We start from the raw sequence: 57,671 nt of genomic DNA on the forward strand, positions 1-57,671 counted from the left end.
CAATCTTTTTCATATTTGTGGTAGCTTTAAGACGATATATTAGTCCACCTATCATAAATAAATTGGTTTTTACTATAATGTCGTGAATGAGATAAAAAATTACACCCGTTAAAGCCATGACATTAAAAATGCCTAATCCACCAATCATAAAACCGATATGGCAAATGATAAGAAATGAAAACACTTTTCTGATATTATTTTGGATAATAGCACCAAATGCACCACTTAAAATGGTCAATACAGCAAGTACCATCAAAAGGTTCATCAAAAAAGGATCGTGTGGAAAAATCAACGTCATCATCCGTATCAAAGCATAAACCCCAACTTTAGTCAAAAGTCCAGCAAAAATAGCAGACACAGCAGATGGTGGCGTATGATAAGATGCTGGCAACCAAAAGTTAAGCGGGAAAACTGCAGATTTTATAGCAAAAGCTGTTAAAAATAAAATAGCACAGACATCTACTATAATTTGATTATTTACGCTTTGTATTTTTACAGCAATATCGGCCATATTTAAAGTGCCTACAAGTCCATATATCACGCCTAGACCTGTTAAAAAGATAAGCGACCCAAAAAAGTTGAGTGTAAAATATTTTACGGCACCTTCTAATTGATTTTTTTCGCCACCAATACTGATTAAAACAAATGAGCTGATAATGATAATTTCAAACCACACATAAAGGTTAAACAGATCACCTGTTAAAAATGCACCATTTAAACCGAGAAGCAAAAAGTGATAAACACTGAAAAAACCAAATCTCAATCTGGCATTGATGATAGAAACTGTTGAAAAAATAGAAACCGTTAAACCTGCAATAGCTGTAAGCAAAATTAATGTTGCAGACAGCATATCGCCAACAAAAACGATACCATAAGGGGCATCCCAATTTCCAGCATTAACCACGTGAGTGCCGTTTTGCCATGTAAAAACAAATACTGCTATAGCCACACCAAAAGCTATAAAATTTCCAATGATAGTTACTATTTTTTGAACTTTCACTTTGCTCCAAAAAAACATCAGCACGATGCTAAAAAACAAATGAACTAATAGTGGATATGTTATGATGTTTTCGCTCATGAATCTTCGTCTAAGGTGTTTAGCATGTCAAGGTCATCGGTTTTTAAAACTTTATAGGCTCGTTTAACCAAAATAATCGCAAAAGCCTGTAAGCCAAAACTGATCACAATTGAAGTTAATATTAAAGCTTGTGGAATAGGGTCTGCATATAAATCGGCAAAATGTTTTAATTCTGGTGCAATTATAGGTGGTTTCCCTTTGGTAATTCTACCCAAAAGAAATATCAATAAATTTACGCCATTGCCAAAAAGTATGACACCAATGATGAGTTTGACAATACTTCGTCTCAAAATCATATAAGTGCCAGCGGCGTAAAGCACTCCAGTCATTATGGCTAATAGTATTTCCATAGGTTAAGCATTTTCAGATATGGTGAATATAATCGTAAGCGAGACACCTACAACAACAAAATATACGCCTGTGTCAAAAAATAGAGCAGAGCCTATTTTACCGATGACAGGAATATGTCCAGAAGCCCAAAGACCAGTCATTATAGGTAAATCCTGAAAAATAACTGGCGAAGCTGCACTTAAAAAGGAAATCAATAAGCCTAAAGGCATCAGAAATCCTGGGTGGATTCTTATAATTTTACGCGTGTTTTTAAGTCCATTTGCAAAAGCATCTAAAACAAACGCAATGGCAGCAATTAAACCACCAACAAAACCACCACCAGGTAAATAATGTCCGCGAAGTAAAATGAAAACCGAAAACAATAATAATACGGGTAAAAGTATATCTGAAGCTGTTTTAAGTATAAGTGTTTTCATATTATTCTATTTTTTGTCACGACTTTTTAATCTTAATTTTGTTAATCCAAAAACACCAATAGCCGCTACAATTAGAACGGTGATTTCTATCAAAGTATCACTGCCTCTAAAATCAACTAATATAACATTTACAACGTTTTTTCCTTTAGCTAAAACATAAGAATTCTCAGCATAAAAATTACTGATTTCTGAATTTTTAGGCTCACTGATTACTTTTAAAATCAAAAACGTAATCATCCCTCCAAAAATGGCGGATAAGATACCATGCTCAACACGCAAATAATTTTTTGAAAATTTAAGATACTTAGGAAGTTTATACAACACCAAAACAAATAAAATAACTGTTAAGGTATCTACTGAAAATTGTGTCATCGCCAAATCTGGTGCACTGTAAAACAAGTAGAGCAGACAAAAAGAAAACCCCGTAATTCCCATAGCAGCAACAGCGGCTAATCTTGATGGTGTAAAGACTATGAATAGAGTTGATAACAACATGATTATGATGATAACAATTTCATAAACCGTTAAATCAGCAAGCGAGTTATAGTCTATTCTTAAAACAGGGTCTTTCAGTAAAAGAAACCCGACCAATACAATTATAAAAGTTACATAAGTTGCCACATAATGTCTTAAATATCCATTTTGAAACAACATCGTCCAATATTTTGAAATGATTTTAAAAATAGTAACCACATAATCAGATATTGATTTTGGCGATAAGAACTCAAATTTTTCAGATAAAGCCTTGAGTTTATACGAAGGTTTTAATATCAAGAAAAGTATAAAACCCAATGCAATAGTTAGTGTTGATAGCCAAAATATTGTGTTAAACCCGTGCCATAATTTAAGATGCAAACCACTTTCGCCACGACTTAAAATTTCAGCTCCAGGCATAATCAAACTGTCGCCAAGTAAAAACGGAGCAAAGCCAAAAATCAAGCCGAGAACAACCATAAGCATTGGCGGTAGCCATAAGCGAATACTTGGCATGTGAAGATGTGGAAGCGTGTTTGGTTTTTGCCCTAAAAAGGGTTTGACCCCAACTAAAAATCCACCGTAAAATAGCAATATGTTTGTCACAATAGCAATGATAGTAAGCAACCAAGCATTGTTTTTAAAATGTAAAGTAGATTCATAAATCAAATCTTTTCCTACAAATCCAAGCGTAGGAATTACGCCTCCACTGATCAAAGCGGCAATAAATCCAGCAACGGCAATTGGCATTAAGCCGTGTTTTAAGCCCGAAAGTTTTGTGATATCTCTTGTGCCAGTTTCGTGGTCTATTATTCCTGTAATTAAAAACAAAGAAGCTTTATACAAAGCGTGAACCACAATAAATACCATAGCGGCAACTAAAGCTTCGTAACTTCCTAAACCTGTCAAAAAGGTCAGAATTCCTAAAGCACAAATGGTTGAATAGGCTAATATGGCTTTTAAATCTGTTCTAAACAACATTTGTATAGCGGAATATAACATAGTTATAGCACCAACAGTAATCAATGTTGTATTCCACAGAGAAGTTTCTCCTAAAATAGGGCTGAACCTTAATATAAGATAAATACCAGCTTTTACCATTGTTGCCGAGTGAAGATAGGTAGAAACTGGCGTAGGTGCTTGCATGGCTCCTGGTAACCAAAAATGAAAAGGAAACTGAGCCGATTTAGTAAAAGCTGCAAGAAAAATTAAAATCACAATGAATGCATAGCTACTACTCATGGCAATTTCATTACTCATAGAGAGCATTTCTGAAATGGTATAAGTTGAGGTAACTTGACCCAAAATAACAGCAGCTGCCAACAAAAATAAACCACCAACACCAGTGATGCCTAAGGCTAATAAAGCAGATTTTCTACAACTTTTGCTTTCGTTGCTAAAACCAATGAGAAAAAACGAGCTAATGCTGGTTAATTCCCAAAAAATAAACATAGTAATTAGATTGTCAGAAAGCACCAATCCCAACATTGCAGACATAAAAATACCGAGATAGGCATAAAATCGGTCTAAATACTGATGACCTTTTAAATACGATGACGTGTACCAAAACACCAAAGTCCCTATGCCAGAAATCATCAATACAAATAGTAATGATAAGCCATCAAGCATAAAACTCAAATCAACCTTGAAAGCTGGAATCCAGTTGTATGATATTTTTATGACTTGACCCTCAGAGATATCATCTATAAATCGACTAAAATAAATGAATGTCGTAAGCGGAATAAGTGTTGTAAGCCAAGCCCATCGACCTTTTATAAATTTATTTATAAAAATCATTGCTATTGATAGCAAAAAGCCAAGACAGACTATTAAAAGCATAAGGTAATCTTTGATTACAAATATATAAGTATTTTTAAAAGAAAATAAGACTTAAACAAATACTCTTTTTTAAAAACATTCAAAAATATATTAGTTTTGATAAGCTTTGGAACGATTTTAGATTATAAATTTGTTAAAAAACAACACTCATGAAACGACTTCTTTTTTTAATGGTTTTATCATTAATGGCTTGCGACAACGGTAAAGGCGTTTATATAGCTGACTCATCGGGTAATCTTAATTTGGTCAACATTGTTTCAGAAAATCAATTATGGGATGGTCAACTTGGTGAAGAAGTTAGAAATGTGATGGCAAAAGATGCTGAAGGATTGCCACAAAAGGAGCCTTTGTATAAGCTTAGACACATTCCTACAAATGCATTTACTGGCTTTGCAAAGAAAAATAGAACTTTTTTGAAATTTGAATTAGCAAAGCAAAATAATATCACTTTTGTAAAAGATAGCTTTGCAAGACCACAACTCGGTGTCTTTATTCGGGGTAAAAATAAAAATGAACTTGTAGATATTTTTAAAAACAATCAAGAAAAAATTTTAAATTCTATAAATAAAACTGAGATAGAGGAGAAATGGAGACGGATAAACAAATCTTTAGATAAAGACACTGAGATACAAAAGAGTTTAGGTGTTTCTATAAAATTTCCTACGGCTTATAGATATGCTAAAGAAAGTAATGACGATTTTGTATGGCTAAGAAAAGAGATAGATAGAGGAAGTATGGAAATTTTTATTTATCAAATTCCTATTTCAAGGATTGAAAACGACAATTCTGTAATTTCTAATATTGTTAAAATGCGTGACTCAATAGGCAAAGCCAATGTTCCTGGACCAAGACCAGACACCTATATGATTACTGAAGAAGCTTATATGCCTTATCTCTATGAAACCAAAATAGATGGAAAATTTGCTTACGAAACACGTGGCACTTGGGTTGTGAAAGGTGCTTTTATGGGCGGTCCATTTCTCAATTATGCTATTAGAGATGAAGCAAATGATAGATTTGTTGTAATAGAAGGGATTGTATATAAACCAACAGCAGAAAAAAGAAACAATATTTTTGAGATTGAAGCTATAGCAAAGTCTCTAAAGTTTTAAAATTAGAACTGATACCATTTTTTCTTGGAATTAGTATTTTCTGAATATCCGTAACCATAGCCATAATTGTAGTCATAGCTTTTGTCATAACTAATACCATTAATAACCAATGATAAATTTTTCAGTTTTTTCATCTTTTTCAATTCTTTAATATGATTAAGAATTTTAAGCTCAGTGTAACCTGTTCTTACTAAATATATAGTAATATCAGCTATATGAGATATGGTTTGAGTATCGGTAACAAGTAATGTTGGAGCAGTATCAATAACAATATAATCATATTCTGTTTCAACATTGTGAATCAAATCTTGAAATCGTCCATTGCTTAGCAATTCAGCTGGGTTTGGAGGTATTTCTCCAGAAAGTATAGTGTCAAAATTTATTTTATTATCAGTATTTAAAATAATCTCTTTATGATCTAAATCTGGGTTGACTAAATAGTTTGTTAATCCTAGGGTATTTTTATCAATTTTGAGATAGTTATGGAGTTGAGGATTTCTTAAATCACATCCTATAAGCAAGATTTTTTTGTTATTATTAGCTAAAATAGAAGCTGTGTTTATGGCAGTAAATGTTTTGCCTTCTCCTTTTGTGCTTGAAGTTGTAAAAATTACTGCAGCTGTATTTTTAGGCTTTTGACCTTGTAATAAATAGTTGATGTTGGTTCTTAAAATACGGAAAGCTTCTGCCACATCTGACTTATCTGAAAGTGTTATTATTTTTTCTTTATATTTTTTGTTAAGAGGTATTTCGCCTATTATTGGAAGTTTGAGTTGATTTTCAACTTGAGATTTATTTGAAATCCTGGTGTCTAATAAAAACTTAAGGTAAAGAAAGCCTATAGGAACAGAAAGACCAATGATCAGGCCTGCTAGATAAATTATTTTAGATTTTGGACTTATAGGGATTAAGTCGGAATGTGCATAATCTACTACTTTTGCTGTAGGTGCAGTGATTGCTGCAGATAGAGCAGCTTCTTCTTTTTTTTGTAGCAGAAAAATATAGAGTCGTTCTTTTACAATTTGTTGCCTTTCTATGGAACGAATCATTTTTTCGTTTTCAGGTATAGCACCAATGGTGTTACTGAATTTTTGCTCTCTGTTTGAGATATTTTTTATGCTAATTTCTAAACTTTTTACATAATTATCTAATGATGTATTGATGTTTTTAAACAACGAATCTAACTCTTCAGATAACACAATCAATAAAGGGCTTTGTGATGTTGATGAGGTGAGTAGCTTATTTCTCTCTTGAATTAACTCATTGTATTTATTGATTAGAGCATTGGTATTGTCGTTTTCTAAGCCAACATTAGCTGGTAATAATGTGTATTTAGATTTAGAGTTTATATCGTTTTTTATATACTTGGCAATTTCAATTTGATTTTGAAGCTTAGCATTATTCTGGTCTGCAGCTGAAAATGATTGAAAAACGAATTCGGCACCAGAATCTAAGTCAGCAATATTATTGTCTGATTTGTAATCAACAAGATTTGTCTCAACCGTATCAAGCTCATTGACTAAAACTTTCAATCTTTCGGTAATAAATTCTTCTGTCCTCAATGCAATATCTTTGTCATCATTGATGCCATCGTTATTAAATTTTTGTATCAAATCATCAAGAATAGCTTCGTTTTTTAAAGTGTTTTGTCCAGATATTTTTATTTCTAAAACTTCACTTCTTTCTCCAACAGGTTCAACTTTTATCTGTTGCAACAGCTGACTTATAATGTTTTGTTTTTTTATGTAAGTGAAATAAATTTTGTTTTCACCTTCTTTTTCATCTTTTTTATAGGTAGGGTTTTTGTGAAGTGCAAAATTGTAGCCGTCAATATTTATTTCTTCTCCATAGTTAAAGTTTTTATTGTAAGACTTATCCAACATGCTTATATTAAAAGATTGTTCGTCCAAACTTTTAAACACAAAAACATCAATTGGGTTTTCACGCAGGTTGAGTGTTTCAGAATTGAGCCAATTGACTTTAAATGGTATTTGATCACCAAAGATTTCTTCATCTTTAAACTTTTGACTGATATAACAATAGGTGGTAAGATTAAGATTATCTATTACCTTTTCTGTAATACGTCTTGATTTTAGGATTTGAATTTCATTTTCAAGATTTATTTTGCTCATGTCAAAAAGTGGCGAACTGCCTACTAATCCCGATAAGTCTAAACCGCTGTCTTTTTTCTTAAGAATTTTTATCTTAGCATTGGTTTGGTATATTTTAGATGAATATTTAACATAAATCACACAAATACTTATGGACAATATCAGGCAGAGTACAATCCACCTCCAATACCTTAAGTATTTGATTACTTCTTTTTTCAGGCTTTCGTTATCAAAACTTGAATCTGATATATTGTTTTCATTATTCATTAAATGGTTAGTTTTGTTGAATTTAACGAGTTATTATAACTATAGCCGACAAAACTATAGACGCCACTGATGTCAAGACACCTACATTTCCAATAAAACCAGCTGTTTTTACTTGTGGATTATTAGGCTCTACATAAATAACGTCGTTTTGTTTTATAAAGTAAAAGGGCGAATTCATCCAGTCTGATTTTGTTAAATCAATTCTTTTGGTAATTCTTTTGTCAGCTTCGCTTCGAATGATCATGATATTATCTCTTCTCCCTCTAATATTAAGATCGCCAGCCATATTCAGGGCTTGGAGTAATGTGAAATTTGGTTCTGAAATTTCATAGGTTCCAGGCTTATTAACTTCGCCACTGACTGTAAATTTAAAATTAATTATTCTTATTGAAACAAATGGGTCTTTGAGATAATTAGAAAGTTTGTTTTTTAGGAGTTTTTCTGCTTCTCTAGTAGTAAGACCATCAACCTTCACTTTATCTATTACAGGCAAATATATGTAGCCATTTTCATCTACTAAATATCCTTTTATTTTTAATAAATGCAGTTGCTGACTACCAGTACTTTGGTTGGCGTTGGCGTTTTTTAAAAAAGGGATTAAACTTTCTTGGTTAAGCGTTTTTAAATCTATATTCAGGATATCGCCAACTTGGATATAAATTTTTGGCTTAATTTGAGATATGTTTTGCAACTCGGTTTTGTCAATATCTTGATAGTATATAATATCCTTTTTGTTAGCACAACTGATTAGTAATATGCTACAAATAAAACTAGCAATAATTTTTTTCATAGTGGCAAAGATAATTTTTTTGTCTATAATTGGATATTTTTTTTTAACTTTGTTCAATAACCAATCTTTCTTAGCTTTACATTTTGATATTAGTCCTTAAACTTAAAAAGTTAATATTTTCAAAAGTAAAAAAACTATCTAGGTATCATCTCCCAAGAAGTTTTATTTTATTTATTGATGTATCTCTCTGTTTAATTGCTTTATTTTTTGCATTCATCCTCATAGACTCTACAGTCGGGCATACTTATTTAGAAAAATACTATATTTTTCGTTTTGTATTAATATTTTTTATTCAGTTTTTCTCTATCCTGATTTTTAAATCATATCTAGGAATTGTTAGATATACCACTTTAAAAGATGCTTTTAAACAAATACAATCTATACTATTTACAGTCGTTTCAATTTTTGCTCTAAATTTTATTTGTGATAGGATTGGTCAAAACAGGATATTTCCTAACTCTGGGGCAATTATATATGGGTTTATAGCCTTTAGTTTTTTGTTTTTGTATAGGATAACCGTCAAACAAATATTTCAAGCCATACACAAAAACAGTACTAATAAATATGTTTATATATTAGGTGTAAATTTAACAGATGTTGCTATTGCTGAAAGTATCAATAGTGATTCGCAAACAGAATATAAATTAGCAGGATTTATTTCTGATAGTAAAAAACTTAAAAAGAAAAGAATTTTAGACCTTCCAATTTTAAATATCAATGAAATTGAAGCATCTAATAATAGAAACACAATTGTTATTAATAGTGAAAAATTAAAAAGGCTATCCCAAAACAATTCTGAAATCTTAAGCACGCTACTCAATAAAAACTTTAGTATATACAAACTACCTGAGATAGAAAACTGGGATGAAGCCTCGATTTTATCAAATATTAAAAAAGTAAAATTAGAAGACTTACTTCAACGCAATCCTATAAAACTCAACAAGACAAAACTTCATAAAATATACAATAATAAAACAATTCTAGTTACAGGAGCAGCAGGCTCAATAGGAAGTGATATTGTGAAACAACTGACAGGCTTTAATCCAAAAAAAATTATTTTGTTAGATCAAGCCGAAACGCCTTTACACTTTATAGGATTATGTATGGATAAAGACTATCCCAATATAGCTTATGAAAAAATTATAGCTGATGTTACCAATCTTAAAAGACTAGAATATATTTTTGAAACATTTTTGCCAGATATTGTTTTTCACGGTGCCGCATACAAACACGTTCCTATGATGGAATGCAATCCGATTGAAGCTTTAGATGTTAACTTTAGAGGAACTAAAAACTTGGTCAATTTATCTCACAAATTCAAAGTTGATAGGTTTGTGTTTGTCTCTACGGATAAAGCTGTAAACCCTACAAATATTATGGGAGCTTCTAAACGATGTGCAGAAATTTACGTTCAATCTATTTCGAGAAAAGCTTCTAACCAAACCACTTTTATAATGACCCGTTTTGGTAATGTTTTGGGTTCTAATGGCTCGGTAATTCCTCATTTTAAAAGACAAATAGAGCATAATGGTCCAGTAACCGTAACTCATCCAGAGATTACAAGATATTTTATGACCATTGATGAAGCCTGTCAACTGGTATTAGAAGCTGGAGGAATGGGCAAAGGTGGAGAAATATTTGTTTTTGATATGGGAAAACCTGTAAAAATTCTTGACCTTGCCCATAACATGATAAGATTATCAGGATTTATACCTAATATTGATATTCCAATAGAATTTACAGGCTTAAGACCTGGTGAAAAACTCTATGAAGAACTTTTGGCTGACAAAGAAAATACCCAACCTACACATCACCAAAAAATTATGATTGCCAAAGCAACTTATGATTTTGACAATAGTAAAATTAAACTTCTCGACGACTTAGATGAGTTTATTAAAAACAACAATCAAAACAAAAGTCTTAAAGCTTTAAAAATGTTGGTGCCAGAATTTCAAAGCAAAACTTTGTTAGAGCAACTTAAAGAAAGTGCTGAAGAAATTTCCTGAAAATAAATTGTAATCTTAACCATCTATTATACGACTTAGCTTATGTTTTAACAATGTATAGCTTACAATTTTTATTAAAGTCATACCTTTGCAAACTTAATTTAATCAAGTTTTAAAGACTTTTGAATATGAACTATTTTGTTATAGGTCTTTATGCGTTTTGTCTCTTTGTGATATTTATATATAGTTTGGCTCAACTCAATCTATTGATAAATTATCTTAAAGCTAAAAAGAACATTTCTACCGCTCCAAAATTTGATTTTAGAAATCAAGATGAAATTCCATTTGTAACTGTCCAGTTGCCACTATACAATGAACTTTATGTCGTTGATAGACTGCTTGATAATATTTCAAAATTAGATTACCCAAAACACAAGCTTGAAATTCAAGTTTTAGATGATTCTACAGATCAATCTATTGAAACAACAGCTCAAAAAGTAAAAGCACTACAAAAACAAGGTTTGCTTATCCATCACATAAAAAGAGAAAAGAGAGAAGGCTTTAAAGCTGGTGCATTAAAAGAAGGGCTTAAAATAGCTAAAGGTCAATATATTGCGGTATTCGACTCTGATTTTATGCCTAAAAAAGACTGGCTGCTAAAAACTTTACCTTATTTTAAAGATGAAAAGATTGGTGTGGTTCAAACCCGCTGGAGCCACATCAATAGAAACTATTCTCTTTTGACTAAAATTCAAGCTTTTGCACTTGATTTTCACTTTATTTTAGAACAAGTAGGACGAAATTTTGGACAACATTTTATCAACTTTAATGGAACAGCTGGCGTGTGGAGAAAAGAATGTATTATTGATGCTGGCAATTGGCAAGGCGATACCCTGACAGAAGATTTAGATTTAAGTTACAGAGCCCAATTAAAAAATTGGAAATTTAAATACTTAGAAGAAGTAGAAACACCTGCCGAATTACCTATAATTATGAGTGCAGCAAGGTCTCAACAATTTAGGTGGAACAAAGGTGCAGCTGAAAATTTTAAAAAATTTAAATGGAGATTACTCAAAGAAAAATCCATTTCAAAGCATACTAAATTCCATGGTATTTTGCATTTATTGAATTCAAGTATGTTTATCATTGTGCTTTTAACGGCTTTGTTAAGTGTTCCTGTTTTGTATATCAAAAAAAATCAACCAGAGTTGTATTGGGTTTTTCATATCTTGGCATTTTTTGCAGTAAGTACAGTCATATTTTTTTCTTGCTACTGGCAATCCTATACCAGAATACACGGTGGTGGAATTAAAAATTTTTTTAAATTCTTCTATATGTTTATTGTGTTTTTTTCAATAGCTATGGGTTTTTCTCTACACAATACACTTGCTGTTTTAGAGGGTCATTTTGGAAAAAAATCTTCATTTATACGCACTCCAAAATTTAATATTAATAAAGTTAAAAACTCTTGGAAAAACAATATTTACATTAATAGGGAGCCACCATATAGCGTTTTTATTGAGTTTATTCTATGTGTATATTTTGGTTTTGCCATTTTTAGTGCTTTTTATACGCAAGATTTTGGACTTATTATATTTCATTTAATGCTTTTCTTTGGTTTTGGTTTTGTGTCATTAAAATCATTAGCTTAAACTTTTTAAAAAACAAGCTGATGCAATTTAAATTGAGTAATTCAACTTTTATTTATAAACATAATGTTTTGTTATACGCATTATTAGGTTGTTTTGCTTATGGCTATATTTCATATTTTTTGGTAAGATCAGAGTTTTATCAGCTTGTTGTTTTAGTTGCACTTTTGTTTTTTATTAGCTATATTTTAATCGCAAAAAGTCAATTAAAATTTGAGCAACTTTTTTTTCTATCAATTATTTATAGACTCATATTTTTGTTTTCTATACCCAATTTATCTCAGGATTTTTTTAGATTTTTTTGGGACGGTCAATTAACTCTACAAGGCATCAATCCTTATGTAGAAAATGTGCTTTATTATTTTTCAACAAATCGTATAGAACACATAAATCAAGCTGATATTCTTCGCCAAGGTATGGGCGAGTTAAATGCTGGTCACTTTTCTAATTATCCGCCTTTAAGTCAATATATCTATGCCGTTTGTGCTTGGTTTGCTAAAAGTTCAATATTAGGATTTATAATTTCAATCCGGTTAGTTTTAATCAGCTTTGACCTACTATTTATAAAATATGCAAGCAAATTGTTGCAAAGATTTAAACTCGATCCTAGAAAATTATTTTGGTATATATTAAATCCTTTGTGCATTATAGAAATCACAGGAAATTTACACTTAGAAGGGGTTATGATTTCCTTTTTTTTGATAGCTTTCTATTATTTTTTGAAACACAAAACTATTTTAAGTGCTTTGTTTTTAAGCTTATCCATTTCCACAAAATTGCTTAGTCTTGTGTTTTTACCTATCCTATTAAAGTATTATTCTAAAAAATTTAAACCTTTAAAAGCCATTAAAAAAATAGTTTATTTTGTTTTTTTTACAATTGTATTTCTCGTCATGCAGTTTGCTTTTTTTTATGAAGACAAATTCTTTAATAACTTTTTAGAGACTATTGGTTTATGGTTTGGTAAGTTTGAATTTAATGCGAGTATTTTTTATTTAATAAGATGGATAGGCTATCAGTTAGTAGGTTGGAATATTATTCAGACTTATGGTTGGATTATGCCGATTGTGAGTGTTTTAATTTTTGTGTTAATCATTTATAAACAACAATCAAAACCTGCTAAAATGCTTGAAACCTTTATGTGGATGTTGACAGTTTACTTTCTACTTTCAACCACAGTACATCCGTGGTATATTTTGTTTCCACTTGCTCTAAGCGTTTTTACCAAATATTCGTTTGTTTACCTATGGTCTTTTTTGGTCTTTTTGAGTTATTTTGCATACAAAACTACTGAAGTTACCGAATCTATGGGCTTGCTAACACTTCAATATGCTATTCTTGTTGCTTATATGCTATTTGAAATTTCATCAAAACGAAATGCTAATACACCTAAATTAGAAGCTTAAAAAAACTTTAAATTCTGTATCTTTAAGTTTTAAAAAAAAATCATTTAACAATCAAGTCAAAGATCCCGAGAAGCATAGCGATTCGGAAAAACCAGAAACTAAAAAACTAAACTAATGAACACCAAAACCTACGTCGAAAAACACCAAAATCGTTTTATCAACGAACTTATAGATTTATTAAAAATTCCGTCTATCAGTGCAGATTCATCTTATAAAGTATCTATGCAAGAGGCTGCTCAAATGCTAGCCAACCAATTGGAATCCGCTGGCTGTGATGAGGTGAGGATTTTTCCTACAAATGGTCACGCTGTAGTGTTCGGTCAAAAAATAATCGATGCTCAACTACCTACAGTGTTGGTCTATGGCCATTACGATGTGCAACCACCAGACCCTTTAGATTTATGGGATTCGCCACCCTTTGATCCCGTGATTAAAAAAACAGACATACAAAAGAAGTCTTATTAAAAGACAAAGGCAATAAGTTTTTCGGTTATGCTTTTCCCGTTCAAAACGAAACTGATATTGAACAGGCTTTAGAACGCCTCAAAGTTCAGCACCACAAAGCCCGCCATTTTTGCTATGCTTGGCAACTTGGCAAAACTTACGACACTTACAAAGCCAACGACGACGGCGAGCCCAATAATTCAGCAGGAATGCCCATTTACGGTCAGCTGCAATCTTTTGAAATCACCAACTGTCTCGTCGTCGTGGTGCGGTATTTTGGCGGCACCAAACTCGGCGCTGGCGGACTGATTTCTGCCTACAAAACCACGGCCAAAATGGCTTTAGAAAGCACTAAGATTCAAACCCATACCATAGATGATCAGTTGCAAGTGACCTGCGAATACGATATGATGAACGAAGTGATGCGTTTGGTCAAAGAATTAGACCTCAACATTATAGAACAAGACCTGAAAATCCGTTGTAAATTTATTATCAGTATTCGGCAACAGGATTTTGATAAAGTCAAATCCCGTTTTGAACAGGTTTACGGTTTAGAAATCAAGATTTTAGAATAATATAATTTGGGCGTGCCTCCCGCAAAAAGCGGGAGTCGGGCTATCCGCTACAAGTCCTCTACTGACGCTAAAGGTCAGTATGCGGGCTTTTCACTACTATCCCTCACGCGAGTAAAGAATACTCGTTTTAAAGTAAAATTTAACTTTAGACAAATTCTTAACTTACTAAAACAACTGCCGTTCAACTTTTGGAAGTTTGGCTTGAAATATAATTTTAGTGCCTTGACCTATTTTAGAAGAAATATCAATTGAGCCTTTAACACGTTTTGCACGTTCACGCATATTTTTAAACCCAATGCCTTTAGATTTAGCCGAAGTATTAAAACCAACACCATCATCTGTGATACACATTTCAAACTGATTATCTTCAATAGAAAATTTGATTATCACTGTATTAGCTTTGGCGTATTTTAAAATATTAGCTATGGCTTCTTGTAATATTTTAAATATTTCAAGTTTAATTTTCGTGGAGACCAAATGCCATTCAAAATCTATAGCATATTGAATTTCGGTTTTAATATTATCTTGCTTTAAAGGTTCAACTAAACCTTTTACCGCTAAACCAAAATCCATAGCTTCAAAATGTTTTTCTTGGCTCAGGTCGTGAGAAATTTCCCTAACGCGTTTTTGAAGTTTTTGCAGACCTGACATAAAACCGCCAAATTCTTGGTATTGTTCTTTTAAAGTTTTGCGGTTAAACACGTGCATTTGAAGATTTAAAGCTGACAGTTGACCGGAAACCTCGTCGTGCAAATCTCTTGAAATTCTGTTTTGCTCATCCACTTTAGCTTGGGCCAGACTTTGCTCTTGGTGCAACATCATATCCATAATTTCTTCTTGGATTTGTTTTTCGCTTTGCTGAGCAATCACTATTTTTTTCTGAGCTTTACGCCTGTAATTGATATAAAGTAAACTTAGCGTCAATAACAATATAGCCGAACTAGCATAAATGATGATGTTTTGTCTAAAAAGCCTTTCATTGTTAAGTTGAGCCAGTGCGTTTTGTTTTTCTAGCTCTTGAGTTTCGTATTCTATTCTGGCAAACTTGTTACGCTGAATACGCTCGGCATTGATAAGACTATCTTTCAGGTTGATATAATCTTGAAAATACTGGTCCTGCTTTTGAGGTGCAGTTTTGGCTAGCCATTGTAAAGCTTCTAACTGCTCTTCTACAATGCTATGAGTTTGAGCATCGTTAAAAGCCTCTTGTGCATATTGATAACTTTGAGCCAAGTCTTTTTTGGCATAAAGCACTTCTGCCAACCTTAAGCGGGTTTGTATAGCAATAGCCGATTTGCCTAAAGAATCTTTTAACCGCAACGCATATTCTAAATCCTCTTGTGCTGTAACTGTATTACTAGCTTTGTATTGGGCATAAGCCAAATTGTCGAGTAATGCGGCGTAAAGACTAGGAAAAACCTGCTGAATATCAGGGACAGCTAAGGCTTTTTGATAAAGCTCTTTCGCTTTTTCATAATCTTCTGTATTGATATATACCGACCCCATAAAATTATGGGTTTGGGCTAAAAAAGAAGTATAGTTGTGTTTAAACTCTGTTTTGTTTTGCTCTAATACGTTTAAAGCTTTTTTGTAGTATTCAAAGGCTTTATCTTGGTTTTGGAGTTTGCCTAAAGTTATAAATACACTTTGATAAGCAAAAAATAAGGTTCTTTTATTTAAAGTTGAATCTGATTGCCTTAAGGCTTTAAAGTTATATTCTAAAGCCTTATTGTAATCATTGATATGGGTATAAATATTGGCTTTTGAATTGTAACAATAACTTAAATAAACAGGATCATTAATTTTTAAAAATAATTTCTCAGATTTGTTGATATAAAATAATGCAGAATCTAAAGCAAAATGTTTTAAATGGTAATCACCTAAATAATTATAAGCTCTTGCAATATTATATACATTGTCAATATTTAAAGCTTCTGTCTTAATTTCATTAATAAACTTTTTCTCTAAACTATCTTCTTTAATAAAAATTAAACTGTTAACAATTTTAAATTTATTTCTTAATCGTGTTGAGTCATTTGAGATATTATTTAGTAGATCAAAATACTTTTTTAAAGAATCAACTTTAATTGTATTAAGTATTTTAACATCAAAAGATAATTCTATATTTTCATCTAGACGATCAAGAATTATATTCTCGCTATTGTTTTGGGAAAAACAAGACAAACCAAAAATTAAAATTATTGGCTGTATTCTAATTACCCTTACCAGTTTCTCTCGGATCCACACCAGGACTAGGGATACTATCCGCAGGGATGACTGGTTCATTTTCTCGAAGTTGGATGTCATTTATATTTTCTTCAAAATGAGATTCACTACAACTGATGTTGCTCAACAATATTACTAAAACTAGCCCGAATAGGAATTTAAAATTTTTCATTTTTCTGTTTTTTAATGATTAAACTTTTATAAATTCGGACGCCCTTATGTTGTTAACATTTTCAAAATTAAGAACTTACATCAGTTTAATTTTACACTAAAAATGTATTAAATGTTAAATATTTAAGGTTTTGAAGTAGATAGCCTAAATTGAATTTGTTATAAACAGAAAAATGTTTGAGTGGATTTCTACTACTAATGACATTTTGTTTAATATATTGAAATATAGATAATTACAACACGTAGAGCATTATTAAAAAAGCAAGTCAGTTCGAGTGATTCCGACATTTTCGTCGGAATTGTATCGAGAACTAGGTCATTTGATCCAAAATCTTATTCTCGATACACTTAGAATGCTCAGTGCAATGCAATTTTATCGCTTTCGCATCAAAAAATTACAACCATTGATGTTTTTTATAATACACACGTTTTTAGATAATTAAAATATACATTCTTTTCTTTTTTGCATTGCCCATCCCGAAGTGTCGGGAGAAACAAAAAAGTCTAGGCTTACAAATCTTTATCTAAACCTGCCCGGACTGGCAGGTTCTCTCTAAAGGAAGAAGCCTGTTACCGTATATAATAACGTCACAAACTCAATAAATAAAATTTGCAAATTTTTCGGTGGCTCGACCTGTCTGAAGCGTTATAAGGAAAAAGAGATTTGAGCTAACCTAAAAGTAATGAGCAAAATAAAAGAAGTTTATTCATATTCATTTAGGCCGTAGAGGAGTTGCTTCATTTTTGAACCATTGACTTGTATAGGTTTGTAGGCCACATTAAATTTTTGTACAGCAATGTCTATATCGCTTTTTAATTTTTTATACTCAATGGGCAATTTGCTCTGGCATTGATCTTCGTTCTCATAACTGTTGAGCATAATTTTAAATTTTTGATAGAAGTCTTCACCATCATTAATAAAATTATTGTATTGCGTAATAAATTGAATAAGCCGATCAATAGGAAATTCTAAATCAATACGCATTCTTAGGCCATCACTGTCGTTTGCCTTATTCATTTGCTCAACAAATGTGTTAAGTTTTTGTCTCACACTTGCCCAGTCGTCGTTGTTTCTACAGTCTTCTAGTTGGGCAGCATAACCAATAGGTTTTGTAAAATTCAAAAAAAGTTTTTCAATATCATCTTTTATCGTGGCGTTAGATTTTTGAAGAAAGGCGGTTTCAAAATATATGGTATTGAGATCGTTTTGCATTCTTAAAGTAAAGTCTAAAATACAATCTATGTTTTTAAGTTCGTTTTCTTTTTCTTCTTTAGACAAGTCTGAAACCATCATATTAGAAAATGTATTGATGACAGAGACCAGCGTATTTGTGCCGAGAACATTTGTTAAATCAAAACCTTCTTTCTTATGTCGTTTTGATTTTACAAGACTTTTTAGACGATCGTATTCTGGATATTGGTTAGGGTTGGCAATTTTATTGATTTCTGAAAACGTAGCCACTGATGCAAAATGATGATCTAAGCTAAGGACTTTTTCATACAGTAAACGAATAATTTCTAGGCCTTTGATATATCTTATTTTGGTGATGTCTTTAGCATTATCTATTTTAAGTTTTTGCAGTTTTGTTTTTAATACATCTTTTTGAATAAGCAACTCCACTTTTTGTTCTGTATCATCAGATATTTTGAGTTGGCTGTCAATTTGTTGAATATTTAAATGAATCTTATGTTTTTGAATGGAGTAAACTTTATGAATATCTTCGAGTTCTTGAAGCATTTCTTTAAATACAACATTTGGGTCTTTATTAAAACTCTTATGAGCAAGACTTGAATAAGTCCAAAATAGGCTTAATATGATAAATGCGAGTTTCACCATTATTTTTTTGATGTTTTCAGCGTTACTAATATGCTATATTTGTCGTTTATAAAGGTGACAGGATAAGGTCCTGATTTTACCGTGTTGTAATGTGTAGGAATATTATGTTGACGCAAAGTTTCATCAAGCATAGTTACATCTTCTTCAACAATAAAATCAAATTGTTTTGATTCGTCTTTAATGGCTTCAATATCTTCTTGATTAAAGTAATTTTGTGGTAGTATAAAATATAAAGTATAATCGGCTGATTTACTATTTTGATTATCTACACTCTCAATACTTTTAACACAAGCTCCAATAGATTTCCCACACATGCCTTCAGCAATATATCTACCTGTAATATTCATTGTTATAGATTTATTTTCTTCTTGTGCATACACAGAAAATAGACTTACAAAAATCATAACTAGAGTGTATTTTAAATTTTTCATAGTATTATAATTTAGTGGTTTAAGTAGATTGATTAATCTGTTTAGGTAAAAGTAGATAGAAATCCAAATTGAATTTTACACTAAAAGTGTAGTAAATGTTAAAGTTTTTTTAGATCTTCTAATATCCAATTTACCATTAAGTTTAATGCTTTTGGTGCTATAGTTTGCTCTATTGTGAAATATTCTTTGGTTAAGCCAGTTTTAGATGTTTGAAAAAGATGATTTAGTGAATCAAGTTCTACAGCTTTAACCATTTTATTTCCATTTTTTTCGATAATTTGTTTAATTTCATGTAAATTATCAGGAGTTACTTGTAAATCATGACTACCGTTAAGAGCCAAAACGGGTATATTTAGCTTCTTCAAGTATTTTGAAGGTGATGTTTTAATTAAGCTGATATATTCTTTACCTGTAATTTGATTTAACAAAGCATCAATTTGAGCATCATTAATTATCCCTTTGTATTTAGTTTGCAAATATCCACCTATGCTATCTCGAAGTCTTTTTTGATTTAAATCAGTATTTCTAATAATTTGATAAGCGTTATTTATGATATTTTTACCAAAAATAATTTGCATTTCGCTAATACCTAGAGCTTTTTCAAAAGCTACTTTTTGTTTTACCATTAACTTATCACCGTCTAAACCTGGAGCTGCTAAGAGAATCAAAAAATCTATATTAGGATTATGAATAGCTACTTTTGGGGCTATAATACCACCAATACTATGACCAGCTAAGCCAATTTTATTTTTTTTGAAGCTCTTTTTAATTCTTAAAAATCTAATGGCTGCTTCAAGATCAGAAGCAAATTCTTCAATGCCAGCCGAGTAAAAGTCTCCTTCAGATTCGCCAATGCCTCTTTCGTCGTAACGTAAAACACCAATTCCTTTTTTAGTTAGGTGGTTAGCAATAACATGATAAGGCTCATGCCCAAACATAGTTCCATTTCTATTTTGTGGTCCGCTTCCACTTACAATTATAACAATAGGGAATTTTTTTTTGTGCTTAGGGTATGTGAATGTACCTTTTAATTTAATTTCATCATCGGAGTTTATAAAAGACACATCTTCAATATTATAGTTAAAAGGAGGATAAGGTTGTTGTGGCCTTTTAACCTGAAGACCGCTCTTTTTAAGGATGAGTTCTTTTTTAAAATTGTTTTGATATAAGTATCCGATAATTTCATCTTTTTTAAGCTCACCTTTGTAAAAGAGGTTGTTGATTGAGAATTTAATTAATAATTCATTATTCTCAAACTCAGTTGAATTTGCTTCTAAATTATCTAAACCTTGTTGTGGTATACTTAATGATGACTTATAACTGATTCCTGATTTTTTTATATCAAAAATTATATTAAGTTGGTTACTTTTTGTATTAATCTTGCCAGTCCATTTCCCTTCTATGTTTTGAGAAAATAAATTTGAAGAAAATACTATAAATACAAATAAAAATAAAAAATTTTTCATAATTTTTTGTTTCTTTTATAAGACTTTGAATTAACTTTTACTAATATGTAAGGTATCCCAAATAAAAAGGACAAATACACACTTATCTTTCCTACATAAGGGATATTAAAATATTTAGATGCAACAAAACCAATAATAATTAATAAGCTCATAATAATAAATACACTATATATTAGTGAAGCTATCTTGGTAATATTAAATTTCTTTTTTTTTGCTTTTGACATAGTATTATAACCAGCAATTAAAAAATAGAACTTACAATATTTTATTAAAATAGCCAATATCAATAAAATTAAACTTGTTATAATCATTTTGTTTGTTTTTACTTTTTATTTTTATTTTTATTATTATTTAGTTTTGATTAAGACTTTAGTAACATTTTTTTACTTTTTTTCTAAAAAAATTTGAGAAATTACAATTTTTGGGCACTAAATATAAAAACAATGCACCACTCATAGCAAAGAAAAAACTTGGAAGTCCATGAAATATAATAATTAGAAAATGAAAAATTATTGCAAAAGGTAAGAACATAACTCTACGTTTCCTTATCATAAAAAAAGCTCCAAATAGTGATAATTCAAATATTATTGGTCCCCAATTAAAAATAGTTATAAATAATGGAATGTCTAAAAGTGGATTTAGCCACTTTAAAAGTATACCATAAGTTCCAAAAACGTTATGATTTAACCAATAATAAATTGCTGTTCCATCAGCCCATTCTTGAACTTTGTAGGGCTTTTCAATTGAAGCTTGAAGGTATAGAATTGCCACTTGCAATTCAATTATAAGAAAAACTATGTATGCTAAAAAATTTTTATACTTATTGCTATTATATTTCATAACCCAATGATTCTTTCTACTATCAAGCAATGTTATAGGTATAAGAAATAAAGTTAAAACAGTAGTTATTTGATCACCTCCATCAAGAATTACTCCAGATGAAAAAAAACTAAAACTAATCCACCAATGAAAAAAGCCAGTTATTCTTGGGTAGAAACCACTGATAACTAAAACTAATATTAAAATAGAAATTACTTTTCCAATCCAAATATACTCATACCCTAAAACAAAAAATAAATTTATACTTTCTAAAAAATTATTATATTTAATTTTATGAAAAAGGTGTTCTGGAAATAAAATATGAGTATCATTTAATAGTAATGTAAGTAATGTTCCTACTGCTAAAAGTGACCTCGCAATACCATAAACATTTGTGAAATAATTTCTTGAGGCTATTTTATCGCATTTCTTATAGAATACTTTTAAAAAATATGCATTAAAAGTTTTTGATTTTAATATGAGCAACTTCATAGGGTATGTGTTTACGGTTAATATTCTTTCTCCAAGCCCAAGGGACAGTTTTCCTTTTAACTAGCAAATATTCTCCTGTATCTAAAAAATATAGAAATTCATTATCAACTTCTTTTTTGAAAATAGGAATTTCAAGCATTCCAGGATTTGTTTTTTTTACCCAAATTGAATCTTCAATTTGATTAGCTATTATGGAAACCTCCATTGCTATCTTTCTACTTTTTCTGGAAAAACCGAAGTAGTTACTGTAATGTCCATTTTTATACATTGATTTTACTAATTTATTATCATCATTTATTCGATAAATGTCTATCATATCTTCTCTAGGATTTCTTGTAAAAAAACCCCAGCCTTCTGGAATAGATAAATTTAAACCAAACTTAGTGTTATAGCTAGGTGTATTGACATTAAAATTTAGCGATGAAAAAAATATTAAAAAGACAATATAAACACTCAAGCAAATAATTAAAATATAGAGTACAAATCTTTCTTTCATAGTTTAAATCAATAATTTGAAACAATTAAATCAACATAATAGTCTAGGGTAAAACCTTCATTTAGGTATGGCGATGGAAAGGGTAAAATAAAACAAATAAATATTACTGGATCAGTTACAATACCAGCAAAATTTATAACTAGACCATTTTCATTGGTCAATGATTCTCTACCTAAACTTTGTATATAATTTTCATAAAGAGTCCCACCCTCAATTAATACTTTCTTTATTTTAAAATGATCTCCACTTTCTATCGTATTCTTAAAATTGCCAAAGTAATCAGGTGATCTTGTTTTTATAAAATTTATAAGCTCAAATTCATATTGATTTACACTTTCCTCATTTTTCGTTTTTATACTATTATATGTTTCAATGTCTTTTAAAACAATTCTTGGCATTTTTGAATGCAAAGATTTATTTTTTAAAAAAAGTATGTCTAAAAATAACTTTTCTCCATTCATTTCACTAGTCTGTGAATAAGAATGAGATGTTAGTGTAATGCAAAATAAGATTAGTATTTTTTTGAATAAATTTTCCATAATAAAGATATTTAATGGAGTCATCTCAAAACTATTAAGAATAATTATTCTGACTCTATGTTTAAGTTTTAAAACAACTCCATGATATTAAATTTAGTAATTAGCTATTATAGCGTTAATATATTTTTCTGCTTTTAGAGTGCTACTTTGTGGTTTTGAGTCAATACCATAATTTATTACTTCCACAAAAACTGTCGCTATTACAGCAACTCCTGCAACTGCAATAGCAAGCACTCCTACTGTGGCAACTGCAATACAAATTTCTTTATCTGATAAGGCAGCTTTTGATGTTTGTAATCTTAGTTCTTCTGCTAATTTCTCAACTTGGTTACTGTCACTTAAATCTAATTCTCTATTTTCTAAGTAATTTACCAAACTTTGATAATCATCATTAAGTTTAAGAGCATTTATTACTAGCTCTCCTCCTCTTTTAATCTTATCCTTAATTTCATAAGGATTATCTGAAACTACAGCTTCTTTCAAGTTGTGAAAATATTCAGAATTATGTTTTTTAATTAACGATATCACTTGATTTATCATTTTTTTTCTTTCCTCTAATTGAATACTATTTAAATTTTTAATCTGTTCATACTCTTTTTGTATTACAACTGGTAAAGCCTCAACAAATTTACCATCTTGTAAAAAAAATATTTCTCTAAACATCTGCTCTCCAGATGTATTTGATTCTAAGAAATTTAATTTTAAGTTAGAGTTATTGATGCTTTCTGTTATTATATTATTTGACCTCACACCATCTACTGTCAAAAAAATAAGCAAACAAGACATAATTGATGCAAAATACTTACTCCTTGCGATACTTCTAATTAACTTCATAATATTAAAATTTATTGCCACATTCCCTAAATGTGCGTTTTGCACTTGGGGCAGTTTAGGGTTTGGGCGGTTAGATAAAATTCTACCCTTTTAAAACCTATAATCTTCAAATTGACTAAAACATAATTTTTTAAGGCCTTTTTTGCTAGCAAAGCATTTTGCATTAGAAAATCTAAAACCAATAGGTTGATATGAGTTTAAAATGTGATGTTTTGTTTTTTATGTTTTTATCACCTTTAAACCACACTCCAAAAGTAAAGGGAAGATTTGGTTTAATTTTACACTAAAAGTGTAGTAAATGTTAAAGTTTTAAATTTTACCATCCTTAAGCTAATTAATTCCTTAGGGCTTTAAGTAATTTCTTAAAACCTTAAGGAATATTAAACAGTTTTAAATTAGAGAGGTCTAAAACTATATTTCGCTCTCATATCAATTTGATACTAGATAAACTATTAGAAATATAATAGGAATTGCTAATAAGCCTATTACTAAGTATTTGATAATTGTTTTTGTTTTCATTATGACTAGTATTTAATAATTTTAACGTAAAATGATCACATATTTCAATTTGCTCTTATATTATAGTCCATTACAATCAATTAAACAATAGCCTATACATAAAATTACACCAAGTTCGGTTGGTTTATCATTACAACCTCTTGCGCAAGATCTGTAACCATTAGGACATCCTCCTCCACCTCCTGCTGGTTGTAAACTTTGTGCATTAGATATTCTTTCATTAGTCGATTTTACTAACGAAACAGATATAATCTTAAATTCTAATCCATCACGATAACCTGTAACTATCATAGTTCCACCTAAATTCTCTGAATATTCGGAAGCCGTAACAATTTCCGAATTTGTTTCTGTTGTTCCTTTCTGCTCTTTTGAAATTCTTGAAGAATAATCAATCACATTTAATGATTGTCCAAAAGAAAATAATCCAATTAGCATAAATGATAGTGTTAAAAATAAATTTCTCATAATATTAAAATTTAATGCCACATTCCCTAAATGTGCGTTTTGCACTTCTGGGCAGCTTAGGGTTGGGGCGGTTAGATAAAATTCTACCCTTCTAAAACCTCTGGACTTTAATTTACTAATGCAAAGTTTTAAGACCTTTATGCTAGCAAAGCATTTTGCTTTAGAAAATCTAAAACCAATTGGTTTATATGAGTTTAAAAAGTGATGTTTTATAATTTTATTAAACCACTATTTAACTACACTCCAAAAATAAAGGGAAGATTTGGTTTAGAATTACACTTAAAGTGTAGTAAATGTTAAAGTTTTAAAGTAAACCCAACTCGCGGGCTTTTAAAATCAAATAATTATCTTGTAGATTATCTAATCCAAAATAAGTTTTTATTTTAGCTTTACGTTTATTAATAGCAGACAACGACATGCCCAAGATATCCGGCAAATCCTTACTGGGGTGGCCTTCAGCAAGTTTGGTTAGAATCTGGCGATTATATGATTCCATAAATACTTCAGAACTTATAATCTTTTGATGTGCTTTTTTAAAGGTAGAAGTGTAAAAGGTTTTATCTTGGAGTATGGCTTTAAAGAAATACTCTAAATCTTGACCATTAAAATCACTTTTAACCAAAATGCCTTGAGGTTGATAACTGCTATAAATATCATATAAAATAAAAGCTTCGTGATGAGAAGTTAAAAAACACAGTTTAGCTTGTGGTAGGTCTTGCCTTATTATTTCAGCCAAATCAGCTCCGTTTGACAGGTTGCGTTTTGGGCAAGGTGGCAAGTTTAAATCTAACAACACCAAATCTATGCGTTGTGCAGTATCATTGTGTTTTACAAACTGATAAGCGTCTTCAAGATTATAAAACGCATCAAATTTTAGCGTTAAATTATCTTCTACAAGATTAAAAATATCTTTATAAGTTTTAACCTGCGTCGGATGATCATCTATGATTAGGGTATGGTATTGCATAAGTCAAGACTTATTTCAAATATAAATATTTTTTAGATTTATATTCAAGACAATCCAAGTATAGCATTAGAAATCAAAATCTCCTAAGTTAAAAGACTAAAAATATGTATTTTTAAGTTTTTGAAAAATTGTTTAACCATCAATTCAAAAAACCCGAAGATTTAGTGATACAAGAAAACCAGAAACCAGTCGAAGATCCCGAGAGCTTTTGCGATTCGGGAAAACCAGAAACTTTTTAACCCGAAACTTGAAACTTGAAACTAAAAAACTAAACTAATGAACACCAAAACCTACGTCAATCAACATCAACAACGCTTTATCAACGAACTTATAGATTTATTAAAAATTCCGTCTATCAGTGCAGATTCATCTTATAAAGTATCTATGCAAGAGGCGGCTCAAATGGTAGCTAACCAATTGGAATCCGCTGGCTGTGATGAGGTGAAGATTTTTCCTACAAATGGTCACGCCGTGGTGTTTGGTCAAAAAATAATCGATGCTCAATTGCCTACGGTTTTGGTTTATGGCCATTACGATGTGCAACCGCCTGACCCCATAGATTTATGGGATTCGCCACCCTTTGATCCCGTGATTAAAAAAACAGACATTCATCCCGATGGTGCTATTTTTGCCCGCGGTGCTTGCGATGACAAGGGTCAAATGTATATGCACGTCAAAGCTTTTGAACTGATGATGGCAGAAAATGCTTTGCCTTGCAACGTCAAATTTATGATAGAAGGCGAAGAAGAAGTCGGTAGCGAACATCTCGAAGATTTTATCAATAAGCACAACGAGATGTTGGCCAACGATGTGATTTTGATTTCTGATACGGGAATGATTAGTAAAAATCACCCTTCAATTACTACAGGCTTAAGAGGTTTGAGCTATGTAGAAGTGGAAGTTACAGGACCAAATCGCGATTTACATTCTGGGTTATACGGCGGTGCTGTTGCCAACTCCATTAATATTTTAACCCAAATGATTGCGTCTCTTCAAGATGAAAACAACCGCATCACGGTTCCTGGATTTTATGACAAAGTTGAAGAATTGAGTCAAGAAGAACGCGAAAAAATGGCTGAAGCACCATTTGATTTAGAACGCTATAAAACATCAATTGGTATTGGCGATGTTCACGGCGAAAAAGGCTATGTTACCAACGAGCGTAATTCCATCAGACCGACTTTAGATGTTAATGGCATTTGGGGTGGTTATATTGGTGAAGGCGCTAAAACGGTTATTCCAAGTAAAGCCTTTGCAAAAATCTCAATGCGACTTGTCCCCAATCAGGATTGGAGAGAAATCACCGAATTATTTCAAGCTCATTTTGAATCAATTGCCCCAAAAAGTGTTAAAGTAAAAGTGAAACCACACCACGGTGGTCAAGGTTATGTTACGCCAATAGATAGCATTGAATATCAAGCCGCTGATAAGGCGTTTCAAGATACGTTTGGTAAATCAGCTATTCCGTTGAGAAGTGGTGGTAGCATCCCAATTGTATCTTTGTTTGAAAATGCGTTTAATTCTAAAACTATTCTAATGGGTTTTGGTTTAGACAGTGATGCTATTCATTCTCCTAACGAGCATTTTGGCATTTGGAATTTTTTAAAAGGTATTGAAACAATTCCACATTTTTACAAGCATTTTACGGCGTTGAAAGCTTAAAAGTTATCGCCTATTTTAGACCTCACAGGTGTTACCTGTCCGCCTTTGGCGGAAAACCTGTGAGGTCTAAGTTTAGCTTAGGGATAGGAACGGCATCTTTTTTTGGTCTTGCCTTAGCGAAGTTGCTTTTTTAGAGTGTCACCAAAAAGCGGTAATCTCAAAAAGCTTACGGAGACTTGGTAAGCCCCAAAAAAATATAGTGGATAGCCCGACCGTGCTACAGGCGTGGTAAGCCTAATTCAATTTGTTATTTTAAAAGTAAGTTTTAACTGCAAATTCAAATTGTTCAATAAAAATATTTTTGAAATTAGAAATATTATTTTGTTCATAAAATAATAACATTGCTTTTTTATAAGCTATTGATTCTACCGTTCTAAATGATATAGGGCAGTGGTTGTAGTTTAATAAAATGGCATTGCTTACAATTCTTGAGGTTCGTTTGTTACCGTCCATAAACGGCTGAATATAAGAAATGAGAACAAGAGCAAGTAAAGCTTTTTCAAAAACACAATCTTTGTTGTTAATTATTTTACAAGCAGCTTTAAGGGCTTCAAGAATCTGAAATTCGTTGTCAAGTGGTCTATAATTAGTTCCTGAAATACCAACACGTCTCTTTCTCAAATTCTTTTCAACTCCAAGATCTTTAGTTAGCACTCTATGTATGTCTTCTATTTTTGATACCGTTATTGGAGTTAAATAGTCCTTGTTTTCGATAATGAAATCGAGTGCTTCTTTATGGTTGAGAAGCATTATAGCTTCTTCTTTTGTTTTTCCTGATGCCGTATGTTTTTCCTTTAAAAGTCGTTCAGTTTCTAATAACGAGTAAGTGTTTCCCTCAATTTGAGAAGATTTCCAACTCAAATCAATGGCAAGTCTTTCTAATTCTTTTTGGTAAGTGGCTGGGTTGAGGTCTTTGATGTTATTTTCGTATTCTTTTTGCAATATTTTGAGCTTGTTTAATTCATTTTCAGTGAATACACTGTTTTTAATCAAAGTTTGATTAACTAACTCAAAGTTAAAGGTTGATTTGATTTGTCTTTCATCAATTTCGTTTTCGTAATATTTATCAATATCAATAGGTTGAATAAGTTCAAATGATGGTGAAAGAAAATATTTTGTTCCTTTACCTTGTCCTTTTGAAACTATATATTCTTTAGAAATTAATTTTTTCAAAGTTCGCTTTAATGTAGCGTAACTCACTGAAATAGCTGAGTTCTCAAAAATATCCTTAGAAGAACTTCCTGCATTATTTCTAATGTAATCAATAACTTGTTGATATCTTTGATTTAACATATTGATACTTTAAGCTCACAAATATACTATATTAAGCTCATATTGAGCAGATTTTGATTTGTATTTTTGTTTAAAATGAGCTATAATAAAGTTCTTTTTTTAAAAAACGTCATAGTCAAAATGTGATATAACACCAAAAACTCATAGGAGATTTGAAGTTTTTTATATATAACTAAACTTTCCCTGCATATTCATAGCCGATATCTTCAACAATGGCTTTGACTTGATCATCAGAAATGTTGCCTTGAATTTTCACGCGGCCAGAAGACAAATCCACATCGACATCTTCAACTTGATCGGCTTCTGAAAGGTGCTTGTTGACATTGGCAACGCAGTGATTACAGGTCATTCCTTTGATATTGTAGGTGTTTTGAGGTGAGTTGGTATTTTTCATGGGTTTTGATTTTTTGGGAATTAATTTTCTGATTTCGGCGTTTAAAATAAGCAAGGTCAAAATCACAGCTGAGCCAAAACTTAACCAATGTGGTAGCAAATGATGGTTTTGACTCACAACTTCTGTGACACTAAAATATTGTAACCAAGAGGTTGGTATAACGTAATCGATAATGATGCCAAAAAACATTGCTCCGCCTATGATACTGGCCAAATAAATCAGTGTCATACGCTTGCCAATGGCGTTCCAAATGACCGTAAATGTGGCGATGTTGGTTGCTGGACCAGCCATTAAAAACACAATAGCTGCACCTGGCGAAATGCCTTTCATCAACAAAACGGCGGCAATTGGCACGCTGGCTGTTGCACAGACATAAAGTGGAACGCTAGCTACCAAAACAATAAGCATTGCTATGATGGGTTCTGATAAAATGCCTTGTTCAAAAAATTGTTCTGGCACCAACATACTAATGATGCTGGCTAAAACCAAACCGATAATCAGCCAACGTGAAATGTCTTGCAAAAAGGTTCCAAATGCATATTTGAAAATGCGGTCAAACCAATGTTGCTTTGAGGGTTTTGTAACATTTTCTATACTTGATGTTGTTTCTTTAGTATTGACTGTAACTTTATCAAAATTATCGACAAAATATCCGCCAAAAATCCCAGTAATAAAGGCGATTATGGGTCTTACAATAGCGTAAGCCCAACCCATTAAGGCATAGGTTACGAGGATGCTATCTATTCCTGTTTGTGGTGTGGAAATCAAAAATGAAGTTGTTGCACCTTTTGAGGCTCCTTTTTTATACAGCGAAACGCCTGTTGGAATTACGCCACATGAGCATAAAGGCAAAGGCACACCAAACAAAGCCGCTTTTATGGAAGACGTCCAACCACGCTGACCCAATTGACGTTCAAGCCAAGCTTTTGAAAATAAACCATTGAGCAAACCTGCAATTAGAAAGCCTAAAAGCAAATAGGGCGACATTTCTAAGGTTAACTCCCATAAGGTTTGAAAGAAAATTTCTATATATTGCATAAGCACAAAAATACGAAATATGTATTCGATAGTTTACTAATATAATTTTAAAAAATCCTGAGTAAGTCAGATCACCTGAGTTCGATTGACTTAAAATGATTTGGTTTGAATGAAATCTTGATAGTAATTTTGTATTAAAAACTAGCTTTTTGGTTGAGAAAAGCACTCTAATTGACCTTTTCTTTTAATAACGAATGTTATTTTAAATCTCGTATAAATGCTCCTTAACATACCATTCTGCCGTAGGTTGGTATGTCGGTATCGTATTTTTTTTATATTGACGATATTATTCATTCAAATTGGTTTAAAATACTTTTTTGATAATGCTTAATCTATATCGATTAACTTTAGTTTGTTTGAGTTATGGGTTTTTGGCTATAAAAAGTTGGGAATTTTATACCTATCTTTTGAGTTTAGTGCTCAGCTTTGTTGTATTCATCTCCTTTTACTTTAAGTATCTAAAAAAAGTGATTTATATTTGATATTATGGAACGTTTTTAAATTGGTTAAGGTAATATTTTCATACCGATTGTGTTTATCCATAATATATAACCTGTTATTCCGCCGAGCAGTCCACTTAAAATAAAAGTCAGTCTTAATTTTTTAGGAACAATTATAAATACGATGTAAACGGATACTATCAGTCCGAGCAAACCTAAAATTATTGGTATTGTTCCTGACCAAAGATGTAATTCTTTTGAGATATAGTATTCATCTCCACCAAACCAATTTCCATTAGGAGAGATTATTTCTTCGCCAATTGAAGTAACAAGGTTAAATATTTCTCTTAACCAAAAAAGTCCAAGAAAAACAGCAATCCAATCAAGAATTTTAAAACCGTTAAGAAGAATAGATTTTCTACGAAGGATTAAAACGATTAACCCAATAATTCCCGTAAAGATTGTCTGCATAGGACCATCGATGCTTATATAGAGACTACTATTTGATATCTCATTCACATAACGCTTCTGTAATCTCTGACTGTATTTTTTTACTTTTTCTTTAACCTCTTTAGGCAAATCCTCATATTCAGTATTGATATAATTTTCTTTAATGGATTTTAGAGCTTTAAAATCTGGATCATCTAAGTAACCTTTAGGATAATAGTTCATACTCGCATGATGAAGTTTTGTTTCATATCCAAGTATTTTAGCCACAGCAATATGACCATATTCGTGACTTATAGTTCCAATTACTGTAAACAGAATAAATACAGTTGTCAGTATTAAGAGATATTTAATATCTATTTTGATTTTCATTTTAAATCAGACTAAATTCAAAATATATTTCTGATATTCAGTTTATTAAAAAATTATCAATAATTTTCCGTAATATCATTTTTCACTTATTTCTCCTTGGTATTAACTTAATCAATTAATGTGAGTTCTAACAATAAAATTTAATTTAGTCAAAATGATTTTTATCTAAAAACTAATGGATAAGGCTTATATTTTCAGTCCAAACCCTAATTTCGATACTTCCGAAACTTTGGTATTCTCCGTTTAACTTCGAAAAACCACTCAGTTTGACGGCTTTTTATAATTGAAGACTTAAATCGAGTTTATGTTGATTTTTTAATCTAAATGCCTATCATTAAAAGTAAAATTTTTTTGAGGATGAGTTTTATCAAAAAAAATCAATTTTAGTTTTTTAAACTATCTTGTTTCACACGTTGCGTTTCAGTTTTATCTACAGAAGCGTTAGTTTTAGCTTCTTTAGCCTTTAAAATATTTAATTCTTTTTGGGCTTCTTCGGCAACCTTAGGATATTTATCCGTATAGTTTTTAACCACTGATTCTAAAATATAATTGGCTTGAAAAGCATCACCTAAGGCATAATAATTTTTAGCCATAATCACTAAAGCCTTGACGCCAAATTCTCTATAACGCGAATAATTTTTGGCTAATTGATTTTGAATAACTTGATTAGATTGCTCAAAGTCGCCAGATTGATTTAAAAAATAAGCTTTATAATACAAAGCTTCTGCCATACGTTGGCCATCAGCGACTTTTTCGACATTTTGATAAGCTGTTTTTGCTCTTTCTTCGTCATCAATAGCTATGGCTGAACGGGCTGTAAAAATATACGCATCACTTTTTATTTGATCGTCAACGCTCTCAATTTTCAGAACGTCTTCAGCATAGTCGAGTGTTTTTTGATAATTTTCAAGTTCGTAGTGGGCTTTCATTAAATTGGTCTGTGCAAAGATTTTATTCTCTGTAAAATTAGCTTCGGTTTCTAATTGACTGAGATAAGTTATAGCGTCTTGATAATTTTGATTTTCAAGATAAATCTGTGACAATTTACGTAAAGCTTCTTCTAAAAATTCTGATTTTGATGCTTCAGCTACAAATTGATAATGCGGTAAACTGTTTTCAAATTCATTTTTATTATAATACAGTTGAGCCAAGTAAAAATGGGCTTTTAAAGCATGAATTCCTTTTGGGAATTGCTGTAAATAATTCTCAAAACCTTTGATAGCGGCTTCTGGTTTGTTGTTGATAAATTTGTTTTCTGCAGCTTCGTATGTGGTGTCGTCTATTTCGGCATCGGTTACATTGACAAAGTCTAAACCTTTTACCCAATTGGCGTAAGCTTCAGGCTGTTGCTGGTCAATATAAATCAACCGGACAGTTTGCACCGCCTGTCTAGCTTCATCTGTTGCAGGATAATCAGCTACTAATTTTTTAAGCGTGCCTAAGGCGTTTTTATTTTGATTAGTGTTATAATAGGTCAAGCCAATTTTAGATAAAGCTTTTGGCACAAATGGACTTTGGGGTCTTGCATTCATCAAGCTTTGATAGGCTTGAAGTCCCTTTGCATTATTGTTTTCAGCGATATAAGTATTGCCGAGTTGATAATAGGCATCATCGAGATAAACAGAAGACTTAAATTGAGTAACATAATCTTCTAAAGCCTTTATTTTTGTTTCATTTTTATCAACAAAACCGTAGCATATAGCTTTTTGGTAGGCGACGTAATCTTTGTTATAACCTGGCATTTTTAGAGCCTTGTTATAGTTTTCCATAGCCGACCAATAGTCGTTGGTCACAAAATAGGTATCGCCCAACCTTACATAAGCATCAAATAATTTGTCTTGATTTTTTAAATCTAAAACGGCTGTTTTAAAATGAGATTTGGCTTGCTCATAAGCTTTTGTTTTAAAATAAGCATAGGCAATGTCGTAATCTACTTGTTTGAATTCATCAACTTGTCTTGCATCAGGTAGAGTTTCAAAGGCTTTAAAACCAATAAGTGCTTCTTCAAATTGACCTAAATTGTAGTTGGTTTCAGCTTTCCAATATGTCGCCTTGGCTGTGATTTTTTTGTCCAAAGGTTGAGATAAGCTTTGGTTAAAATATTCTAATGCTTTTTGGTATTCGTTAGCTCTAAAAAACTCAATAGCGTAGTAATAGTTAGCTTTCTGCCAGATGATTTTGTCTTCGTATTGCTTGCTATTTTCAAGTAATTCAATGGCTTCTTTATAATTTTTTGAAGTGAGATAAGAATCGATTAATAAACTTTTGATTGTTTGTGATTCTTCTGAATTTGGGTATGTTTCTAAAAATCTGTTTAGCACCACAGGCACGCTTTCATAGCTGTTGCCAATGTCATAACTGAGTTTGGCGTAGTTTAGAAATGCATCTTTTTGGATGGTTCTGTCAAAATCCATTTCCATCGCATTTTTAAAAGCATTGAGTGCTTGGGTTTTTTTGCCTGTTTTAATATAAGATTGTGCTAAATGATAATATGCATTTTGTGCTACGGCATTTTCACCATCAATAATTTTGTTGAATTCTGAAATGGCTTTGTCAAATTGACCTTGTTTGTAATACGCATAGCCAAGTTGATAGTAATCTGTATTATTCCATTTGCCACGTTGACCTTGATATTCTTTTAAGTATGGTAAGGCTTTATCGTATTGCTTTAAGTTGAAATAACTTTCGCCGATAATTTTGTTGAGTTGAGATTGCTCTTGACGATTAGATTTTGGCAGTTTTTCTAAACCCAGCTCAATGGCTTTTTCAAAATTGCCCAATTTAAAATTCATATCACTCATAAAATATGACAATTCTCGTTGAGAGCCTTGTTGCTTGGCTTCTTCAAAAAGCTCAGTTGCTTCGTCATAGCGATCTTCTTGATAAGCCATATAACCGATGTAATATTTGGCATCAGCACCATATTTGGCAGAAGTTCTTAAGTTTTCAAAATATGATTTAGCTGATTTATAATTGTTGGTTTTAAATAAAGTATAGCCATATTGAAATTGATATTGTTCTTTTTGATTATAGCTAAAACCAGATGTATTCACCTTTTGAAACCAAGGTTTTGCACGGTTATAATCCCCAAAATTGAAATAATACTGAGCAACATCGAGATAGGCTTGATTGCGTTTGGGACTTGTAGGATAATCTTTTACAAAATCTTCAATTTGTTGTTGTGCGTTGGGTTCGTTAAGCCGAATTGCTGTGTTGGCGAGATAATAGGTCGAATTGGTTTTTATCTCCTGACTTTCAGCTTCGTGCTTAACTTTTTTAAATAAAGCTTGAGCGGCTTGATACTGATGGTTCTGATATAATTGTAAAGCTTGTTGGTAAGTCGTTAAAACACTGGTATGACCAACAGATTGCTGGGCTTGCAAAGTATTTAAACCTAAAATTATTAAGAAAAATGAAATATAACGCGTCATAAATTTTGATTTCGATATAGTATTTAAACGATTTAAGTTATGTAAAATTATAAGGCTAAGATAAGATATTTAAAATGGATAAATAATAGTGTAGTTGAAATAAATAACAAACAGACTGCTATTTAAAAGCTCTCTAATATTTAGAAATGCTGTAAGTTTGTATAAATTTCATTGACTTAATTTCAAATTTAAATATATGAGTAAATCTAAATCTTCTCAACCTTTTGATATAAAAACCTTTCTTAAAAAACAATGGTCAAATATTTTCTTTTTTGCTGTTGTGTTGCTCTTTATTATTCCGAGCAGTCGAATATTTATACAGTCTCAACTAGCATCACTATTTAGTTCCTCGCCAAGCTTGATTGCAACTGAAAATCGTGAACGTTTATCAAATTATAACTTGGTTCTAAAAGATTTAGACGGACAATCAGTAAATTTAAAGCAATCGCGACATAAACCTATTTTAATTAACTTTTGGGCTACTTGGTGTGCACCGTGTTTAGCGGAAATGCCCGATTTTAATGAGTTGCATAAAACTTTTGAAGATGATGTTGATTTTTATTTTGTCTCTCAAGAATCTCAAAAGGTTTTAAGCAAATTTATATCTTCTAAAAATTATGATTTACCGGTTTTTATTCAACAATCTCAATTACCAAAACCTTTAAATAACGATGCTATACCAAGTACCTATCTTATTCATCCTAATGGCGAAATCGTAGCTAAAGCAAATGGTACTGCCAAATGGAATGATGAAGATATTCACCAAATAATACAAAATATGTTGAAATAATTTTGATAGAAAAATACAAAGAGTTTGAAAGACGAAACCATTGCTTCAAAATTCTTATATACTTATTTAACGTGAGTTCAATTTAAATTCCAATAAAATACAGATATTTAATCATTTGTCATGTCGATAGAGCGAAGCATGAGCGATGAGACATCTCAGTAGGATGAGATTTCTTCTCATTCTTCGTTACCAATGACAAAATTTGCAACAAAAAGATGTAATCATGTGATTTACAGCCTTCAATAAATCGAGCTCACGTTATTTAAAAAATTACAATATTCAAAATATAATTTTGTAACACAATATTATGCTTTATATTTGTTTGTAAGACAATTAATGAATGCACATAATTACCTATAAATGAATACAGGAATTTGCAAAGAAACACGCTGATGTAGAAACTCCCTTAAATTATTGGTATCATACAACAAATTCAAGTAGCTGGAAAAATTTAAGTGTTATCAGAAATACTTTTAATGGTGTTGATTATGTAGGAAATAAATAGGTATGTTTTTTCCTAAAATTTAATGCATATATGTAACAAAAGTTACTATTTAGCAACTTTTTATAGATTATTTTTACAGAAATTAATTATTTAATAAATAAAAATTATAGTATTATGGAGTTAGAACAAGAACAACAACAATTTTCAATGCCAAGAATTGGTGACAAAGCACCCGAATTTAAAGCAGTAACTACCCAAGGAGACATTAATTTTCCTTCAGATTTTGAAGGTGAATGGACCATACTTTTTAGTCATCCAGCAGATTTTACACCTGTTTGTACTTCAGAGTTTATAACTTTTGCCCATTTAGAAGAAAAATTTGCAAACGCAAATTGTAAATTAGTAGGACTTTCTATTGATGGAATATATAGCCATATTGCTTGGTTAAGAACCATTAAGGATAAAATTAAATTCAATGGCATGAAAAACATTGAAGTAAAATTTCCTTTAATTGAGGATATTTCTATGGAAGTTGCCAAAAAATATGGCATGATTCAACCCGGAGAAAGTAAAACACAAGCCGTAAGAGCCGTATTTTTTATTGATCCTAAAAGTATTGTAAGGGCCATTATTTATTATCCTTTAAGTTTAGGAAGAAACTTTGATGAGATTTACAGAGCCTTAATAGCTATGCAAACCTCTGACAAATTCAATGTGTCTACGCCTGCTGATTGGTACCCAGGAGACGATGTTATCGTTTCACCAGCTGGGTCTTGTGGTGTTGCTGAAGAAAGAATGGGTAACACTGATGATTTAGAATGTGAAGATTGGTTTTTCTGCACTAAAAAACTAGATAAAGATTTAGTATTAAAAGAGATACTAAAAAAATAAAAAGATTAATCAGATTAAAAAAGAGCATCAAAAATTTGATGCTCTTTTTTTAACTAAAATTTCTTTTGAAAAAACACGGTTATATTTCTTCCGGGTTCTGTAATTGGTACAGCTCCAAAATCTGCTTGGTTATTAAATGAAAAGTTTAGATGATCATGATAGGTTTGGTCAAACACATTTAAAACCGCTACTCCTAAAGACATATTTTTAAAAGGCTTTATTCCAAAACGAAGGTCTAAAGTTCCATAACCCGGCGTTTCCATTTCACCAAAGCTTTTAGCAATATTAGACTGTTTACTATTGATGTTATATTGTGCATTGGCCCAAATTTTATTCTTTTCAAAACCTGTTGTAAGGGTAATGTTAAATGGAGGTATAAGTGGTAAAGACTCTGATAGATCTTTATTTTTTGCATACACGTAAGTAGCCTCGGTTTTAAAATAATAATTGTTTAAAAAATCTAATTTTCCCATAACCTCAAAGCCTGTTTTATAGGCGTTATCTAAATTTTGAAAAACCTTAGGGTGAACTGGCTGTAATGATGGCATATATTTTCTTGTTAAACTAGCATCTTCTAAAGCAATAATATAATTATCAAAAAATGAATAGTAAAAAGAGGTTTCATAGCTGAATTTATCAAACCCATTGTTCAGATTTTCATATCCCTTAAATCCTATCTCAAACTGATTGTTAATCTCCGCTTTTAAATCAGGATTTCCAATATATTCATACGAATCTTGGCCAACGGTAAAATGATTGATAAACCGTTCAATCATATTGGCCGACCGCACGCCTCTACCAAAGGCCGCTTCAATCATAAATTTATCTGATACTATTTTTTTAATCGAAACCGTTCCACTTACGTTTTGTTCGGTTCGTTTTCTTAAATAGTACATGGCATCAAAATCCACTTCGGGGTCTTTAATATCAGACGTTACAATGTCTGTGCGCAATCCTGCCGTTATGATAGTAGATGGAGCTACGGACCATTTGGCCTCTGTAAACACCCCGATATCATTTATATAGGAATCCTGCCATACTTTATCATGAAACAGCATAGGCATGGGCAACATGGTTCCATCCATAACTTTAACCAACCTATCTCTGCCCCCATCTCTAGCAATATGTAACACATCCAAACCACTAAACACATTAAGTTTGCTAAATGGCTTCCAGTTAAGCTCCAACTTACCTCCTGTTGTTGTTGCTTCAACAACTGATGCTGCTTCAGTCATCATAAAAGATGGCCGACCATTATTGGTCATTAAATGATCTACATAACTGTAATAGGCTTTAGCAGTCAAAGATTTTAAAATATCACCCATGTTTGACCATTTATAATCCAATGACAGAATACTGCTATTATCATAATCGGTATCCATGGGCAAGCCGGCATGCAGCACATCCCTACCAAAAGATTGTCTCCAATGTGCTTGCAAGCGTTGGCTTTCAGCAAAGTTATAACCAAATTTTAGTCCGTAATCCGTACTACGGAATGATGACGGAATTTCAGTTTGGCTACCATCCTCATAATTTCCAAAATCCCTATAACCAACATTGCCAACAATATCATAAGTATCGGCAATCTGCTGCAATTGCAACATGGTAACGAAGGAATTTCCATTAGACTCGTAACCACCAGACACTTTTCCATGAAAGCCAGCTTCTTCTAAACTTGTTTTACTTGTTACAATATTTATAACCCCTCCAAAAGTAGAACCATATCTTACCGTGTAAGGCCCTTTAATGATTTCTATTTTTGAGACTTCCTCCGGAATAATATGTGTGGTAATAGGATCCATTCTGTTTGGGCAAGCGTTCATTGCCTTGGTGCCACCATCATATTGAATGTTCAGTTGTTCATATTGTGATGCCCTAAACGATGGATCTGTAGCGTAATTACCCCGCTTTATAACCGAAAAACCATTGATGTTATTAAACAAGTCGGCTATATTTTTTGGTTGCACAATATTTTTTTGATAGTCATTTGATACTTTGGTCAAAACAGGGTCTGTGACAGCATTTCCCGTTATCAAAACCTCATCAAGCTGTACTGTTTTTTGGGTAATTGCATCTTGGGCCTTATCTGTTTCCTCTTGGGAAAAAGACATAGCATAAATAAGCGTGCAACAAAGCACACTATAAAATGTTCTCATTTTTTGTTGTTTAAAAAAATTGAAATAATTAAGTTTTCAAAAGACTGTTTAGCCTTTTGGTTTAAAAAATAAAAATATGTGAACTATGCTTGCGGCGGGTGATCTAAAACAGATATTGCTGAATACGCATATAAATTATTGTAATATGGCTTTTCAGATTTCTCAAACGGGTTGTTTAAAAAACTATAGGTGGTTTGTTCAACAACAAACAAGATGACTTCTTTTAAATTTAAGTTCTTGGTTGGAATTTTATCTGTATTTGCATTATTATTTTGAGCTACTTTTTTTAAATGGCACTTACCGTCACAATGCATTTCCGGCTTGTCTTTATTCACACAAAGCATGTCAATAAAATCTGCTTTGTCCAAATAATAATAGGCATACGTAAACGATAGTTGCAAACTGTTAAACAACATGGTCAGCGTAAGCACATGGGATAATATGAGAGCTGCTATTTTCAACGGTGCAAAAATAAAATTTTTATGCTATCATAATGAAACTTTTATGACATCCATAGTAAAATTTTTAATCGACATGTTAAATAAATTATAAAACCATAAAGATTAATGACTTGAGTAACATTGGTTACTAATTACATTTTTTTTTTAGACTACATTTGAACTAATAAAAAAAGTTCTAAGTGGTTATTATGAACAAAAAAAGATGCCATTAATAAAACATTAAATATGTATTATGAAAAATTTTAAAACATTTCAAATCGTCTTAATAATAATGACAATTCCATTCATTACGTCATGTTCTAATGATGATAATAATTTAGAAGCAATAAATAGTGTTGAACTTCTTCAAACAGATACAGACGCTTTACTTTTCATGATAGAAGAAGAAAAACTAGCGAGAGACACTTATGAGTTTTTATATAGCCAATGGGGAATTAACCAATTTGAAAATATTAAACAAAGTGAGCAATCACACATGAATGCCGTTACCAATTTACTTGAATTACATAATATTTCATATACAGTTTTGCCTTATGGTGAGTTTAATAATGAAACATTACAAGGCTTTTATGATCAATTTGTTCAAAGTGGTCAAATAAGTCTATTAAATGCCTTACAAATTGGAGCAACAATTGAAGATTTAGATATTGTAGATTTACAGGAGTATATTGATAATACTGCCAATACGTCATTAATCTCTGTTTTTGAAAGTTTAAAATGTGGTTCAAGAAATCACCTTAGAAGTTTTGTTTCTACAATTGAAAGTATAGGAGAAACATATACTGCACAATTTTTAACTGAAGAAGAATATAACCAAATAATATCTGGAAGTAATGAAAAATGTAATCTTTAAAACATCTGTAATTATTATTTCAATAATGTCTTTTAACTCATTTAGCCAAAATGCAAATCTTTCAAACCAGGAAGTAATTGACATGAAATATATGCTGGAAGAAGAAAAAGTAGCTCGCGATGTGTATGAGTTTCTAGACAACAAATGGGGCTTAATGGTTTTTAACAAAATCAAACAAAGCGAACAACAACATATGGATATGATGGCGTATTTATTAAACACCAATAAAGTAAGCTATCAATTAAGTAGTGAGCGTGGTGTGTTTTATAATGAACAGTTACAAAAACTGTACGATGATTTGATTGAAAAAGGGTCACAATCAAGACAGGATGCTCTAGAAGTAGGCAAAACCATTGAAATAACGGACATTAACGATTTAGAAAAAATCAGAAAACTCACCACTAATTCTCAAATTAACGAAGTGTATTCAAAACTTATTTTTGCTTCCAATAATCATTTGCGGGCTTTTAACAGAAATTTGTCAAGATTTTGATATAAACTTCATAAATCAAATTAAAAACACGGCTAGTTAATTAGTTTTGTGTATTTTTAAACAACTAAAAATCTTACAATGGAAGATATGCTTTTTTATGATAGAATGCAGTTTGCTTTTACCATTACGTTCCATTATCTGTTTCCCCAATTAACCATGGGACTGTCATTAATGGTAGTCTTTTTTAAATGGAAGTTCTTAAGAACCCATATTGACAAATACAATGAGGCAGCCAAATTCTGGATGAAAATTTTTGCCCTAAATTTTGCCATGGGCGTTGTGACAGGTATCCCCATGGAATTTCAATTTGGAACCAACTGGGCGAAATTTTCTGAACTTACAGGTGGTATCATTGGCCAAACCTTAGCTATGGAAGGTATGTTTTCGTTCTTTTTGGAATCCTCATTTTTAGGCTTGTTCCTTTTTGGGGAAAAATTACTGGGCCATAAACTACATTTCTTAACAGGCTTTTTAGTGTTCTTGGGCTCTTGGGCCAGTGGCTTTTTAATTATAGCAACCAATTCATGGATGCAATATCCTGTAGGATATGAAATTTTAGAAAACGGTAAGTTTGTTCTAAATAATTTTGGAGCCTTGTTTACCAATCCGTGGTTATGGCCATCATATCTTCATAATCAAGCGGCATCCATAGTAACATCTTCATTTGTTGTAGCTGCCATTGGAGCATTTTATATTTTAAACAATAAACATAGCGAATTTGGTAAATTGTTTGTTAAAACAGGCGTTATCTTCGGATTGATTTCTTCAGTATTGGTCGTATTTCCAACGGGTGATTTAACTACAAAAAACGTGGTAAAGCACCAACCCGTAACCTTTGCGGCCATGGAAGGTATCTTTAAAACTGAAGAAGGTGGTTCTGAAATCATACTCATAGGCCAGCCCAATATGTTAGAAAAGAAACTGGACAATAAAATTGCAGTGCCTAATGTATTAAGCTTTTTAACGTATCAAAATTGGAATATTCCAATTAAAGGTTTAAATGAATTTGATGCCAAAGATTATCCTACAAACATTCCGGGGTTATACTATGCCTATCATATTATGGTTGGTTTGGGTACTATTTTTATAGGTTTAATGTTGCTTGCGAGTGTTCAACTTTTTAGAAAAAAATTATATAAAACCAAATGGCTTTTATGGGCTATCCTGTTTATGTTACCATTTCCATACATAGCCAACACTACAGGTTGGTACACTGCAGAGCTTGGCAGACAACCTTGGTTGGTCTATAATTTATTGCGAACCACAGCAGGAGCTTCTCCAACGGTATCATCAGGTAATACATTATTTACTTTATTGGGATTCATAGGTTTGTATTTGCTTTTAGGTTTGTTATTTCTTATGCTAATAGGAAAAATTGTTAATAAAGGCCCACAAATTATAAAACACTGATTATGGAATTATTCTGGTATATCGTTTTAATGACAATGTTAGCCGTTTATGTAATTCTAGATGGGTATGATTTTGGAGCGGGAATCATTCATTTATTCTTTGCTAAAACTGAAAAAGATAAAAAAGCAATTACTAATGCCATTGGCCCTTTCTGGGATGCTAACGAAGTATGGTTAATTGCTGCTGGCGGTGTCCTGTTTTTTGCATTTCCAACCTTATATGCATCTTCTTTTAGCGGATTTTATTTACCACTGATTATGATTTTATGGTTGCTTATTTTTAGAGCCATTGGTTTAGAATTACGAGGGCAAGTAAAAAATTCTATGTGGGAAAGTATTTGGGATAAAGCTTTTGGAATAGCCAGTTTGCTTTTGGCTCTATTTTTTGGAATTGCATTGGGCAATATTGTCAGAGGTGTTAATCTGGGCAATGTTACAAATGGCGTCTCAACACAAGAAGCTCATTATTTCTTTTTACCCCTTTGGAATACAACGTTTAGTCCGCAATCAGAACATTTAGGCATTATTGATTGGTTCACTATTTTATTAGGTATTGTTGCCGTAATTGCTATAACTATTCATGGTGCTAATTGGATTATTTTCAAGACCAATTCAGGTTTAAATGAAAAATTAAAGAAAGTGGTTTTTATGCTAACAATTGTATTGTTAGTATTAAGTATCATAACCTTGTTGGTATGGCATATTATAGAACCTAATCCTTTTCAAAACTTTGCTAAGGATCCTTGGCTATGGTTATTCCCTTTAATCACTAGTATTGGATTAGTCGGGTTATTTAAAGTGAAATCACTAAAAAAAGATGGCTATGGTTTTGCCTTTTCATCACTTTTTTTGTTCGGTGGGCTTGCTTCAACTGTAGCATCAATTTTCCCTAAAGTATTACCATCAACCAATGATGTTAATCCTGCATTAACCATTTACAATGTGGCCGCTGAAAACTATGGACTATCTGTTGGTTTAAACTGGTTTTTTATTGCATTAATCTTGGTCGCTGTTTACTTAACAATTCAATATAAAGTTTTCAAAGGCAAACTGGATGATGTAGGTTATGGCGAGCATTAAAATGATATTTTACAAATAACAAAAATTGCTCAAAATTGCTTTTATATATTATGTAACAATTGTGACAGTTTAACTTATTATATCAAAGTACATTTGAACAAACTAAATCAATAATCATGTCAAAAATAGTTGTATTAGGAGCTGGTATTTCAGGTCATGTAGCTGCTTCCCATTTACGAAGAAAGCTCTCAAAAGCGCATGAAGTAGTTGTGGTATCTCCCAATAGTAATTATCAATGGATCCCATCAAATATTTGGGTTGGAATTGGGAGAATGAAATCAAAAAAAATACTGTTCCCATTAGCCCCATTATATAAAAAGAAAGGTATTGATTTTAAGCAAGCAAAAGCAATAAGTTTTCACCCAGAAGGAGACCAAGAGGAAAGCAAACCATTTGTTATGGCTGAATATGTAACTGGTGACAAACAAGGAACCCAAGAAAAAGTTACCTATGATTACCTAATAAATGCAACAGGACCAAAACTTAATTTTGAAGCTACTAATGGTTTGGTTCCAGGAAAAAACAAAACCTATTCTGTTTGTACTTATACCCATGCAGAACAGGCTTGGGAAGGCTTGAACAATGTTATCCAAGAAATGAAACAGGGTAAAAAAGTGAAAATCTTGATTGGTACAGGTCATGCCAAAGCAACTTGCCAAGGTGCTGCCTTTGAATATATTTTAAATGTTGAACAGGAATTGCACCGTCATAAAGTTCGTGATATGGCTGAAATTACTTGGATATCAAATGAATATCAGCTAGCTGATTTTGGCATGGATGGTATGTTATTAAGTTATGGAAGTTTGACCATGAAATCCCATGAAATGGTTGAAATGGTTTTTGAAGACAGAGATATTAAATGGATTCTTGGAGCTGGAGTTAATAAAATTGAAGATGGTGTGGCACATTACGAAAATCTGGAAGGAGAATATAAAACCGAAACCTACGATTTTGCCATGCTTATCCCATCGTTTTCAGGTCATGGTTTTAAAGCATTCGATAAAAATAATAATGACATTACAGATAAGTTGTTTAAAGGATTCATGATTGTTGATGCCGACTATACACCAAGACCTTACGAAGAATGGACCGTTCAAGATTGGCCAGAAACCTATCAAAATCCTTCCTATAAAAACATTTTTGCTCCAGGCATTGCCTTTGCGCCACCACATAGCATATCTAAACCTAGAAAAAGTAAAAATGGCACTGAGATTTTTCCTGCACCGCCAAGAACTGGCATGCCATCTGGAATTACAGCAAAAGTAGTAGCAGACAATATCATAGATACCATAAAAAATGCTAAAGAATCCTTACATCATAAAGGATCAATGGGTAATATGGGTGCAGCTTGTATTGCTTCAGCTGGTTATGGGTTAACAACAGGAAGTGGTGTGAGTATTACAACCTTTCCTATTGTTCCAGATTATCATAAATACCCAAAAACCCAAGGAAGACATCTGGGAAAAACCTTTGGCTCTATAGGATTGGCAGGTCATTGGTTAAAATTAGCATTACATTATGCCTTTATATATAAAGCTAAAATGAAACCACTTTGGTGGTTGATTCCTGAATAAAGGGAATCAGACCTTGAAAAATGAGATTTCAGAACAGGAATCAAACTAGAAAAAAAGTTGATTCCTGAAAAGCTAAAGAAATGAATCTAGTTGTCAATAAAATATAAAATGAAATTATGAAAAGAATATCATCCATACAAAGATTTAAAATGACGAATCCAATAATACAACTTTTTAAATTTTTTATATTAAGTATTAAAGTATTGTTTATTGTAGCAGGTGGACATGGCGGTACAAGAAAAGCAAATCAACCTTCATGATTGGTTGATTTTTTTTAATTTAGGGTTTCCTCAGAAAGTTAAAATTTAAAGTTATAGATTTCGGCAAGCTTTACAAAATTTGTTATAAATAGAATGGCTTCAATCCAACTGTGAGATGTATTGCCAAGCTTAGCTTTAATATTGTTGAGTTCATAAGCTTGTTTGGCTTGCCCAAATTTCCTTTCTATTTGGCTTCTCTCATTATATTCTTCTTTCTGCTTCCCTTTTTGGGTCACATTTATTTTTTGGGGATTAGGCAAAAAGTTTGTGTAATCTAAAAAGGAAGAATGAGGTGTCAGTTACTCCTCTTAGATTAGCTCTAAAGAGTTTGATTTTAGCATTAAAAGATTCTACATTAGCATTTGTATTTCTGTTGTTAAAAAAGTTTAGGATGTTTTTAAAGTTAGCTTTAATAGTATTAGCCGCTGTATAGAAAGTTTTCAATTCATTATTATAGGTATCTTCTATCCATAAATTGAAGCCTTCCTGAGCCTTTAGTTTGTCAGTTATTTCATATAGATTTCTAAATTCTAAAGTATGCTTGTAAGCCTTTTGAAGATTTGGGTATTTTTTGAATAACAGTTTTGCACGTTTTTGTTGATTATCTGTCCATTGATTTGGTTTTTTAGCAATAATGTATCTACTTCTGCTCAGTAGTTGTTTGGGAGTATCTCCATTTGATAAGATTATAGGTTTATATTTTAACCCTTGTTTTTTAGCTTCTTGTATGGCTTTATTTTCTTTATCTAATTCTTTCCATCGTAGTTGTATTCTGATATGTTGTAGAGCTTCTGTAACTAACTTAACAACATGAAAGCGGTCTGTTACTAAGGTGCTTTCTGGAAAGGATAGTTTAGTGGCTAATTCTATGTTTTTAGCCATATCTAATGTAACTTCATTAACTTGTTTACGTGCTTCCAGAGGTAATTTTTCTAAAGTTTTAAGTAAGTCGCCAGAACGTGTCCCTTTAATACATGCAACTAAGGTTCCTTTTTTTGAACGCCCTGTTTTATTGGTTACAAAAGTATAGAGCTCTCCCTTGGATAGGCTTACTTCATCTATACTTAATTTACTGCCTATATTTTCAGGAAAAAGCATATAATCTTCGGCGTGAGCCTTTTGATCCCAATCCTTGAACCCACTGCTATACTTCTTGTAATGACGTCGAAGTTTATCGGCTGGTATGTAGTAATAACTAGCAATATTGCTAATGGTGTCTTCTCGGGTCTCGACCTGTATCTTTTAAAAAATCAGAAAGCTCATTAGTTAATTTAGAACCTTCTGCTATAAATGAATAATCACTTTTCAACTCCTGCTTCGTAATCTTGTGTCGCCATCTACGGCGCTTAATTATTAAATATACCGCTTTACCACGTATAGGAAAGTCTTGAATAGTTTTTGCCCTATAAAACCCTTTTGATTCATAATCCTTTTTGGAATAGCCTTTGGGTAATTCGTTTTTCTCTGTTAGATGTATTTGATAAATCATCCGTTTATGTGATATTTCTCCGAGTTCTTGTATTAAACCTAAGTCAAAATGATCTAATAATGCTTCTGGTAAAAATAGAGATAGATATTCTTTCATTTTTTTGCCACTAATATATGAAATCCCCATCTTTTACGTGTGTCCCTAAAGTTGTAACGTAAAGCTTAAAAGTATTATTCATAACTAAAATATTTATCTAATTCTTCTTCAGACGCACTGATGATTTCTGAATCTATCAGGCGATAGGTTAAGGTTTTCCAGTTTTTATCTTCTTTAAAAATACGTTTTAAAATAGGAACAGCTTTTTCTTTTTCACCAGCATTCCAAAGTGAAATGGCTTTCCAATAAGTAACTTCAATATTACCTTTCAGCAGTTCTTCAGCTTTAGAATAAGCTTCAAGTGCAGCTTCAATATCATCATCTTCTATGGCGAGATCGCCTTTATTCATCCAGTCATAACCGCGTTTGACTTTGAGCAGGCGTTCTAATTCTTTTATGGGATTTTTATGATCGTCAACCCGTAAATCTACCAATTTATCTTCCCAAGGATGTTCAACAAGCTCTGGACCAACCACAAGAAGTGTTGCAGATTGTTTTCCGCGAATGTCGCCACCGGCTTTTTGAGCAGCTTTTAAAACTTCAACCAATCGTTCAGCCAAAGGCAAATCATCGTGTTTCATAAATGCATATTGCATAGCTGGCACAACTTTGTCGTTAAGCATCATATTGGCTTGAACCGAAAAATTTTGGTGAGAAATATGACTTGCAGATTCAACACATTTTTCGCCAGTATGAGCTGCAGTATTACCATTTTTATCAACAAAAGCTACTTGCCGAAAAGCTTCGCCTTGATCCATTTTGATGAGTTTTTCTAAAGCTTCTTCAGCAGATAAGCCTTCTTGCATCAATTGAAGTCCGTTTGGCCCATAAGACGGATTGACAAAAGATTGCGTTGCCACAGCACCAACACCCGATTTTGCCCAGGCTACAACTGTTCCGACTGAAAACCAGTGACTTTGGACGGCAACGCCCATTTCTCCAGTTTTTTCATCCTTAGCAACGATTGAAAACGTGTGTGCAAATTGATCTTTATAAACTTGCTTTTGTGCGTAAAGTGAGTTGATAATTAAAGATAAACTCAAAATAATTATGTTTTTCATTTTTTATGATTTTTTTTAAATATATAAGTGACAGAGTTTTATTTATTTATAACATTTATATTTTTCGTTTTTTAGACATTACTCATTTTTAAGTTTCTTTAGTCGAGTTTGATACGATTGAAAATAATTTAGTTGGGTTTTTTTATCCATAAAAGAAGAAAAAGTTAATCTTTCTACTATATGAGTTTGGTTTAACATTGTATTCAATATATCGTTATAAACTTTTTCATTTATCTCTGCTTTTTCTGAAAGGACTTTAAATTGAAAGCTTACTTTACCTTGTGCTATTTTTTTTGGTAAAAGTCCATCCTCTAAAGCAAAATCATTATCATCAATATGTATCTTACTATTTAATAAATCATACGCAGGACTTAATTTAAAATCACCAAATGCAGTTTCAACAAGTGAAAAATTTTTAAAATGGGCATCACCGTTTGAAAATAAATAATTGAACATTAGAAGTTTCAAAAGCTTTGGAGCTTCGGTAAAGTAAGCAGGAACATATTTTTTTAAAAGCTGAAATAATTCAAAGTAATTACCTAAATATTTATAATGTTCACCGTGAGTTTGTGGAGTTCTTCCAGCAAGTGAAGCAAAATCTTCTTGGGCTATTTTAGAGCCGTCATCTTTCAAATCAAATCTTTTTGTAATGTAAGCAGGAGAGCCGTTTCTGAAAAATATTAGAGCATTTTCAGCAACATCAATTCCATAAGCTTGTCTTGCAATTTGCATTGTTAAATGCTCGTTAGCAGGCATAGATTCAGTTTTTTTTCCAACGCTCGGGATAGGTTTGAGAATATACTCACCTTGCTCTCCTTCTTGAGTTAATCTGAGTTTGTTTTTATCAAGCAATACAGAAAACTTCTCTTGCACACCAGAAATGGAAATACGTTTGCGGTTATCGTCAAATAATTGATCCGAATTGGGATTTGAAGCCGGTGAGTCGTAAGCTAATATATGATTGACTTTTTTTCCATTAAATACTTTTTTCAGGCACTTCCGGCTATATGTGCCATGACCTTTAGCTAATGTGCCAGGACAGTATTTGATGTCTTTTAAAATCATAGAATTAGTCTGTTTTAATAACTTTTATTGCACCAATAGTATCGTTTTTTGCTGTTGTAAGCAACAAACCAAAATAATCGTTCAAGTCTAATCTGTTCAACTTACAAACCACTTGCTTGTTAGAACCTTCTGGCAACATATTATAAAAAAAAGGAAACAAAAATTCTGAGTGATATTCTTGTTGAGTTTTTGGTAATGTTAAACTAATAGCTGGTTTTGTCTTATCATTCAACCATAAATCATCATACCTGAAAGTAAAAGAATCATCGTCGTGTTGAGTCAACATACCAGTGTGCTGATTTTTATAAAGTATTCTTGCCTTTCTCATCTATATTAGTTTTGACTTTTAAACAAATTTCTAAACCCAAGACATCAGCTAATTTTTGAATGGTCAGTAAAGTAGGATTACCTTTTCCACTTTCAAATTGTTTAATTGTTCTTAAACCAACTCCAGAAAGTTTCGCCAAATGATCTTGGTTAACCTTCAGATTTTCTCTACGTTTTTTTACAGTTTTAATTAATTCTTCAAAGTGCATAATATTGCTCTATTATTCGTAAAAATACAAAAATATTTAACATAAACTATAAAAAGAGCGTTTTATTGCACATTTAAATAAAATGTCAATTTAAACATTTATCACTCTAAAATTTTACTTCTTAAAGTGAATTATTCTTGAAAAAAATTAATCCAAAAATTATTTTATGTCAAAAGCCTTAGAAAATTTAAATGTTTTTAAGACACAAAAGCAAGCCATAAGTTAAAAACCTAAACTGTAATTATCTATATTTGCAACCCAAGATATGAATTTATGCCTTACAAACGAATACTCTTAAAACTCTCTGGCGAAGCATTGATGGGAAATCGTCAATATGGAATAGACCCTGAAAGACTGGCAGAATATGCTAAAGAAATAAAAAGTGCAGTTGATAAAGGGATTGAAGTGGCAATTGTTATTGGTGGTGGCAATATTTTCAGAGGAATTGCTGGTGCCAGCAAAGGTATGGATCGCGTTCAGGGCGACCATATGGGAATGTTGGCTACGGTTATCAATGGCTTGGCTTTGCAAAGTGCTTGTGAAGACCACGGCATACAAACCCGTTTACAGTCGGCTATAAAAATTAACGAAGTCGCTGAGCCTTTTATTCGAAGAAAAGCAATGCGACATTTAGAAAAAGGCCGTGTAGTTATTTTTGGTGGTGGTACAGGTAATCCTTATTTTACAACAGATTCTGCTGCCGTTTTAAGAGCGATTGAAATTGAAGCAGACGTTATTTTGAAAGGCACTCGCGTTGACGGTATTTATACAGCAGACCCAGAAAAAGATAAAGCGGCAACAAAATTTGACTTCATCACTTTTGATGATGTGCTTAGAAAGGGATTAAAAGTGATGGATACCACTGCTTTTACCTTAAGTCAAGAAAACGAATTGCCCATTATTGTATTTGATATGAATATAAAAGGAAATTTGCTTAAAGTCGTTTCCGGTGAAAAAATAGGCACAAAAGTCAATTTATAAATTTATTAAAAATTAAATTATGAACGAAGATTTAGACTTTATATTAGATTCTACAAAAGAAGATATGGAAAAATCCATAACTCACTTAAAGAAACAGTTGCAAAACATTAGAGCTGGAAAAGCAAATCCAACTATGCTATCAACGGTGATGGTTGAATATTACGGCACAATGACACCGCTTAATCAAGTGAGCAACATCAACACGCCAGATGCAAGGACATTGTCTATTCAACCTTTTGAGAAATCTCTTATTCAAGAAATTGAAAAAGGAATTATGAACGCCAATTTAGGTTTTAACCCGATGAACAATGGAGACAATGTGATCATCAACGTGCCGCCATTAACCGAAGAACGCCGTAAACAACTGTCTAAACAAGCCAAAGCAGAAGCCGAAGAAGCTAAAATTGGTGTGAGAAATGACCGTAGAAATGCACTTCACGAATTGAAAGGCATTGATATATCTGAAGACGAGATGAAAGATGCCGAAGATGAAATTCAAAAAATTACGGATAACTTTATTCAAAAAATTGACCAAATCTTTGAAGCCAAAGAAAAGGAAATAATGACGGTATAAAATCGTCTTAAATCATATTTGCTCTTGTATGTTAGATTAGTGTTTGCGATATTATTGCAATGCTGTTTGTTGTCTAAGCTTATAGCACAAGAAACCGTTTCTGTCAATTTAGTCAATCAAAATGCTGAACCCGTTGCTTTTGCAGTTGCTATCACATCAGATACGGTTGTGTTTTCAAATCCTTTGGGGCAATTGAGTTTTGATAAACAGCCTAAAAATTTGAAGATTTATGCTTTGGGTTATCAACCTGAAACATTAGAGCACTTTCAATTGCAAGTTACTTTACAAAAATCAGAAGTCAATCAAAACAACGCTGACCAGATTATTGCTGAAGTTTTTGAAAATGACAGCACCAACAATCCTTTCAAAAGTTTAGACAAAATAGCATTTAAACGCTACAACCGCACTTTGATTAAAAGAGATAGTATTCGAAATTCGACATCCAATGAAAATTTGTTTTCTGAACGCACTTCAGAATTTTTAATCGACCAGCATAAAATCAGAGAACGCATTATAGCTCAAAAAAATCAAGGTTTTGACAAGCCTGTGCTTAAAATATTAAGTCATAGAATGCACGATATCAATTGGTATGACAAAGATTATGTCATTTTTGAAATTGATTATGCTTCGCCTTTACATCCTGATAATTTGAGAGCTTATCGTTATGAATTGATCCATAAAACTGAAAAATTTTATTACATCAAATTTAGTCCGAAACTCAACAATACGGATCGGCTTTTACAAGGCGTGATGCAGATTGACAATAATTACGCTTTATCAAAAATTTACGTCAATAAAAACGATGAAATAAAATTGAATTTACATCAAAATTTTCAAAAAAACTCTGCCAAAAACCTTTGGTTAACTCAAGAAATATTGGTTGAAATGACACCAGGAGAAGGTGGCAAATCTGTGAGTCTTTTTGGAACTAATGTTGATATAGGAACGCTTCATAGCCGAAGCATTGCCAAAGACGATCAAAACAATCAGCTTTTTTCAAAATCTATATTTTATAACTATAATTTTGAGCCTGACGAGCTGGATACCGAAAATTATGATATTCTGGTAGAAGACAACGCTCACAAACGCGATACACAATATTGGGAATCACACAGAAAATTACCTTTAACTCCAAAAGACAGTCTGTTTTTTAAAGGTACTGCTCAAACATTAAAACGCCAAAATACCATTTCGAGAATTAAAAAACTCGAAAATGTTAATGATGGTTTTTTTCCGATTTTTAAATGGAAAACCGACTTAAAAACATTGATTAAGATTAATAATTTTGAAGGTTTGCGTTTAGGTATTGGTGGTTTGACTAACGAAGAATTTTCAGACCAATTTAGAGTTGGTGGCTATGTCGCTTACGGCACAAAAGACAAGAAAATTAAATTTGGTATCAATACAGGTTTTTTGCTTGACAGAGATACCAATACATGGCTAAATGCTGAATACACAGATGATGTGAGAGAAGTAGGTAGCAATATTTATCTTACTGATGAACGCGTGTATTCTTTGTTTGAACCGAGATTAGTTAACATCATTTTTTTCTACAAGGAAAAAACCACTTCATTAAGTCTTCAAAGACGATTAAGTCCAAAACTATTATCTGAATTTAAAATTGCATACGATAGAATTTTTCAAACAGAAAACTATGCCTTTCTTAATGGCAATATTGCTATACAATCTTATGATTTGACTCGAGCAATGGTGAGTTTAAGATGGTCGCCACGAAGTCGATTTTTAAAATTTGATAACAACTTCATCAATGTCAAAGAACAATATCCTGTTATTTCAGGACAAGTAGAACAGTATTTTGGTAGCACTTTTGGTGGCGATTTAAGTTTTACCAAACTCAATTTAAAAGGTCAATACATTTATGAGCATTTAAACAATAGCTACACAGAATTTGTCTTAGAAGGAAATTATGCCTTTGGTGATGTGCCACTTACGCATTCTTTTCACGCTTATCCAAATGCACCTAACGATGACAAAATTTTAGGTCGGTTTTCTGTAGCAGGTGTTAAGAGTTTTGAAACCATGTTTTTTAGTGAATTTTTTAGCACACGTTTGGCTAGTTTACACATTAAACATACTTTAGCACCTTTTAAAATATCCGATACTTTCAGACCTGAAATGGTTTTGATTTCAAGACACGCCATAGGTGATTTTAGCAACCAAGAGAAACATCTCGGTGTAGATTTTAACACTTTAGACAAAGGATATTCAGAAGCTGGCATAGAGCTCAATAAAATATTTTGGGGCTTTGGTTTGAGCTTTGCTTACCGTTATGGTGCATACCATTTGCCAAACTTTGATGATAATATTGCTTTTAAATTTACATTTAATCTAAAGCTTTAATTGATGTCTTGCCATTTAATATTTTTGGTTTTATACCTTTGTCATTTTTTAAGCTTTCAAGCAGATGCAAAAACTTTTTAGTTTTAGGTTTTGGAATACCATAGCTGGGACAATTCTTCGTAACAGAATTGTGTTTATTACTTTGATAATCGGCGTTTCTGCCTTTTTGATTACTCAGTGGAAATACATTGGCTTTTCTTTTACTGAAGCCAATTTGCTACCCGATAAGCATCCGATGAATCTTGAATACCAATCTTTTTTAGAAAAATTTGGAGATGAAGGCAACATTATTGTTATTGCCACTCAAGACTCAGCACTGTTCACGCCAAAAAAATTCAAAGAATGGGATCAACTTTCTGACACCATTAGGCAGTTTAGTGAAATTAAGAGTGTGATTGATATCACAGACCTTCAAAATCTTAAAAAGTTTTCTGAACCGAAAAGATTTGAGTTTCAAAAAATTCTTAAAACTAAAAATTACACTAAAGAAAACTTAGATGATTTTAAACATTTTGTATTTGACTCATTGCCATTTTATGAAGGTTTGGTGTATAATTCAAAGACGAAGACTATTCAAACCGCGGTTTATCTTGAAGACTCTATCGTAAACACTAAAATCAGAAAAGATTTTGTGCTTGAGAAATTTGTGCCGTTAATAAAAAATTTTTCAGAAAACACTGATATCAAAGTTTATGTGTCTGGTATGCCTTATGTGCGAACTCTTAACGCTCAAAATATAGTTGATGAGATCAAGTGGTTTGTCATAGCAGCACTATTGGTCACTTCTTTTATTTTTTATTTTTTCTTTCGTTCGTTTCGAGCCACTTTCATTTCAATGTTAACGGTCATCATCGGTGTGATTTGGGCGTTTGGATTTATTGGTTTAATGCGTTATGAAATCACAGTGTTAACCGCCATTATTCCGCCATTAATTATTGTGATTGGCATACCCAATTGTATATTTCTCATCAATAAATACCAACAAGAAATCAAGCGACACGGCAACCAAGCCAAATCGCTTCAACGCGTCATTGCTAAAATTGGAAATGCCACTTTGATGACCAACGTGACCACAGCTTCGGGTTTTGCTACTTTTATTTTTACACAGAGTGAATTGCTAAAAGAATTTGGCGTAGTTGCATCTATCAATATCATATCTATTTTTATTTTGAGTTTGCTGATCATCCCAATTATTTATAGTTATATGGCACCGCCAAAAGACAAACATCTTAAACATTTGGGTAAAAAATGGATAGAAGGATTTGTCAATTGGATAGAGTTTATGGTGCGTCATAGACGCATTACGATTTACTTTACAGCAATTGGGTTTATGATAATGAGTTTTATAGGTATTTATTTTATAAAAGTTTCGGGAAGCTTGCTTGAAGATATGCCACAAAAAGCTGAATTTATAAAAGACGTCCGTTTTTTTGAACAAGAGTTCAACGGTATCATGCCTTTAGAATTTTTAATTGATACAAAGCGAGAAAACGGCGTTTCTAAACTTTCAACCTTAAAACGCATAGACCGATTAGGACAAGCTTTAGAAGAATTTCCTGAATTGTCAAAATCACTATCTGTAGTCAATATAGCTAAATACGCTAAACAGGCTTTTTATAACGGCAAACCTAAATATTACCAATTGCCAACACGACAAGAGCAAAATTTTATGTTGCCATATTTTAAAAACTTTCAATCAAACGGCAATCTCAACGCTTATGTTGATTCTACTGGTCAATATGCACGGTTGACGGTGTTTATGAAAGATATTGGCACCGATAGGATGGAACAAATCGAAGCCCAAATCTATCCCAAAATCCAAAAAATATTTCCAGAAGATCGCTACAACGTCAGTATGACAGGTAAAGCTTTAACTTTTCAGAAAGGCACAGACTATTTGGTGAAAAATCTTGTCGTGTCTTTGTCGCTTGCAGTTTTGCTTATCGCCATATTTATGGCTTGGATGTTTAGATCGTTTAGAATGATTTTAATCTCACTTATTCCAAATATTTTACCACTTTTAATGACGGCAGGAATGATGGGATTTCTTAATATTCCAATCAAACCTTCTACGATTTTGGTATTTAGTATTGCTTTTGGAATAAGCGTAGATGACACTATACATTTTCTCGCTAAATATCGACAAGAACTCAAAGCCAGAAATTGGAAAATTAAACGCTCGGTTTATTCAGCACTCAGAGAAACCACAGTGAGTATGTTTTATACTTCAATTGTTCTGTATTTTGGATTTTCGGTGTTTATGATAAGCAGTTTTGGTGGCACTGTTGCTTTAGGTGGCTTAGTCTCGGCTACTTTGTTGTTTGCTATGCTTTCTAATTTATTGCTTTTGCCTTCTTTACTCTTGTCTTTAGAACGCAATATTGCCAACAAGGAAACATTGAAAGAGCCACATATTAATGTGATAGAAAGTGAAGAAGATTGAAATTTTATTAAATTTGAAGTAAATCAGAATTATGTTTACAGAAATTGTAGAAAATTTTCAGTTAAAAAAGTCATTTGATTTATTTGAAGATGAAACCAAAACTATATGTTCTACAATTTATATTGACGGAATACCTATTAAAAAATATACAAACGAGTTTTGGACAGCCAAACAAAGACAAGCTAATAGCATACATGAAGTGTCCTACAGAGCGTGTTTTAAACCTCAACTGCCCAAGTTTTTTATTGAAAACTTAACCTATAAAGGTGATTTTGTTTATGACCCATTTTTAGGACGAGGAACCACTGCAATTGAAGCCGCTTTACTGGGAAGAAACATAATAGGTAATGATGTTAATCCTTTAAGTCAAATTTTTACAGAATCAAGATTGCAAATACCTAATCTTCAGGAGCTTGAGATGTATTTAAACAAAATAGATTTAGAGAAAGACATAGACACTAACTATTATTTAGACATGTTCTTTCATAAAAAAACTCTTAAAGAATTGTGTAATTTAAGAGCTTTTATTTTAGAAAAAGAAAGCCAACAAACTTTAAATAAATATGATAAATGGATCAGGATGGTTGCTACCAACCGATTGACTGGGCATTCTAAAGGTTTCTTTTCAGTTTATACCATGCCACCAAATCAGGCTGTTTCAAGAGAAAGACAAATAAAAATAAATGATAAAAAACAACAAACACCAGATTATAGGAATGCTAAACAAATCATTCTAAAAAAATCAAAATCTTTGCTTAGAGATTTAAACCAACATCAAATACAAAATCTTAATTTAGCTTCCAAAAAAGCAGTTTTTTTAAATAAAGATGCTTCTCAAACTTACGAAATACCAGAAAATAAAGTATCTTTAACAGTAACTTCACCACCATTTTTGGATGTTATACAATATGCAAAAGACAATTGGATGCGAGCTTGGTTTAATGGTATTGACTATAATGAAGTTGAGAGAAAGATTACCATGTCTAAAAAAATTGAAGATTGGTGTGATAAAATGCAAAATGTTTTTCATGAACTTTACAGAATTACAAAACCTGGAGGTCATGTTGCTTTTGAAGTTGGAGAAATTAGAAATGGAAAGATAAGATTAGATGAATACGTCGTTCCTCTCGGCATAAAAGCGAATTTCAGACCCGTTTGTATATTAATAAACGAACAGGTTTTTACTAAAACCGCAAACATTTGGGGCGTTGACAATAACTCTAAAGGTACTAATTCTAATCGTGTAGTAATTTTTAAAAAATAAATATGGCTTCGATTGAATTAAAAAAACCTATAACCGAAATGTTAAAACCCTTGGATGAAGTTGAATTTAGTCCTGTTGTTGAAAGCATAACAGGCTATAAAGTAAAAAAATTCAATCATGAGGACAAAAATGATAAAATCTTGTTAGTAAACCTTGTTAAAGTTGCTGATTTAGTGTTAGAAATGGTAAATAAAATAGGTATTGATAGTAACAGAGCAAATGAAGTAGGAAATAAAATTGAACCTTTTGTTAAAGAAGCTCTTATAAAAATTGGCTATCAAGCTGATACTCCAATTACGCAGAGTGGAATAAAACAATCTACGGGTTATCCTGATATATCCTTTTATGATGATAATGAGAGGTTAAATTATTTAGAGTGCAAAACTTACAATATCAATAATTTGAATACATCTCAAAGATCATTTTGCCTATCACCATCCAATAATCCAAAGATTACAGAACTTGCTCATCATTTTGGTATTTCATTTGAAATTATTAAAGAAAATGAAAAATTTTTTGCTAAAAGCTGGAAAATATTAGACTTATATAACTTAAAATTAAAAATAAAGTATGAGTTTAATGCATCAAATAG

At 31.8% G+C, this 57,671-nt stretch carries 51 protein-coding genes and 1 pseudogene (2 of these 52 cut by a window edge); 21 read left to right on the forward strand and 31 right to left on the reverse strand.

Features of this window, described 5'->3' with window-relative positions; translation table 11 throughout:
* The 4 genes in view from ACSSV5_RS02465 to ACSSV5_RS02480 are tightly spaced (at most 6 nt apart) and all read right to left on the reverse strand, a layout consistent with a single transcriptional unit that may run on beyond the window.
* Positions 1 to 1,078 carry the 5' portion of a proton-conducting transporter transmembrane domain-containing protein gene (locus tag ACSSV5_RS02465; protein WP_454244625.1) on the reverse strand. It extends 431 nt beyond the left edge of the window, so only the first 1,078 of its 1,509 coding nucleotides appear in the window; the start codon lies at positions 1,076 to 1,078; its stop codon lies off the left edge, out of view.
* Positions 1,075 to 1,428, reverse strand: coding sequence for a Na+/H+ antiporter subunit C (locus ACSSV5_RS02470; protein ID WP_211064694.1), 354 nt, complete (start codon positions 1,426 to 1,428; stop codon positions 1,075 to 1,077). Before ACSSV5_RS02470 ends, ACSSV5_RS02465 begins: the two co-directional genes overlap by 4 nt.
* Before the next feature lie 3 nt (positions 1,429 to 1,431).
* Positions 1,432 to 1,845, reverse strand: coding sequence for a Na+/H+ antiporter subunit B (locus tag ACSSV5_RS02475; protein ID WP_454244626.1), 414 nt, complete (start codon positions 1,843 to 1,845; stop codon positions 1,432 to 1,434).
* Between the two features lie 6 nt (positions 1,846 to 1,851).
* Positions 1,852 to 4,158, reverse strand: coding sequence for a putative monovalent cation/H+ antiporter subunit A (locus ACSSV5_RS02480; protein WP_454244627.1), 2,307 nt, complete (start codon positions 4,156 to 4,158; stop codon positions 1,852 to 1,854).
* Positions 4,159 to 4,307: 149 nt separating this feature from the next.
* Here ACSSV5_RS02480 and ACSSV5_RS02485 point away from each other — a divergent pair, with 149 nt between their 5' ends.
* Complete coding sequence (locus ACSSV5_RS02485; protein ID WP_454244628.1) at positions 4,308 to 5,270, forward strand: DUF4837 family protein; 963 nt, start codon at positions 4,308 to 4,310, stop codon at positions 5,268 to 5,270.
* 2 nt (positions 5,271 to 5,272) lie between these two features.
* Here ACSSV5_RS02485 and ACSSV5_RS02490 read toward each other — a convergent pair whose 3' ends face one another.
* Together ACSSV5_RS02490 and ACSSV5_RS02495 are read right to left on the reverse strand one after the other, a co-directional pair.
* The gene (locus ACSSV5_RS02490; RefSeq protein WP_454244629.1) at positions 5,273 to 7,648 is read right to left on the reverse strand and encodes a GumC family protein; all 2,376 of its coding nucleotides are present in this window, start codon (positions 7,646 to 7,648) and stop codon (positions 5,273 to 5,275) included.
* Between the two features lie 22 nt (positions 7,649 to 7,670).
* Positions 7,671 to 8,438, reverse strand: coding sequence for a polysaccharide biosynthesis/export family protein (locus ACSSV5_RS02495; protein ID WP_211064689.1), 768 nt, complete (start codon positions 8,436 to 8,438; stop codon positions 7,671 to 7,673).
* Between the two features lie 503 nt (positions 8,439 to 8,941).
* Here ACSSV5_RS02495 and ACSSV5_RS02500 point away from each other — a divergent pair.
* From ACSSV5_RS02500 to ACSSV5_RS02520, 5 genes and pseudogenes are all read left to right on the forward strand, one after another.
* Complete coding sequence (locus tag ACSSV5_RS02500) at positions 8,942 to 10,444, forward strand: polysaccharide biosynthesis protein (RefSeq protein WP_454244630.1); 1,503 nt, start codon at positions 8,942 to 8,944, stop codon at positions 10,442 to 10,444.
* Between the two features lie 128 nt (positions 10,445 to 10,572).
* On the forward strand, positions 10,573 to 12,036 hold the full coding sequence (locus ACSSV5_RS02505) for a cellulose synthase family protein (RefSeq protein ID WP_454244631.1): 1,464 nt from the start codon (positions 10,573 to 10,575) through the stop codon (positions 12,034 to 12,036).
* 68 nt (positions 12,037 to 12,104) lie between these two features.
* A complete protein-coding gene (gene mptB / locus ACSSV5_RS02510; protein WP_454244632.1) occupies positions 12,105 to 13,439 on the forward strand; it encodes a polyprenol phosphomannose-dependent alpha 1,6 mannosyltransferase MptB in 1,335 nt (444 codons plus the stop codon).
* A gap of 114 nt (positions 13,440 to 13,553) precedes the next feature.
* Entirely contained in the window at positions 13,554 to 13,904 is a 351-nt protein-coding gene (locus ACSSV5_RS02515) for a hypothetical protein (RefSeq protein ID WP_454244633.1), read from the forward strand.
* Positions 13,905 to 13,924: 20 nt separating this feature from the next.
* Positions 13,925 to 14,458 (forward strand): annotated as a pseudogene (locus tag ACSSV5_RS02520) (IMPACT family protein); the annotation flags it as partial.
* Positions 14,459 to 14,623: 165 nt separating this feature from the next.
* Here the strand turns inward: ACSSV5_RS02520 and ACSSV5_RS02525 are convergent.
* From ACSSV5_RS02525 to ACSSV5_RS02580, 12 genes are all read right to left on the reverse strand, one after another.
* On the reverse strand, positions 14,624 to 16,642 hold the full coding sequence (locus ACSSV5_RS02525) for a tetratricopeptide repeat-containing sensor histidine kinase (RefSeq protein WP_454244634.1): 2,019 nt from the start codon (positions 16,640 to 16,642) through the stop codon (positions 14,624 to 14,626).
* Positions 16,643 to 16,670: 28 nt separating this feature from the next.
* Positions 16,671 to 16,811: a hypothetical protein gene (locus ACSSV5_RS02530; protein ID WP_454244635.1), complete on the reverse strand. Its 141-nt coding sequence runs from the start codon at positions 16,809 to 16,811 to the stop codon at positions 16,671 to 16,673.
* Positions 16,812 to 17,558: 747 nt separating this feature from the next.
* On the reverse strand, positions 17,559 to 18,692 hold the full coding sequence (locus ACSSV5_RS02535) for a hypothetical protein (protein WP_454244636.1): 1,134 nt from the start codon (positions 18,690 to 18,692) through the stop codon (positions 17,559 to 17,561).
* Positions 18,692 to 19,096, reverse strand: coding sequence for a hypothetical protein (locus tag ACSSV5_RS02540; RefSeq protein WP_454244637.1), 405 nt, complete (start codon positions 19,094 to 19,096; stop codon positions 18,692 to 18,694). Before ACSSV5_RS02540 ends, ACSSV5_RS02535 begins: the two co-directional genes overlap by 1 nt.
* Positions 19,097 to 19,221: 125 nt before the next feature.
* Positions 19,222 to 20,589 (reverse strand): alpha/beta hydrolase family protein, encoded by a 1,368-nt coding sequence (locus ACSSV5_RS02545; protein ID WP_454244638.1) that lies wholly within the window; start codon positions 20,587 to 20,589, stop codon positions 19,222 to 19,224.
* Positions 20,586 to 20,900: a DUF3784 domain-containing protein gene (locus tag ACSSV5_RS02550; RefSeq protein ID WP_454244639.1), complete on the reverse strand. Its 315-nt coding sequence runs from the start codon at positions 20,898 to 20,900 to the stop codon at positions 20,586 to 20,588. The genes ACSSV5_RS02545 and ACSSV5_RS02550 overlap by 4 nt, the downstream gene beginning before the upstream one ends.
* A gap of 58 nt (positions 20,901 to 20,958) precedes the next feature.
* Positions 20,959 to 21,900 (reverse strand): sporulation-delaying protein SdpB family protein, encoded by a 942-nt coding sequence (locus ACSSV5_RS02555; protein WP_454244640.1) that lies wholly within the window; start codon positions 21,898 to 21,900, stop codon positions 20,959 to 20,961.
* Positions 21,866 to 22,396: an SdpA family antimicrobial peptide system protein gene (locus ACSSV5_RS02560; RefSeq protein WP_454244641.1), complete on the reverse strand. Its 531-nt coding sequence runs from the start codon at positions 22,394 to 22,396 to the stop codon at positions 21,866 to 21,868. The genes ACSSV5_RS02555 and ACSSV5_RS02560 overlap by 35 nt, the downstream gene beginning before the upstream one ends.
* Before the next feature lie 8 nt (positions 22,397 to 22,404).
* On the reverse strand, positions 22,405 to 22,935 hold the full coding sequence (locus tag ACSSV5_RS02565; protein ID WP_454244642.1) for a hypothetical protein: 531 nt from the start codon (positions 22,933 to 22,935) through the stop codon (positions 22,405 to 22,407).
* A 93-nt stretch (positions 22,936 to 23,028) separates the two neighbouring features.
* Entirely contained in the window at positions 23,029 to 23,769 is a 741-nt protein-coding gene (locus ACSSV5_RS02570) for a hypothetical protein (RefSeq protein ID WP_454244643.1), read from the reverse strand.
* 579 nt (positions 23,770 to 24,348) lie between these two features.
* On the reverse strand, positions 24,349 to 24,753 hold the full coding sequence (locus tag ACSSV5_RS02575) for a hypothetical protein (RefSeq protein WP_454244644.1): 405 nt from the start codon (positions 24,751 to 24,753) through the stop codon (positions 24,349 to 24,351).
* Between the two features lie 304 nt (positions 24,754 to 25,057).
* On the reverse strand, positions 25,058 to 25,720 hold the full coding sequence (locus ACSSV5_RS02580; RefSeq protein ID WP_454244645.1) for a DNA-binding response regulator: 663 nt from the start codon (positions 25,718 to 25,720) through the stop codon (positions 25,058 to 25,060).
* A 276-nt stretch (positions 25,721 to 25,996) separates the two neighbouring features.
* On the opposite strand from ACSSV5_RS02580, the gene ACSSV5_RS02585 reads away from it, so the two are divergent.
* Entirely contained in the window at positions 25,997 to 27,382 is a 1,386-nt protein-coding gene (locus tag ACSSV5_RS02585) for a dipeptidase (protein WP_454244646.1), read from the forward strand.
* Positions 27,383 to 27,634: 252 nt separating this feature from the next.
* On the opposite strand, the gene ACSSV5_RS02590 is transcribed toward ACSSV5_RS02585, so the two are convergent.
* From ACSSV5_RS02590 to ACSSV5_RS02605, 4 genes are all read right to left on the reverse strand, one after another.
* Positions 27,635 to 28,675 (reverse strand): Fic family protein, encoded by a 1,041-nt coding sequence (locus tag ACSSV5_RS02590; protein ID WP_454244647.1) that lies wholly within the window; start codon positions 28,673 to 28,675, stop codon positions 27,635 to 27,637.
* Positions 28,676 to 28,847: 172 nt separating this feature from the next.
* Positions 28,848 to 30,107, reverse strand: coding sequence for a permease (locus ACSSV5_RS02595; RefSeq protein ID WP_454244648.1), 1,260 nt, complete (start codon positions 30,105 to 30,107; stop codon positions 28,848 to 28,850).
* 506 nt (positions 30,108 to 30,613) lie between these two features.
* Positions 30,614 to 31,366, reverse strand: coding sequence for a hypothetical protein (locus ACSSV5_RS02600; protein ID WP_454244649.1), 753 nt, complete (start codon positions 31,364 to 31,366; stop codon positions 30,614 to 30,616).
* 383 nt (positions 31,367 to 31,749) lie between these two features.
* A complete protein-coding gene (locus tag ACSSV5_RS02605) occupies positions 31,750 to 34,797 on the reverse strand; it encodes a tetratricopeptide repeat protein (RefSeq protein WP_454244650.1) in 3,048 nt (1,015 codons plus the stop codon).
* Positions 34,798 to 34,993: 196 nt separating this feature from the next.
* Here ACSSV5_RS02605 and ACSSV5_RS02610 point away from each other — a divergent pair, with 196 nt between their 5' ends.
* From ACSSV5_RS02610 to ACSSV5_RS02620, 3 genes are all read left to right on the forward strand, one after another.
* Positions 34,994 to 35,587, forward strand: a complete 594-nt coding sequence (locus ACSSV5_RS02610; protein ID WP_211064681.1) for a TlpA family protein disulfide reductase — start codon at positions 34,994 to 34,996, stop codon at positions 35,585 to 35,587.
* A 364-nt stretch (positions 35,588 to 35,951) separates the two neighbouring features.
* On the forward strand, positions 35,952 to 36,092 hold the full coding sequence (locus ACSSV5_RS02615; protein ID WP_454244755.1) for a type II toxin-antitoxin system HigB family toxin: 141 nt from the start codon (positions 35,952 to 35,954) through the stop codon (positions 36,090 to 36,092).
* Positions 36,093 to 36,206: 114 nt separating this feature from the next.
* Positions 36,207 to 36,923: a peroxiredoxin gene (locus ACSSV5_RS02620; protein WP_454244651.1), complete on the forward strand. Its 717-nt coding sequence runs from the start codon at positions 36,207 to 36,209 to the stop codon at positions 36,921 to 36,923.
* A gap of 53 nt (positions 36,924 to 36,976) precedes the next feature.
* On the opposite strand, the gene ACSSV5_RS02625 is transcribed toward ACSSV5_RS02620, so the two are convergent.
* Together ACSSV5_RS02625 and ACSSV5_RS02630 are read right to left on the reverse strand one after the other, a co-directional pair.
* Positions 36,977 to 39,079, reverse strand: coding sequence for a TonB-dependent receptor domain-containing protein (locus ACSSV5_RS02625; protein ID WP_454244652.1), 2,103 nt, complete (start codon positions 39,077 to 39,079; stop codon positions 36,977 to 36,979).
* Positions 39,080 to 39,162: 83 nt separating this feature from the next.
* Positions 39,163 to 39,540, reverse strand: coding sequence for a hypothetical protein (locus tag ACSSV5_RS02630; RefSeq protein WP_454244653.1), 378 nt, complete (start codon positions 39,538 to 39,540; stop codon positions 39,163 to 39,165).
* 232 nt (positions 39,541 to 39,772) lie between these two features.
* Between ACSSV5_RS02630 and ACSSV5_RS02635 the strand changes: the two genes are divergently transcribed.
* The 5 genes from ACSSV5_RS02635 (at position 39,773) to ACSSV5_RS02655 (ending at position 44,949) form a co-directional block, all read left to right on the forward strand.
* On the forward strand, positions 39,773 to 40,393 hold the full coding sequence (locus ACSSV5_RS02635; RefSeq protein ID WP_454244654.1) for a DUF2202 domain-containing protein: 621 nt from the start codon (positions 39,773 to 39,775) through the stop codon (positions 40,391 to 40,393).
* Positions 40,374 to 40,886 (forward strand): DUF2202 domain-containing protein, encoded by a 513-nt coding sequence (locus ACSSV5_RS02640; protein ID WP_454244655.1) that lies wholly within the window; start codon positions 40,374 to 40,376, stop codon positions 40,884 to 40,886. Before ACSSV5_RS02635 ends, ACSSV5_RS02640 begins: the two co-directional genes overlap by 20 nt.
* 78 nt (positions 40,887 to 40,964) lie before the next feature.
* A complete protein-coding gene (locus ACSSV5_RS02645) occupies positions 40,965 to 42,296 on the forward strand; it encodes a cytochrome ubiquinol oxidase subunit I (RefSeq protein WP_454244656.1) in 1,332 nt (443 codons plus the stop codon).
* Between the two features lie 2 nt (positions 42,297 to 42,298).
* A complete protein-coding gene (gene cydB, locus ACSSV5_RS02650) occupies positions 42,299 to 43,375 on the forward strand; it encodes a cytochrome d ubiquinol oxidase subunit II (RefSeq protein WP_454244657.1) in 1,077 nt (358 codons plus the stop codon).
* 116 nt (positions 43,376 to 43,491) lie between these two features.
* Positions 43,492 to 44,949, forward strand: coding sequence for an NAD(P)/FAD-dependent oxidoreductase (locus ACSSV5_RS02655; RefSeq protein ID WP_454244658.1), 1,458 nt, complete (start codon positions 43,492 to 43,494; stop codon positions 44,947 to 44,949).
* Between the two features lie 298 nt (positions 44,950 to 45,247).
* Here the strand turns inward: ACSSV5_RS02655 and ACSSV5_RS02660 are convergent, their stop codons facing one another.
* The 7 genes from ACSSV5_RS02660 to ACSSV5_RS02690 form a co-directional block, all read right to left on the reverse strand.
* A complete protein-coding gene (locus ACSSV5_RS02660; RefSeq protein WP_454244659.1) occupies positions 45,248 to 45,469 on the reverse strand; it encodes a transposase in 222 nt (73 codons plus the stop codon).
* Entirely contained in the window at positions 45,462 to 46,448 is a 987-nt protein-coding gene (locus ACSSV5_RS02665) for an ISAon1 family transposase (protein ID WP_454244756.1), read from the reverse strand. Before ACSSV5_RS02665 ends, ACSSV5_RS02660 begins: the two co-directional genes overlap by 8 nt.
* Positions 46,417 to 46,794 carry an ISAon1 family transposase N-terminal region protein gene (locus ACSSV5_RS02670; RefSeq protein ID WP_454244660.1) on the reverse strand — a complete coding sequence of 126 codons (378 nt, stop codon included), beginning with the start codon at positions 46,792 to 46,794 and terminating at the stop codon, positions 46,417 to 46,419. The genes ACSSV5_RS02665 and ACSSV5_RS02670 overlap by 32 nt, the downstream gene beginning before the upstream one ends.
* A 74-nt stretch (positions 46,795 to 46,868) precedes the next feature.
* On the reverse strand, positions 46,869 to 47,855 hold the full coding sequence (locus ACSSV5_RS02675; protein WP_454244661.1) for a DUF1028 domain-containing protein: 987 nt from the start codon (positions 47,853 to 47,855) through the stop codon (positions 46,869 to 46,871).
* A 78-nt stretch (positions 47,856 to 47,933) separates the two neighbouring features.
* Positions 47,934 to 48,920, reverse strand: coding sequence for a type II toxin-antitoxin system HipA family toxin (locus tag ACSSV5_RS02680; protein ID WP_211064679.1), 987 nt, complete (start codon positions 48,918 to 48,920; stop codon positions 47,934 to 47,936).
* A gap of 4 nt (positions 48,921 to 48,924) precedes the next feature.
* Positions 48,925 to 49,248, reverse strand: coding sequence for a HipA N-terminal domain-containing protein (locus tag ACSSV5_RS02685; protein WP_211064678.1), 324 nt, complete (start codon positions 49,246 to 49,248; stop codon positions 48,925 to 48,927).
* A complete protein-coding gene (locus ACSSV5_RS02690; RefSeq protein ID WP_211064677.1) occupies positions 49,223 to 49,456 on the reverse strand; it encodes a helix-turn-helix domain-containing protein in 234 nt (77 codons plus the stop codon). The genes ACSSV5_RS02685 and ACSSV5_RS02690 overlap by 26 nt, the downstream gene beginning before the upstream one ends.
* A gap of 273 nt (positions 49,457 to 49,729) precedes the next feature.
* On the opposite strand from ACSSV5_RS02690, the gene pyrH reads away from it, so the two are divergent.
* From pyrH to ACSSV5_RS02720, 6 genes are all read left to right on the forward strand, one after another.
* The gene (gene pyrH, locus ACSSV5_RS02695) at positions 49,730 to 50,437 is read left to right on the forward strand and encodes a UMP kinase (protein WP_454244662.1); all 708 of its coding nucleotides are present in this window, start codon (positions 49,730 to 49,732) and stop codon (positions 50,435 to 50,437) included.
* Positions 50,438 to 50,456: 19 nt separating this feature from the next.
* A complete protein-coding gene (frr, locus tag ACSSV5_RS02700; RefSeq protein ID WP_211064675.1) occupies positions 50,457 to 51,011 on the forward strand; it encodes a ribosome recycling factor in 555 nt (184 codons plus the stop codon).
* A gap of 69 nt (positions 51,012 to 51,080) precedes the next feature.
* Entirely contained in the window at positions 51,081 to 53,372 is a 2,292-nt protein-coding gene (locus ACSSV5_RS02705; protein WP_454244663.1) for a DUF5686 family protein, read from the forward strand.
* A gap of 64 nt (positions 53,373 to 53,436) precedes the next feature.
* Entirely contained in the window at positions 53,437 to 55,815 is a 2,379-nt protein-coding gene (locus ACSSV5_RS02710) for an efflux RND transporter permease subunit (protein ID WP_454244664.1), read from the forward strand.
* A 31-nt stretch (positions 55,816 to 55,846) separates the two neighbouring features.
* Positions 55,847 to 57,079, forward strand: a complete 1,233-nt coding sequence (locus ACSSV5_RS02715) for a DNA methyltransferase (RefSeq protein WP_454244665.1) — start codon at positions 55,847 to 55,849, stop codon at positions 57,077 to 57,079.
* 2 nt (positions 57,080 to 57,081) lie between these two features.
* Positions 57,082 to 57,671, forward strand: the 5' portion of a protein-coding gene (locus tag ACSSV5_RS02720; RefSeq protein WP_211064671.1) for a hypothetical protein. Its footprint extends 40 nt past the window's final position; only the first 590 of its 630 coding nucleotides appear in the window; its start codon is at positions 57,082 to 57,084; its stop codon lies off the right edge, out of view.

Source organism: Psychroflexus sp. MBR-150, from assembly GCF_053628795.1.

Excerpts from the sequence above, each read along its gene's own strand:
- ACSSV5_RS02470 (WP_211064694.1), bottom strand. The coding sequence starts at position 1,428 with ATGGAAATACTATTAGCCATAATGACTGGAGTGCTTTACGCCGCTGGC.
- ACSSV5_RS02475 (WP_454244626.1), bottom strand. The coding sequence starts at position 1,845 with ATGAAAACACTTATACTTAAAACAGCTTCAGATATACTTTTACCCGTA.
- ACSSV5_RS02480 (WP_454244627.1), bottom strand. The coding sequence starts at position 4,158 with ATGCTTTTAATAGTCTGTCTTGGCTTTTTGCTATCAATAGCAATGATT.
- ACSSV5_RS02485 (WP_454244628.1), top strand. The coding sequence starts at position 4,308 with ATGAAACGACTTCTTTTTTTAATGGTTTTATCATTAATGGCTTGCGAC.
- ACSSV5_RS02490 (WP_454244629.1), bottom strand. The coding sequence starts at position 7,648 with ATGAATAATGAAAACAATATATCAGATTCAAGTTTTGATAACGAAAGC.
- ACSSV5_RS02495 (WP_211064689.1), bottom strand. The coding sequence starts at position 8,438 with ATGAAAAAAATTATTGCTAGTTTTATTTGTAGCATATTACTAATCAGT.
- ACSSV5_RS02505 (WP_454244631.1), top strand. The coding sequence starts at position 10,573 with ATGAACTATTTTGTTATAGGTCTTTATGCGTTTTGTCTCTTTGTGATA.
- ACSSV5_RS02515 (WP_454244633.1), top strand. The coding sequence starts at position 13,554 with ATGAACACCAAAACCTACGTCGAAAAACACCAAAATCGTTTTATCAAC.
- ACSSV5_RS02535 (WP_454244636.1), bottom strand. The coding sequence starts at position 18,692 with ATGGTGAAACTCGCATTTATCATATTAAGCCTATTTTGGACTTATTCA.
- ACSSV5_RS02540 (WP_454244637.1), bottom strand. The coding sequence starts at position 19,096 with ATGATTTTTGTAAGTCTATTTTCTGTGTATGCACAAGAAGAAAATAAA.
- ACSSV5_RS02545 (WP_454244638.1), bottom strand. The coding sequence starts at position 20,589 with ATGAAAAATTTTTTATTTTTATTTGTATTTATAGTATTTTCTTCAAAT.
- ACSSV5_RS02550 (WP_454244639.1), bottom strand. The coding sequence starts at position 20,900 with ATGATTATAACAAGTTTAATTTTATTGATATTGGCTATTTTAATAAAA.
- ACSSV5_RS02555 (WP_454244640.1), bottom strand. The coding sequence starts at position 21,900 with ATGAAGTTGCTCATATTAAAATCAAAAACTTTTAATGCATATTTTTTA.
- ACSSV5_RS02560 (WP_454244641.1), bottom strand. The coding sequence starts at position 22,396 with ATGAAAGAAAGATTTGTACTCTATATTTTAATTATTTGCTTGAGTGTT.
- ACSSV5_RS02565 (WP_454244642.1), bottom strand. The coding sequence starts at position 22,935 with ATGGAAAATTTATTCAAAAAAATACTAATCTTATTTTGCATTACACTA.
- ACSSV5_RS02570 (WP_454244643.1), bottom strand. The coding sequence starts at position 23,769 with ATGAAGTTAATTAGAAGTATCGCAAGGAGTAAGTATTTTGCATCAATT.
- ACSSV5_RS02575 (WP_454244644.1), bottom strand. The coding sequence starts at position 24,753 with ATGAGAAATTTATTTTTAACACTATCATTTATGCTAATTGGATTATTT.
- ACSSV5_RS02580 (WP_454244645.1), bottom strand. The coding sequence starts at position 25,720 with ATGCAATACCATACCCTAATCATAGATGATCATCCGACGCAGGTTAAA.
- ACSSV5_RS02585 (WP_454244646.1), top strand. The coding sequence starts at position 25,997 with ATGAACACCAAAACCTACGTCAATCAACATCAACAACGCTTTATCAAC.
- ACSSV5_RS02590 (WP_454244647.1), bottom strand. The coding sequence starts at position 28,675 with ATGTTAAATCAAAGATATCAACAAGTTATTGATTACATTAGAAATAAT.
- ACSSV5_RS02595 (WP_454244648.1), bottom strand. The coding sequence starts at position 30,107 with ATGCAATATATAGAAATTTTCTTTCAAACCTTATGGGAGTTAACCTTA.
- ACSSV5_RS02600 (WP_454244649.1), bottom strand. The coding sequence starts at position 31,366 with ATGAAAATCAAAATAGATATTAAATATCTCTTAATACTGACAACTGTA.
- ACSSV5_RS02605 (WP_454244650.1), bottom strand. The coding sequence starts at position 34,797 with ATGACGCGTTATATTTCATTTTTCTTAATAATTTTAGGTTTAAATACT.
- ACSSV5_RS02610 (WP_211064681.1), top strand. The coding sequence starts at position 34,994 with ATGAGTAAATCTAAATCTTCTCAACCTTTTGATATAAAAACCTTTCTT.
- ACSSV5_RS02620 (WP_454244651.1), top strand. The coding sequence starts at position 36,207 with ATGGAGTTAGAACAAGAACAACAACAATTTTCAATGCCAAGAATTGGT.
- ACSSV5_RS02625 (WP_454244652.1), bottom strand. The coding sequence starts at position 39,079 with ATGAGAACATTTTATAGTGTGCTTTGTTGCACGCTTATTTATGCTATG.
- ACSSV5_RS02635 (WP_454244654.1), top strand. The coding sequence starts at position 39,773 with ATGAAAAATTTTAAAACATTTCAAATCGTCTTAATAATAATGACAATT.
- ACSSV5_RS02640 (WP_454244655.1), top strand. The coding sequence starts at position 40,374 with ATGAAAAATGTAATCTTTAAAACATCTGTAATTATTATTTCAATAATG.
- ACSSV5_RS02645 (WP_454244656.1), top strand. The coding sequence starts at position 40,965 with ATGGAAGATATGCTTTTTTATGATAGAATGCAGTTTGCTTTTACCATT.
- cydB (WP_454244657.1), top strand. The coding sequence starts at position 42,299 with ATGGAATTATTCTGGTATATCGTTTTAATGACAATGTTAGCCGTTTAT.
- ACSSV5_RS02655 (WP_454244658.1), top strand. The coding sequence starts at position 43,492 with ATGTCAAAAATAGTTGTATTAGGAGCTGGTATTTCAGGTCATGTAGCT.
- ACSSV5_RS02670 (WP_454244660.1), bottom strand. The coding sequence starts at position 46,794 with ATGAAAGAATATCTATCTCTATTTTTACCAGAAGCATTATTAGATCAT.
- ACSSV5_RS02675 (WP_454244661.1), bottom strand. The coding sequence starts at position 47,855 with ATGAAAAACATAATTATTTTGAGTTTATCTTTAATTATCAACTCACTT.
- ACSSV5_RS02680 (WP_211064679.1), bottom strand. The coding sequence starts at position 48,920 with ATGATTTTAAAAGACATCAAATACTGTCCTGGCACATTAGCTAAAGGT.
- ACSSV5_RS02685 (WP_211064678.1), bottom strand. The coding sequence starts at position 49,248 with ATGAGAAAGGCAAGAATACTTTATAAAAATCAGCACACTGGTATGTTG.
- ACSSV5_RS02690 (WP_211064677.1), bottom strand. The coding sequence starts at position 49,456 with ATGCACTTTGAAGAATTAATTAAAACTGTAAAAAAACGTAGAGAAAAT.
- pyrH (WP_454244662.1), top strand. The coding sequence starts at position 49,730 with ATGCCTTACAAACGAATACTCTTAAAACTCTCTGGCGAAGCATTGATG.
- frr (WP_211064675.1), top strand. The coding sequence starts at position 50,457 with ATGAACGAAGATTTAGACTTTATATTAGATTCTACAAAAGAAGATATG.
- ACSSV5_RS02710 (WP_454244664.1), top strand. The coding sequence starts at position 53,437 with ATGCAAAAACTTTTTAGTTTTAGGTTTTGGAATACCATAGCTGGGACA.
- ACSSV5_RS02715 (WP_454244665.1), top strand. The coding sequence starts at position 55,847 with ATGTTTACAGAAATTGTAGAAAATTTTCAGTTAAAAAAGTCATTTGAT.